The sequence below is a fragment of the Scytonema sp. NUACC21 genome (genome assembly GCF_054684315.1).
In genome coordinates, this window is sequence record NZ_BAAFZH010000075.1 from 1 (window position 1) to 57,671 (window position 57,671).

The following is a 57,671-nucleotide window of genomic DNA, read 5'->3' on the forward strand; positions in this document are numbered from 1 at the left end:
TGGTGCGAGTTGAATAGAACCTTGAGAAAACGCCCCATTTTCAAAAAACAGCACACCCCGACCAAGTGTACTGTATTCTAAAACTTTTTGATTTCCTCCCAAACGGATTGTCTGACGAATTGTCTGGTTATCATTGAGCCCTTCTAGGGAAACTACGCTAGGAATATCTTCTAAAATTTCACCTTGAGTTGAAAGGCGAGTGAATGAACCTTGCCATTCGCCAAGATTTTTCAGCAACGATACCCATTGTGATTGCATAGTCAGTTAAGGTTAAGTAGGTCGGTATAAATAAAGTTAACCAGTTAACGTTGTCCTTTGTCATTAGTCCTTTGTCATTCGTCATTAGTAAGGATTTCGGGTCGGTTGACATTTCGTAACACAGTTCTATTTATTTCTGTCCACTTACTTAGTTGGACTTAACTTTTGGCAAATCGTCGCACTGCAAACAAACTTCCCAATAATCCCACCACAGCACCAAAACTCAGGAGAATCAGGGGTAGTAACAGCGTTTGCAAGGCAGTCAGTTGCAATCCATTGGTGAGAAACTGAATAAATTCGGGTTGGTTTGCCAGCCACTTGCCGAAGAACTGTTGAAGGCAGCTAATAAAACCCCAAGCCATCGCGCCCCCAAGAACGCCAAAAATGATTCCTTGTAAAATAAAGGGCAAATAAATCCAAGCCGAAGTTGCCCCCACCAGTTGCATAATTTCAATTTCCCGCCGTCTTGCTATGACAATCAGGCGAATAGTGGTTGAGGTGACGGCAACTGCTGTTAAGGTAAGGATAGTGGTAATAATTAGTGAAACCCAGTTTAAACCTTGGTGCAATTGGGCAATGCGTTTTAATGCTTCATCTACATACTGTACTGCATCAACTCCCTGTAATTTAGCCAATTGAGTAGCCAAAGTGGGTACAACAGAAGAGTTTTGCGCTTTGACCTTCAACTCATCCACCAGAGGATTATCACCAAGCTGCTGAGTGGCACCGTCAATATCAGAGATTCCCAGTTCCTGAACTAACTTAGTCCAAGCTTGCTCTTTGGTAATTGTCTGAATAGACGCGACTTCTGGCATTTTTGCCACAAGTGGCTCTATCATTTCCACCCGAGCACCCGGATCGAGATAAACCGATACTTCCAGTTGGCTGCCAAATTGATTGAGCAGCTGTTCTAATTGCCAGGAAGTTTGCATGCTCATGCCGAATAAAAACAATAACACGGTGACAGTACTCACGGCTGCCCAGTTCATCCATCCGCCACGTTGCAAACCGAGGAAGGTCTCTTTCAGTAGGTAGTCGGATTTGGTGAAGAATTTAAACACGCCACGCCTCTAGTTTTGTCCTTTGGAGATACGATTGTATCTTATGAACTTTAATCATGATAAATATAAATTTTGTCCAGACGCGCCATGGCACGTCTCTACACTCACGATTTGTATCATCCTTTTCGTGAAATAGTATAAGTAGGTGGGTGGGAATAAACAGAACTATATTACAAAATTTAAATATGGCGGAAAGCCTTACAAATGACTAATGACTAAGGACTAAGGACGACCATTCCCAGTTACCTTTTTTCATCCCGACCTACTTAACTTCAAACAATCTTTAACCAGGAACCGGAATTGTTAAGATGGTTGTAGAGACTAGGTATGCCGCGTCTCTATACTTATAAGACTTACCCAAAAGAAGCGAGTTACACGATTATGCCTATAGAAATCGCCGTTGAAAAGAAAAAGTTACAAAATCCTCCATTAGAACTTCACTATTTGGGCGATCGCGTGCTCCGTCAACCTGCAAAACGCATCTCTAAAATAGACGAGGAACTTCGCCAAATCATTCGCGATATGCTCCAAACCATGTATAGCAAGGATGGCATTGGTTTGGCTGCACCTCAGGTAGGAATCAACAAACAACTGATTGTGATTGACTGCGAACCAGATAACCCAGCCAATCCCCCCTTGGTACTCATTAACCCCACTATTAAACAGGTCAGTCGCGAAGTGTGTGTTGCTCAAGAGGGGTGTTTGAGCATTCCAGGGGTGTATTTGGATGTCAAGCGTCCCGAAGTCATAGAAGTCTCCTACAAAGATGAGAACGGGCGTCCGAGGACGTTAAAAGCTGGAGATTTACTGGGACGCTGCATTCAGCATGAAATGGATCACCTTAACGGTGTAGTATTTGTAGACAGAGTAGAAAATTCTTTGGCTTTAGCACAAGAGCTTTCTAAGCACGGCTTTTCCCATCATGCAGTAAAACCAGTATCATAGGCGGTTTGATAGTGAATACAATGACTCCAAAAAGCGGTTTGTTTCTAGCTGGTTCTTGTATTGCAGCTATAGCAGCAGTTGGTTCAATTTTTGAACTTTCTTCCGGTCAACCAGATTTAGGCACCCAAACAACCGCAATTATTTTAGCACTCAGCATTCCACTGACAGGATTATTTTTTGTTGCTGCAGTGAGGGATGCTAAAGCTAATATTAAATAAGCATCAGGTGTAAAAAAAAGGGAAAGGAAAAAGGACAAAGGAAATATAAATTCTTTTACCTTTTGCCTTTTACCTTTTACTTAGAGATTTCCAAATCACAAAGTATCCAAAAATTTCTTGTAGAACGGGCACGCAGCCCGTAGGTTGGGTTAAGTCACGAAACCCAACACACAATAAAGTATGAAGGATGAAGTATCAAGGATAAAAAAATCAGTCCGTCGGTTGGGTTGAGGAGATCTACGCAACATTTAATCTCAGACATACCACAGCCCGTAGGTTGGGTTGAGGCACGAAACCCAACACACAATAAAGTATGAAGGATGAAGTATCAAGGATAAAAAAATCAGTCCGTAGGTTGGGGAGCCACTGCGTTTTGGGGGTTCCCCCCATTGAAGCAAGTGGCGTTTGAGTCACGAAACCCAACATCTAATCAAATTGTTTTATGTCACGAATGCACTTCTAAATTCCGTAATGAGACGGACAAAGATACCCATCCCACAAAAGCTTCAAGGATTCCTAAATAAGGTACGTCCGTAAGGTTGCAAAACAACAACACCTCTTAATTCATCCAAATGAAAACGGATATAATTCTCTTTTTTCCCTCGTTGTGTCAGAAAAGTTCAAACTACCACTGCCAAGCTTACAAATTTCAATGACAGTGCTTTGTCTGTACTTTAATCTTACTTCCTGAATACAAGTTTCTAATTCTTGTACCTTACAATACAATTTAGTTTTGAGATAAAAAGTTAATATATTCGCTATATCAAATATAGCTTTTGTGCCCCTATTTACAGATAGGGTTTAGTTGTAATTTCATAGATTGTATGAACAACATAGATATTGATGAATTAGGTAAACAGGTAAGTTTTGCCTACATCTTTTTCAACGGCTATGGCTTTTTTTCATCAAAAGAAGTGGCTAACTGGTTAGATTTAGATGCTCTTCCTGATTGGGAACATGATAGCATTCTGGATTTATTAGCAGTAGATAAAATGATAGAGTTGGCTCAATTAGGTAATGAATTAGCTCAAAAATACGTAGATTTTTTTAAATTAAGAGGAACACATACTGAAAAAGTTGCTACGAAAGGCTTGGGTCTGAATTTAAAGCTATTAAAAACAGTACTGGCTTGTCAGAAAGCGATCGCACCTCCCTATATTCCACGTTCTTTAGGGACTTCCAAATAAACAGTACCTTAAAATTCCTGGTGGTGCAGGTTGAAAGTGCAAAGAAAAACATATAAGTTCGTAGTTGCGCTATCTAACCTGCGGCACGCAAGAGTAGCGCTGAAATGTAGCTGCAAAATGACTTGCAGTCATATTTCATATTCCCAATCGCCGCATCATTCCCATACCCATTGTAGTTTTGCGTCCTGCACCGCAGTAGAGAGCAAAATCAGCAAGGGCATTGATATGTTTGATAATCAGTGGATCGACATTTCCTAAAATTCGATAATTCACTTCGCCGACACAACCAATAAACTTGCTGCGAGAATCAACTGCTACCGCTGTACGAATATTAAAGAAACTGGGGAAAATGACTTCTGTTAGATTTGGTTGTAAAGCAATACCACTGTATTTATTCCAGCGTTGAAGTAAACTATTGAAAACACATTCCCTAGTTGGTAAAGCTGCGTCAAAATGACCTTGGCGGAAATTGGTGGGAGTGCAAAAATTGAGGGCAATTTGGCGATCGCTATCGGAAGCTTGCTCGTATAATTGGGCGTAGGTTGTGGCATTTGCCCAAGGTTGCTTTGGCTGAGGGGTGCCAAGGATGGTAGTAATATATAGATTCGCGGGTCCTAGGTGCCAAGGATGAGAAGGATTAAGATTGAGCCAGAGTTGAGTCAGTTGACCAAAGAGAGTGTCGTCTAGCAAAGATATGCGCCACCAACAAGGAGTTCCCGTGGGTATGGGTTTTTCGTGTTCCCATTGCAAAGTTTGCTCTGAAGTTTTGTTCTTGTTTGTTGGGTTAGCTTTGACTTGCAACGGGCTGATAGTGAAAGCTTTGTCAGCAGTAGCGTCATGAAGGCTTGAGCCTAGTGTTCTATCTACAGAACTAACAAGGTTAAGAAACAGTGCATGGAGATGTCTACCAGTTAAGAATTGTTGTGGAATGGGAGATTGAGGAAGTAAATGCAGAACTAGGCTGTGAGGCATAGAATTTTTTTCATAGAGAAAAATATGAACGCTGTTAATAACTATAATTTAGCAGTCGTGTTTATTAACAATGACTTCCTTCTCGCCAGAAAACTACACCTATACCATTTCACGAAAAGCCCGAGGTTTTGTCCGCGTTGTGACCATCACTATAAACGGGTTCTCAACGATGGGTGTAGCAGTACATATTGTTGTACTGCTATATCGAATCGCAAAGAATCAACTAAATTGTTATACTTGCAGGATTAGCAACTGGTAGAAAAGTGCATGAATTCGTGTTGCAAGTAAAGCTTTAGACAAAGATTAAGACACTGACTGCCAAGGTGATGGAATAGGAATAACTGACAGAATCTTTGCTACTTGTAACTTAATCCCTGTCCTGCCACAATGAGGACAAGTAACCCTGATTTCTTCCTGCTGTGGTTCGCGCTGGTGCTGAATCAACATACCTTCTTTACAATGCCAACATTCGCAAATAACCCGTCCTTCAGGTTTATCGACATCTAACAAGCGGATATGTTGTCCAAAAACTGGTTCCGGTTCCGGTTCATCATATTCGGGTCTTTCTGACCGGGGACGAGGGCGAGGTCTCCCATCATCTGACTCATGTCTTGGTTGGGGGCGAGGGCGGGGGCGGATGGGGTCGTCTTGAGTCATAATCAGAAACCTCTGTAGCTTTATCAATAAATTTTTCGTCTTTCTGATGTTAGCAGCTACCTAATATGATGGCTCACTTTTCACCTAAAATAAATCGGGAGTGCGGAAGCGCACCATGCCTGTGTGGTAACAAGTACTCAGTTAAGTCTTTTTGATTTAAGTGAATATACTAAACCTGACAGTCGGATACCTAGAAAATATGGCAAAACTTCCTAGGGAATCTCCGAACCTTTAGGTCGGAGAGAGTCAATGCTTACCTATTGTGTTAAGGGATTACTAATATAGCCACATTTGTTATCATTACATACCGCCGCAAGCCTTTCAGAAAACTTGCTAACTCGTGTAAATTGTGGATGGATTACGATTTCACCCTTCTTGTTGATATAACCCCACTTGTCTTTAATCATTACCGATGCCAACCCTTCTGAGAAGTTATATCGGTTTTCTAAATTGTGACAGTTGATTGGCTCTGAATTTCCGGAATGTAGATTTTTGCGTGGCTCTGCGACATCACATCTAAATTTTGAATAGGGATCGATTTTAGCATCATCAAACTGTGGCTCAATAACAATGGTGCCATTTGTGTGGATGTAACCCCACTTGCCGTTAATTTTTATTGGTGCCAAATCTTCTGAAAAGCTGCCAATATTATCAAACTGTGGCTGAATAACAATGGTACCATTGGTGTCGATGTAACCCCACTTGGCATTGATTTTTACTGGTGCTAGCTTTTGGGTAAATTTATGAGCTTCATCAAATTTTTGCTCAATCTCAATTTTACCATTTGTGTTAATGTAACCCCACTTGTCATCAATTTTTACTGGTGCTAGATTTTCAGAAAAGTCACCAGCACCACTAAAGTTCCGTTCAACGGCAATTTCCCCATTCTTGTCTATATAACCACAAATACTAGTAGGACATACACGTGCTAATCCTTCAGAAAATTGGTTGGCAGCATTTCTTGCATATTGTGGCTGAATCGAGAATGTTCCGTCCTTCTTAATATAGCCCCTGTTCTTACCATAAGTCCATGCTAGTGCCAGTCCTTCAGAAAAGCTTTGAGCACCATCAAAAGTTGGCGGAATTACAATGTTACCAGTTGGGTTGATATAGCCTGTTCTGCCATTAATTCTTACACGTGCTAGCCCTTCAGAAAAGGCATCAGCCATGTCAAATTTTGATTCAATTTCGTAATCGATTTTTGGTAGAGGGGGAATTGGTGATAAACTTGAAACAGTTTTTGTTATTAATATAGTAGAGGGTATGCCAATTACCAATATCCCTGTGATAGAGGTGATACCTCCATTCCATTTTATGGCTCTTATTATAGCAGCACATCCTTTAAGGATATTGGGCAAATTCTTCCATAAGTTATTTGACTGCTGGGGGGACTTATTAGATTGTGGTGGATGATGCGGCATAGGTTTTATCTCCCTGATTGTTAATACTGTTGGTAGTCAGCATTTAGCTTTAATCATTAAGATAAGAAAAAACACCAAATGGTGCAGCTACACTTTATGTTGCTTTGAATGTCAAATCAGGCTTTTAAAAATACACTTTTCTGTATCCACTCAAAGATTTAACGTGTTAAAGGTTTTCTCAACACGTTAAATCTGGCTTTTAAAAATACACTTTTCTGTATCCACACTTCTTAAACAACTTGTATCGCTGGTTGAGTAGTTAGGTTGTAAATAGAGAGTGCGATGGCGCGGAGCGTGCCGCCCTAGCAAGGAAGTTCTGCAAACCTTACGAGCGTGCCAGAAGCCTACACCCACCAGGAGTTATTTCTAGCCAGACTTTTAACGGAATGTAAAGAGTCAGATGAAAATTCACTTTTATTTTAGATTTTATGTGATAAATGTTACAAAAAAATGTGATAGCGAGTATTTGGGAACGCTTGTAATGCCCATCGTGCAAACTTTGAACCTATCCCACTATTCTAAAAATGCCTAATTGTTGGGTTCCCCGGTTATAACGAAAAAGCGCTCCTGAGAGTGTTTGAGCCAACGTTCAATTTCTTCCAACACCCATTCACGACCTGTGAAACCTTTAGTGAGTTTTGCGATTTCGTTATCAAAGCTTATGGGAGTAACCCCAGATTTGTTAAGTATAGCCATAGGAGTTGTTATAACAATATAGTTTAGTTAAAGGTAAAAGGCTGGTTAGTGATGTGAAATTTGGAATTAGCAACCCACTTCCTACTCCCTATGTTTCTTAATAGCTGCCTTCTCTAACTTATTAATTGGGGTACATGGTTCAAAATTTGCATTCCAGATTTTTATTGTTTTAACTTGAATTTGACTAACTTAAAGCTTGCGGGTAAGCAAGAAGGCTGCACCAAAGCTTTTGCTAGCAAAGTCTTGTTGACGTTTTAAGGGTAAGGCAACTACAACTACAGATGTAGATGAAGTACTGCCTTGAGATACTGGCTTTACATCCAACACTAAGATGTTAGGAAATACTATAGGAGATGGTAAAGATTTAGTCTTAGTTGTAGTGGGAACAAGGGTCATGTCTACAGTATCGCCTGCTTGCAAGTTACCACCTAATATCATCGCAGGTGTTGCAGGAATACCAACGGCAACAGTATCAACTAAGCGACTCGGATCGATTTTAGAGCTAAGAAGTTTTTCAGTTAAAAACTTTTGCTTAGAAATTTTGGTCAGGGTGTAACGACCTACAAGTTCTTGCGATTCTTTTAAAATCTTTGAAGGAATGTCTTTTTTCGCGTAAGTTTTTGAACTGAGATCGTCTGGTTTTATCTGATAATAGACAGGTAAATCCCGTTTGGGAACTTGAATCTCAATTTTCGTTTGAGTTTCGAGGTAAATAGCCCCGGTAACTCCAACAAACAAAGCCAGTATAGTTATCCATTGGCTGAGGGATGGTATAAACAGCCACTGTTTGAAGAGCATTTTCATAGACACTATGGCGAGTTTTGAGTTTTAGCTGCATCAGGATCTTTGTACTGTAAAAATACTGTAGTATTGCTGTTATAAAGCAACTGATGAATCTTATCCCAGAGTTCAATCTCTTCTGAGGGTGTTTTGGGCAGTTCTAATCGCATTTGTTTTAATAATTCATTACGATAAAGGTCAAAGCCTGCTTTAATTTGTTGAGCATAAAGTAAGGCACTTTCTAAAGCGCTATGATAAGCGAACATCGCTAAGAATAATCCTCCCCAAAAACACGTTAGAAAAAGCCATCCAGATGCCTGAACAACTACTAAATAAACACCAGTGACTAGACCAAAAATACCGCTCAAAGCAGAAACCACAAGCATAAAGTCTAGAGAGCCTTTTGCTTCAGCAATAGTCTGAATAAAACGTTCAGGAAACAAATTATACAAACGCGGCCAGATAAGAACAGCATCTATCTCATAGCGATAGAAGGAGTATAGCTCAGCATTTTTGAGAATGTTGCCTAAGCGAGTTGGCATAACCTGTTCTGGTTCTGGGGGATAATACAAGTAGATAGATTCATAATTAACTGGCTTATCTAAGTCTTTTAAACGAGCTTGATACCAATTCTTACGGTTATTTTCTAATAATCGACTGAGTGGAAAATTCCAGTAGCCTTCATAAAAGTGTAGGATTGTATTAAAAAGGCTAGATAAGATAATAGAGAAGAATAAAATCCAACTAAAAAAGCCAATAATTTGCAAAGCTTTTAATATACTATCTAGTTGATTCCATTCTTTCAAGACGCTAACAAAATCTCCCTGTCCCGCAAGTACAACTGCGATCGCCAATCCCCAAAAAAGAAAACTGGGAAAAAAGGCATTCATGAGGAAACGGCGACCAAGAAGTCCGGGGGCTTCTTTGAGAACATCATTTAACATAACTGTTTCCTTAAGAGAGTGTTAGCGGATGCTTTGGTTCATTAGGATTTTGACAGGTGGGCAGTTTTTTCCGATTGAAAAAAGACAACTTATTGGCAAAATCGCACTTAGCACACCGAACGGAGCACTTTGGTTGCTGGTGTTTCCCTCCTAAACCACTGTCACCAATAGATCCTATGTTACCGCGCAATTGATAATCACGATTTTTTAAATATTCGTGAATAGCTGCAACAGTTAATATCCCAACAACTGTATTATCATCGATGACTATTGCTCCCTTAGTTTTGTCATACTGCTTGATAATACTTTCCCACTTCACGAGGTCTTGCATATCCACTTGACAACCAACAATGATAGTAGGAGGGAACCCTACCTTAATATCCAATAAAGAGGTAGAACCTTGGTTCTTCGCTCGCTCTAAATCATCAGCCAAAACCAGTGCTACTGGTTCTGAATGCTCATCCAAAACGACACCATATTTGTCATCTACTAGTCGAGCCAAAGCTTCTGCTGGACTTAGTGTTCCAACAAGTAACTGAAAGTTCTTGGTTATGTGGTCTTTTACGCAGTTCATGTAATTATTTTCAGTAACGAATTAATAAAAAAAGTGCTTAAAGAATGGACGAGTGGCGTTCCTACAGAGTCGATTCAGTTATTTAAATACTTGCTGTAAAATAGATATAAACATCATCCTCAACACATCTGAAACACCACCCTTACATAGAGTTATTCTTTATTAATTTCCAACAGCAATAGCATCGGAAACATTATCCTGTTGCAAGACTTGCTCGTATTTCTCACGAACTTGAGAAGGCAATTCTTCAGGTGAAACTATTTCTTCTTTGACTGCTGTTGTAGTAGGTTGGTTGTGATAAGAAAATCCAGTACCAACTTTTTCTTTGCCAAGCTTGACTTGGGTGATTGCGTTCCGAATATCGGATTGCAAAATCCTTCGCTCTTCTCCAGTCCGGACAACAGCTTGGCTTGCAGCTAACTTAACTACATTGAGAATATCTCCACCAGCTAAACCTGTAGACTCTTGCGCTAACCATTCAACGGTAACGTCATTAGCACACGGAACTTCTATAGGTAGTAATAATTTCCATAATTGTAGAAGGCATTCTTCGTTTGGAAGTTCAAATTCAATATGTGCTTGAATTCTTCGCACAAATGCGCCATCGTAATTTCCTGGTAAATTAGTAGCAAAAATTACGCACTCATTGAATTTATCTAACTCCAACAGCATGACGGAACGGCTAACATTGACTCCGTGATCGGCACTTTGGGTAACATTGGTGAGTCGTTTGCCAAGAATTGAATCAGCTTCGTCAAAGAATAATACTGCTCCGGTTTCGCGGGCTTTGTTGAACGCTGCTTTAATATTTTTTGGAGTTTCTCTTTGAATGATGAAGATTCTGATGTGCGTTCGAGTGCTGCAAGAGCATTAGGAGAAATCAAAGATACCCAGGCGGTAACAGCATTAATTTATGCTTTGAATGATGAAAATTCTTTTGTGCGTAGAATTGCCGCAGATGCATTAGGAAAAATCAAAGATATCCAGGCGGTAACAGCATTGATTCATGCTTTGAATCATGAGGATTTTTCTGTGCGTTCGAGTGCTGCAATAGCATTAGGAAAAATTAAAGATCCCCAGGCAGTAGCAGTATTAATTCATGCTTTGAATGATGAAGATTCTGATGTGCGTTCGAGTGCTGCAAGAGCATTAGGAGAAATCAAAGATACCCAGGCGGTAGCAGTATTGATTCATGCTTTGAATGATGAGGATTCTTCTGTGCGTAGAAGTGCCGCAGATGCATTAGGAAAAATCAAAGATATCCAGGCGGTAGCAGCATTGATTCATGCTTTGAATGACGAAGATTCTGATGTGCGTTCGAGCGCTGCAAGAGCATTAGGAAAAATCAAAGATACCCAGGCAGTAGCAGCATTGATTCATGCTTTGAATGATGAAAATTCTTTTGTGCGAGAGAGTGCCGCAGATGCATTAGGAAAAATCAAAGATACCCAGGCGGTATCAGTATTAATTCATACTTTGAATGATAAAAATTTTTTTGTGCGAGAGAGTGCCGCAGATGCATTAGGAAAAATCAAAGATACCCAGGCGGTAGCAGCATTGATTCGTGCTTTGAATGACGAAGATTCTTCTGTGCGTTCGAGCGTTGCAATAGCATTAGGAGAAATCAAAGATACCCAGGCGGTAGCAGTATTGATTAATGCTTTGAATGATGAAGATTCTTTTGTGCGAGGGAGTGCCGCATATGCATTAGGAAAAATCCAAAATACCCAGGCAGTAGCAGCATTGATTCAAGCTTTGAATGATGAAGGCTCTTTTGTGCGTTTGTGGGCTGCATATGCATTAGGAGAAACTGGTAGTTCTGAAATACTTTCTCCTATTTGGCAGTTACGATTAAATGGGGTAGACAATGCAAAGAATATTATTTCAGAAATTCAAGAGCGTTACAAGTTTTATAACCACGAACTTTTTCATTCTCCCTTAATTCAAGAGGCGACTAAAACCGAATCGGAAACTATGAAATACCAAGATTTTCAAATATTGGTTGATAGAAATAACCAAATTCGCGCCTCTTCAGAACAAGGTGAGGCTTTGGGTGAATTCCACTTGGAAATGAACGAGATTAACTTAACATTAAAATTAATTAAGCTTCGACAAACAGATAGCGAATTGCTCAAATTACTGGGTCGTAAACTTTACCAAGCCCTTTTTCCCAACCAAATTAACACTCGCTTCCATGCTACACTAGCGGGGGCACAAGCAAAGGGATATAGCGTCCGCTTGCGCTTGATATTTCAATCTCCCCAATTAGCCGCTCTCCCCTGGGAATTCCTCTATGACGAGGAAACCAATAGCTTTTTAGGAAACAACACCCAAACAGTTCTCTCTCGCTATATTGATGTTCCCCTGCAAAAACGGGTCATAGCCGCTAAATTACCCCTGAAAGCGCTACTTGTCATTTCATCTCCTACCGATTTAACAAAATTAGACGCAACTGGTGAAGAAACCCTCATTCGGTCAGCGCTGAAAAAACACATAGAAGCAGGTAAAATAGAGTTAGATATTATACGAGAAGCAACCATTCGCAACATTAATCAAAAGCTGCGCGAAAAACCCTACAATATATTCCACTTCATCGGGCATAGTGTTTTTGAGAACAACAAAGGCTACATAGCGCTGGAAGATACTAATAAGACAGCTAAATTATTGGATGATGAAGGTTTCGCCAACTGCTTCTTGGGCAATAGCAGCCTGGGGTTAGCTGTGCTCAATTCTTGTCAAGGAGCAGAGGTGTCGGAGCATCAAATCTTTGCAGGAATAGCACCTAACCTGGTGCGTCGGGGAATACCAGCGGTAATTGCCATGCAATATCCTATCCTCGATACCACCGCCAAGGTTTTTGCCGATGAATTCTACCGTACCCTTGTCTTGAACTATCCCTTAGACACTGCTATCCAGACAACCCGCAACGCCATTTCTCAGGAAGTTGGATTGGATAAACCCGACTTTGCTACACCAGTACTCTATATGCGTGCTCCAGATGGAATCATTTTAAATTTTGCCAGTAACTGACATCTTGCACCTTCTCAATAAAGGGGTGGTGGGCGGTGCCCACCCTACGTAATAATAAGCTTTTCAGCCTATTATTTTCGCTTGGGAAATGGTGGTGCAAGATATGAGGTAATTAAGAAGATATACCAATAAGGTTCAGTTAAGGTTAATGTGTAAAAAATCACGTATGTACGTATTAAAACGCAGAGTAGGTATAGGTTGTTATAAGGGCGAACAACCGTTCGCCCCTACTTCACGTACCTGAAATATGCTGTATATGAACCTTTTTAACTTTGTTTTCTAAGTTGCCAAAGTCTTCCTGGTATAAAAACTTCTACTAGCTGACCTTGCGCTGGTTTGAGCCCCTTGATAAATTTACCAGAGGGTCGAAATACCAAAAGTTCTATATCTGCCGATCGCAAAGGACTGCGTTGTGAAGATTCCCCTTGTTGTAGCGACTGCTGTAGAGAAGTGACATTTTCTAATTGGGGGGGTTGACTCAGCAGCAAGAGTGAGACGTTGTCACGCAGCAGGTAACTTAAGGAAATCAAGTCTCCTGTATTTGTGTAGTCATCGCCAATGTCGCTGATAACTATTGGAGAAGGCATGGCATTAATACGTCGAGCAACTTCAGCGTTAGAATAGCTCAAGTCTTTGTTCCACCAAGTGTCAGAGAAAGCGCTTACCGTACAGGATGCGATCGCGCCTGCTGTTACTACCACCATGATACCCCGCCAAAATTTGCGTCCCTGCAGGATATGAGCACCCAGCAAGTAAGCAACAGCCAGTTGTATACCGGGATAGCAGGAGATGAGGTAGCGGCTTACAGCAGAGCGTTTACCTCCTAATAGTAAATCTGGCAGAACCAATATCAGGAAAGGCACAAAAATTGAAGTTAGGACAAATAGCCAAGTTCCTCGACTCGTGCGACAACACAAGGTATAAATTGCGACTGCAACAAGGAGAAGAATGAGTAACCTTGGCACATAATTCCAGACATTATCAAAGCCAAAATCTAAGTCGAAAAACAGGGAACTAAAGCTGAGTATCCATAATTTAACCAGGTAAAGAAAATCAACTTTGCCCCTCGTCCAATCTGTAGTTGCCGCAGCACGTTGATAATTAGTTGCCAGTACAATTAACCAAGGAGCGTACAGCAGAAGCGAACCTGCGATCGCAAGCAAAAATTGGATGACAGTTTTGTGTCCTGTACCGCGACCAAAGAACCCCAATTTCCCCCCTCGCCCAGAAGAAGAGATGGGCTCATCAACTCCAGTAAAAGAGGGCTTGCGGACAGGTAACTCTAACAGCAGTACGTAAACCCCTTGAGCAATCACCGTCAAACCAAAAAAGGGGTGCGTATAAAAGCCCAAAGCATTAGATAAAGCGTATAATCCCCAATTTCCCAATTTGGGTAAGCGTATAGCCCGCAGCAGTAAAAAACTACTACCGATCGCAGTAGTCGTTAGCAAACTGTATTGTCTTGCCGTTTGAGCAAACAGTATATCAAAAGGAGATAGAGCCAACAGCACCGTTGCCAGTATCGCGATGATTGGTGAGGCAAAAAGTTCTAGCCCCAAAGCGTACATTAAAGGTAATCCCATCAAGCTAAATAGCACTGGTAGAACACGGGATGCTGTTAGGGAACTGCCAAAAGCTTGCATCCAAAACCGTGCTATCAAAAAGTAGAAAGGCGGATGTTGTGGATCTTCAATAGCTAGAGATTGAATTGTATCTGCGGGAGTACTGCCTAATTTAGGGCGCTGATACTTTTGTAAATCTGATGCTAAAACTATCCGATTTTGAAAAAGCTCTTGGTCAATTTCGTTACGCGTGAAGCCCGCCGCTCTCATGGATGTATAGACTTCATCATGCCAGTAAAGTTTGTTGCCAAGGTTAAAGAAGTGAAAAAAAACACCTACTACCAACAGGGCGATAATAAAAAATCTAAACCACCGTGGAGCCAGTAACCAATGCTTCATTATCTTATGAGAATTTTGTTATTAAGTAGTTTTTATTGTTGTAGAGGATGATACTGCATAACTTTAGCTATAGCAATCCTAAATCCTTTGTCAAATTTCCCTTTCTTTTCTTGGCGCTCTTTGCGTCTTGGCGGTTAATAATTTTTACAACTTAAATAAGATGCACCAAATAGTTTTGACCTAACCCCCCTGCCCCCTTCCCTAGAAGGGAATGGGGTTTCAAAGGCGAATCTTTGGCAGTGCCCACCCTACGTCTGGCTGTTGATTCAAGATTTAGCTAATTTCCAGAATTGGTAATATCTATTAACGTAGATTCTCCGAACTTTTGTATTGTACTTTTTCTCTATTTCTTTACGTAAGCTGCTAGAAGGGTTGAATAGGAAAACATCAGTGAATCCTTGAGGAAGTTTGGAAAGATTTTTAGATTTTACCAGTAGAAAACGTACCTTTGGCTGTACAAGATAGCTTAAGGAAAACGTGTTTCCAAAATTGATGCCAGAAGAGTCGCTGATGACAAGTGGACGAGAAGCCCGATTGACAATTTTGGCAACTTGTGGATTGCTGTAACTCACGCCTTTACTCCACCAAGTTTCTTTCTGGGAAATCACTGTACAAGAAATGACACCACTCAAAATAATTATAATTAAAATCATTTCCCATAATTTTCGGCGTACAAGAATTCCATTGTACAGTTGATTAGCTACTAAGTAGGCAACAGCCAGTTGGATACCTAAATAGGAGGGCATTAAATAAGCTTCAGCAGTTGCTCGTATTCCTCCAAACATGATATCTGACAGCATAAGTGGTATGGCTGGCACAGCAATTAACATCACAACAAATAACCAAACTTTTGGATGCGTTGTCAGACAAAGAATATAAATTGAGTAGCCCACTCCTATTAGAAAAATAGGGGTTATTAAAAAGTTAAATGGGTGTTCAAAACCTAAATCTAAGTCAACAAAAATCCGGCTTAACTGAGTTAGCCAAGCAGGAAACAGGGCTAAGAAGGGTAACTTAGATGATGGCAAAATTGTTGTACGTTGAAATTGAAATAGGTTTGAGAGTAAAAAGAGTATCCAAGGAATAAAGCTTGAAAATCCTGCTAAAGATGCCAGTGTATAAGCTCTTAGTGTTTTCGTCCAGCGGAATTCTGCTATTGCCATGACATAAATTCCATGAGCAACTGCTACAAATCCACTCAATAAAGATGTATAAAAACTTAGCGCCAAAGTGACTGCATACAGTCCCCATATGGAAGTATGTTCTTGCTTGTACTGTTCTGTTGCTTCGAGTCGTAGTGCTCTTATCAGTGATGCACTAGATAGTATTATGGTAGTTAGCCATAGAATATACTCTTGTGCTTCTTGGGCGTAGATAAGATGAATTGGGGAAATCGCCATGAGTGCGATCGCAACATAGGGAACCGACAGCGGTACGGTAAATAATTCCCGACACAGCCAATATACACTGGGAAAAACTAGTAAACTGATAATGGCAGACAAACTACGGAGCGCCGTTACTGAAGTACCAAAGATTTGCGCCCACGCTCGCAGTAGTAGGTAATAAAGCGGTGGATGCTGGGGATCTTCTATTGCTAAAGACTTGAGTGTATCACCTAAACTTTTTTCTGAATCGAGTCTTTGAAATTTATCAAAAGCTTCCTTTTTTAGGACACGACTATTAAAGATTTGCCGTTGAACTTCTGTAGAAGTGTATCCTGAAATACGTAATGAAGTATGGGTTTCATCGTGTGAGTAAACTTTGCTATCAAGATTAGAGAAGCGAAAGAATACACCTACCACCAATACCGCAACAATTAGAAACCGCAACCAATGAGGAGCAAGCTTGATTTGCTGCATAGACAGGTTTCTCGATTATGTTGTCAAAAGTGTCTGAGTTGAGTAAGCTAGTACAGAAAGGCTAAAGTATGAAGGATAAAGGATGAAATTAAAAGGCTTACACTGTAAGCTTTGGAGAGATTTACAATAGTCGCCTCATTTACGCCGACTTGTACTAGCCGTGTAAACTGGAATTGCAAGCGCCAATCTTACTTTGAAATGTGTAGCTATGGTGATTTGGGCGATCGCGGTTTTACTATTATCGAGCCTAAAGAGGTTTTGACGATATATCTTTCAATACCTAATGTCATCTTTAGGAATGCAAATTAAGCAACAGAACTTTCGTAGATGGAACACCAGTTTTACGGGCGAACAGCCGAGAGCCCCTACCGATGTACTTCATTTACCTGAAAATTGCTGTCACTGGAATCCTATTAGGGATTGAAATGTGGAGCGCGATCGCTCAAAAGGGCAATAACAGATTTTTGTAGGGTGGGCACTGCCCACCACTCAGGATTACCTTACAATGAAAAAACAACTTGATATTACATTCACTTTTGTTGCCAAATTCGCGGATGGGTAGGTGTTGGAAAACAACTATTGGTCAAAATAGCTGGATTCCTTGAGATACAGGGCTTGTGAGCGTTTTAACAACTCTACCCATCCGCGCTCCTTACACAGACAGCGTTTCAGCGATTTACCCTCTACTCAATCTCCGTTTTTGATGCTATGATAGACTCATCCGCGATTCCGAACAATGAAAACTGCATAAAGACTCGTTTTCAGGCTCCCGCCATTACAATTAACTTGAAACCCTATTAGGGATTGAAACATTTAGGGTGATTTGGTGCCGTTTTTCACTCTGTCCACCAATTACAATTAACTTGAAACCCTATTAGGGATTGAAACTCTATCGTGCGACCGCCAGACCAAATAGACGAATGAAATTACAATTAACTTGAAACCCTATTAGGGATTGAAACTGCAGCTGAGAAACTGCAGGCAAAGATGGAAAAAATTACAATTAACTTGAAACCCTATTAGGGATTGAAACTCAAATACGTAACCAGTAGGATTTTGGATTAAATACCATTACAATTAACTTGAAACCCTATTAGGGATTGAAACTAATTATCTAATTTTGCCTCAACTCTTGTTGGGGCATTACAATTAACTTGAAACCCTATTAGGGATTGAAACCAAGCGCTGTCTGTACTCAACTTTAGGCATGAAGGTGATTACAATTAACTTGAAACCCTATTAGGGATTGAAACGGCAGCTTGGTACATACGACGCTTTTGTTTTCTAGAATTACAATTAACTTGAAACCCTATTAGGGATTGAAACTTGCTCGGACGCAGGGCAAGGGGAAGAGTGCAACTAATTACAATTAACTTGAAACCCTATTAGGGATTGAAACTGGCAAATCAACTATTTGATTGACTAAGGCGTGATTACAATTAACTTGAAACCCTATTAGGGATTGAAACACTTGGGCAGGAAATCTAAAACTTACCTGCCCTCATTACAATTAACTTGAAACCCTATTAGGGATTGAAACCTGACTGCTTTAGCTCCTCCATCGCGGCTTTGACATTACAATTAACTTGAAACCCTATTAGGGATTGAAACCCTATCAAATTTATTATTAAACCTACGAGAGCAATTACAATTAACTTGAAACCCTATTAGGGATTGAAACAATAACTGCTTTCAATGGGACGCCTTCCAAACAGGTCTCAATTACAATTAACTTGAAACCCTATTAGGGATTGAAACTGTCATATTTGAGGTAGAGGGTAGCGCGATCGGGATTACAATTAACTTGAAACCCTATTAGGGATTGAAACTATTGGCTTGTTGCCTTCTAGCGATCGCACGTTAGACCGCATTACAATTAACTTGAAACCCTATTAGGGATTGAAACACGATTAGTGAATATTCTGCCTTCTACGCTCGTATTACAATTAACTTGAAACCCTATTAGGGATTGAAACAAAACAACTCAAGAGAAAACTACGGATTTAAAGACAGATTACAATTAACTTGAAACCCTATTAGGGATTGAAACATTGACGGAGAGCACCCAAAATCACCCCCAGTGCGGAATTACAATTAACTTGAAACCCTATTAGGGATTGAAACTCTTCTTGAAACTTTTCCCCACTCCCTTTTTTCATTACAATTAACTTGAAACCCTATTAGGGATTGAAACTATCCTTCCCAACGTACTTTGACAAGTAAGCAGCGATTACAATTAACTTGAAACCCTATTAGGGATTGAAACTATCCTTCCCAACGTACTTTGACAAGTAAGCAGCGGATTACAATTAACTTGAAACCCTATTAGGGATTGAAACGCTCGCAAGTGGCAGATTTTATTAAAGCAGTGGGAATTACAATTAACTTGAAACCCTATTAGGGATTGAAACTAAACTAGTTAGTCCTACAGTTCTAAAAGTCCTAGCTATTACAATTAACTTGAAACCCTATTAGGGATTGAAACTACCATCACCCAGACAAATTATCGTCTGGGTGACAATACTTATCATTTTTCTTTGCTAGAGAGTTACAAATTATCCAAAAACTGACTTTTTCGCACCATATGCAGCTAAACCTACTACTGCACCAGTTCCAGCGAAAGCAACTAACCCAACACCGTAAGCAGTTCCCACCGAAGAATTTCGGATTTTTATATAAAGTTTTACTAGTCAACTGTTTTGCACTTAAGAGAAAGATTGGCGATCGCGAAGCTAACGGCTGAAGCCGTATCGCGTGGGGCTAAAAATGCCGATTTCAATTGAGATCGTTGCGATTAGGTGTCGGCAGTTGAAGAATCTCAGAAAAACGCGAATACTTAACCGCATCGGTAGGGGGATAATCCGCCGACACTGCAAGTAAGCCAATTTTGATATCCTCGAAATAAATCACACCCCCAATACGTCCTTCAACTTGGAAAGGTCCATGAAATAACCGATACTGTGAAATGTATATCAAAAAAAAGTTCGTAATCTTTATTGTAGAGCCAAATATTTGCTGACAAGTTTTGTGGAGAACAGCATTTAGGTATTCATTATAGGCAGGCTCACCCAGTTAAGTAAATTTTGGATCGTCTGCAAAATGATCCATATAAAATAACCATATATTGGACAAGTCTGCTTCTTTCGTCAGTTTCTGCTTAAGTTCCTGCAATCGGTCGATTTTCATAGTAGTGGATATTGAGGAGATGGAGGGGGCAAACAGTACTGTTAAAAATCTACCACAGACTACGGTCAAAATAGATACAGTATTTGAGGAACTTAATTGTTTTATGCTGTGTTAGTCGATTTAGGAGATGCTATAGTTGCTCAATCCTACTTTGTAACTCAACAAGATCGGGATATCGATCCACGTTTAGTTGATTCAGCCCCCAATCAAAAAAAGCATTCAGAGAAATATAGCGAGATTGTCGTTGCTGCATAGCTTTTTGAATATCTTTGCCATGAAACCAAATCAAATATTGCTTCTGTGTCTAAAACTCCTCTTAAGCAAACTGTTGTTGGTACACAGCAAGACTTGCTTCAATAATATTGTATTTTTTTAGAAAAATAAGCTCAAACAAAGCCATGCAAGTCAAAAGAACCTTTTCTGGCGCGTCTTGGGAATCAATAGTCGGCTACTGCCGTGCTGTGAGAGTTGGGAATCATGTTTACGTATCCGGAACTGCACCAGTCAACGAAGCAGGTGGCGTATTTGCCCCAGGCGATGGTTACGCCCAAGCAAAACGTTGTTTGGAAATCATACAAAAGGCTTTGGAAGACTTGGGTGCAGATACAAGCTGTGTAGTGCGAACCCGTATGTTTGTAACAGATATTAGCCGCTGGGCTGACTATGGACGCGCACATCAAGAATTTTTTGGTGAGAATCCGCCTGCTTCAACGATGGTGGAGGTTAAATCTTTAGTAAATCCGGCAATGTTAATTGAGATAGAAGCAGATGCAGTTTGTAGACACGAGTAAAGATAAGTAGGTGGACTGACAGAAATAAATAGAACTGTGTTACGAAATGTAAACGACCTAAAATCCTTACTAATGACCAATAACACTCGTACTAAGGCTGACTTTTCACGGTATCTGGAAAACCCTACTTCCATTCCTCTCACGCCAGTTGCTACAACTCCCGAAGAGCAACGCACTAGCTCCCCTACAAGGAGAGAAGCTTTGATATCTCCCCCTTCCCTCCGACCGAGCAATACGCCTGCTCAACCGAAGCTCTCAATCACCTTTCTATACAGGGGTTGTGCTAGTCTCGGGTAAGAAATTAATTACTATGTTTCTTAATGCTGTAGAACTCCATTACCTCAGTAAAACAGCCTTCACGCTCCTGGGCGATCGCTCTTAAGCCAAAATATGGCTAATCGCTGCCAGCACTACCCATTGTCGCGTACTCACCTATAGCTCAATTTTCACCTTTACTAACAAACCAATTTTCAACTTTTAAACCATTAAAAAACTCAAAATCAGAAACGTTATTAGTTACCAGAATTAAATTATTACAGAAAGCAATACTCGCAATTTGACCATCTACAAAATGTAGAGACGCGCCATGGCTCGTCTTTACAAGATTGTAGGGCGTCTTTACAATATTTTGGTGCTGCTGATGAAGTGTTTGCCCTCAAAAATGGCAGTGAGGAAGCGATTTCTCTCAAATGCACTCACCAAGGTTGTACTGTAAAAATGTCAGAAGATGGCAATTTCCATTGCCCTTGTCATGGAGCCGTTTTTGCAGCTGATGGTAAAGTGTTAAAAGGTCCGGCAAAACAGAATTTACCTCGATATCAAGTTGTAGAGCGTCAAAATGATAATTTGCAACTGACTGCAGCAAATGATAGTTCGCACTCGCCCCTAGAAATCGCAGCCGATTATTATGTGTTTGCTACTGATACACCGGGCGTACAGCAACTCTTTAAGTTAGTTAAAGGTGATGTTGATGAAGTCGTGCGAAAGCAAGTCGAAAAATTGAGTGTTGCCGATCCGTTTGCGGTGTGTCGTTTTTGGTTCGAGCGCGATTTTGAGTGGCAACACAGTAATTTTACTTCTTTATCAGGCTACCAACTCACCGATAGCATCACCTTGTATCACCGCATTCAGGAGCAATTTATCGAATGGGCAAAACGCACTGGTGGTAGTGTCGTAGAATTACACGCCTACTGCTACAAAGAAAAACAATTTCCCACCCAAGAAGCATTGTTAACAACTTTTGAGGGAGAACTCTATGAAATTGTTCCAGAGTTAAAACAAGCAAAGATGCTACATCGGGAGTTGGTGAATCAAAAGAATTTTTCTGGATATCCACCAAATAGTTACGCCGAACGTCCGGAAACAAGCACCCCTATTATCAACCTGGTATTTGCTGGAGATTGGGTGAAAATGCCTTTTCCCTGCGGATTAATGGAAAGAGCGACAAGCAGTGGTTTGCTAGCAGCTAATGAAATTTTATACCGAGAGGGATTGCAGAGGCGAACTCTTTTGTCAGTCAATCCAGAAGGTTTGCTAGAGATTTAGCGACTTGTAAAGAAAAGCCCAGGTTCAACGCCTGGGCTGAGTTAATAGCTATCTGGCATGAATCAGGGATACAAGAAACTTGCTACATACGGCGGCTCACTCCTAAGTTGTAGGTGGGTATTTGAGGATCTGCGTAGAGCATTTCACTGTAGTATGAATGCTTTGTTTACTACATATAAGTTTACCAAAGTTGTTAACAGCATGATATTTGCTTTTTGCTGAAAATGTCTTAAGCTTGCGAAAAGTTTTGTAAGTCAAATTTTCAAGACAAATCTTTTGGGCTGAGCATCCTTGCCCGTCCACGGACAATAGCTAGCAATCCAACTTTTACAGGCGATCGCGATAAGCTTTTGGTGTCATTGCCATCTGCTTGCGAAACAGTGCAATGAAGTGGCTTGGGCTTTGAAAACCCACAGAGAAACCAATCTCAGCGATCGACCATTTTTTCTCTGCCAGTAGTTTTTTTGCTTGCTCGATTCTACAATTGATTACGTACTGATGAGGAGTAAAACCCGTTGATTGCTTGAACAAGCGGGCAAAGTGATAGGGGCTTATTTCCGCCACACTTGCCAGTTCAGCTAGTGTTAACTCACACTGCAGATTTTCATTGATATACTCAAGAGTTCTGGAGAGCTTATATTTAGGTAAACCTCCAGTCCAATTTTGAACCTGTCGCCTGGAAGTGGAGTATTGGTTCAGCAGACAACTCGCTAGTGCAGTTGCCAGTGATTCACCGTACAGACGCCCAGACAAACATCCAGATTCAAGTTCTGTCTTAAGCGCCAGCCCAATGTGTTGAATTTGGGGACTAATGGTTCCCAAGTTAGGTGCAATCTCTACTTCCTCTTTATAGCCTAACTCCCGTGCAACTTGGGTAACGAGAGTAGGTTGAAGGCGCAGCACGAGGAAGTCAGTATCCTCTAAACACACCCCTTGACATGACAAGCCTGGTGGAAGAATTGTTATTTCACCTGGTGTAAAGTGCTTGTTCAAAAGACGCCCATCCCACAAAAGCTCTGCTTTAGCTGAATGTTTAAAATGCAGGTTTATCACATAGTCTGATAACAATTGTGAGGGCAACTCGTGGGCAGGCATATGCCAGTATTCGACAAGGATGTTGTTCCACCCAGCTTGTACACTTGAAAGAATTGGTACTCCAAATTGACTCTTTGCAAGCTCTCTGTCTACACCCCGAGCTTTCGAGTTTCTGCCTTCAAGCATTGCTATCGCTACCTAAGTATATAATTTCACCGTAAAATGTGCAGTGATTGGCAATGAGTGCAACACTGTATACATTGACTACCCAATCATAGCATGAAATATTGTTTTGCCTGTAATACATTTATCTATGCCAAGAGGGATAGCAATTATTCTCTCTTGAAGGTATTGCACAACCAATAAAGTTAATAACAATTAGAAAATAGGAACCAATAAACCCTCAGAAAATATGAATAGGATAATAATATCTAGTCTATTGTTTTTACTCTTACTACTCTTTATTGTTTCTCCCTTTGCTACTCTTGCTAGCTTGATGCTTTTATTGCTAGCTTCGGCTTTTTTATCATTGCTGTGGAATATTTTCCTTGCAATTATCGGTAGCAATGATACAGGTTCTCACTCATCAGATGGCTAAAAATGAAGGCAATTACTGAAGACAATTACTGGAAACCCAATTGTAGGGTGGGCACTGCCCACCAGCAATCCAACATTTGTCGTCACTCTTACCTAATAAAAACCTCAAATTGTAGTGATGGAAAATGGTGAGGATTGCTACATTAAATAGCAAGTGAGAATGGTGGGCAGTGCCCACCCTACGTTGAATAGCCTGTTCTACAAACTTGTCATGACTTGAGCTAGCTGATTTGATAAATCCACTTCACAGTATTGAGACTTTTGAAATAAAACGCCTGCTAAGTAGTAATGATTGCCTGAATAAAACGCCATTCCGTGTTTGCGTAATTTTTCTATGTGCTGCTTAACTTTTGGCTCGGAACTATAATAGCCGAATTGTAAAGGTAAAACAAAAAAGTTGGTTACATTATAACCATTAGCTTTTGCGTAAGCAATTGTACTCTTGGGATTAGAGTAGCTAGATACTAAAAGTAGGACATTTTGATAACCTAATGATAAAAGGTTATTCGTGACAGTGGCTCCATCTTCTCCACCAAATAACAAAGGCATATAAATATCATTATCTGGCGCAGGGAGATAGGGTGGATTGGCGACTAAATAATCAGCTTTTGGTTGAGAAGCATCAAACAAGCAAGAATTATAAATTATGTATTTATTACCTAGGTTGTATTCATCTATCGTTGAATTAGCGACTTTCCAAGCAGAGGTATTTAATTCAAATCCATGAATCACCCCATCAAACCTGTTTCTCAAGAGTGAATAAATAACAGGGCTGCCATCTCCTGAGCCAAATTCAACAACACATTCAGATTTTTTACAATTTTTCAAAACCAGGTTTTCCAAGCAGTTGGAATAGAAACTAGATTCTTCAGGGCAAGAAAAGATTTCTTTCATTTGACTATCACTATGTTGTAGGCTACAATTGTTAGAGTGGGAAATAGCCACCCTAAGAGGTATTGACATTTGATGAAATTGAGAAAGATTCCTTTAGCAAGCAATTAATGCCTAAAGGAATGGTTTGCACTTAGGTAAAGACGATTTTATTTTTAAGTTTGAAGATGTCTTAAATGGATGAGACACCTTGTTCTGCTTGACGTATTGACTGCACAACAGCCCGAGCAGCGCGATCGCCCATCAGCTTTTCTTGGTCGTACCCCAAAACCAGTTCCCACGCATCATGGGGATACATTTCCGCCAAAGGTAAAGCCACATCATCCAACATCCAGCGACCGTGGCGCTCATCCTCCCGAATGTGGACTTCCCAATAACTCATTGCTGCGTTGGAGACTTCCAACCTCTGCCCTGCTGCAACATAGTTTCTGAAAGTTGCAGGTACGGATATCTCAAAATACGTCAACCCACCGTTATAACGCAGAAAATAGCGCTTGCGTTCGCTGATTAAATAGCTGTGATTGGAACAAGCCAGAAGTTGCCAAGGAACTAAATCAAAATATCCTTCTGGTTCGGTGTTCATCCCAAACTCGTTGAGCATTTGAGCAAAAAACGTAGAATGCTTGCGAGGTAAGCGACCGTTGCCGTACTCTTCTTGAAAGACTCGCATCAGCGTACACTGTACTGCATTAGCTGCGCCACCCAGAATACGGGGAAGGTGGCTGCTTTCCACCAAGCCCTCAAATGAGCCAATAGCCAGCAAGTGACGGTAGCCAACTTCACTCATCTGTTTGCGGATGTAGTGACTGTTTTCTGACAAAGGTGGATCTAAGTCATATGCAGCACGCTCAATAAGAGCTTGCTTAACACCCCGAACATCTAGTTTTTGTAATGCTGCTATATCGATTTGTGAGGTTTCCCACTCCTGCCAAGCTGTTTCTATTTGGTCGCGCACTTTATACAAATAAAAAGAGCGCTCGTTGATATAGTGCCGCAGGTCGTCGTACCAAAACAGGTTCAACCTATTGATACGATAAAGTATGCGCTGAAGAAAGAGGTGAGCCGCATTATCACCTGCACCATTTTGGTAAGCAGCGCGAATAGCTACAGACAGGGTGCGTTCAAACTCACTCTTGAGTGCAGGTTGTGCTTCGAGTTTTTTGTCTAAATCCTCTGTCGCAAGCAGGTCTATAAATTGCTGTTCGGAACGCTCATAGATTGTATCTATTCTTTCCTCTATCTGCGTATTTTTTTTTTCAGCGTTTGCGATAGGGGACATAAGTCGTCCAAAGTAAAACATCAAAAGTCAAAAGTAAAAATGGGAAAACCCAGTTCAATAGATCATTATACATTGATTGCTCTACAACAAGTAAATGTGTCATGAGCAATCTAAAATGCAAACGATTGACTGAGTTCTGCCCTTAATATTTATAGTATTTCCATTAAGTAGCTTTTATTACATCTCCCATAGGTGATAAAGAAAAATGAAGCTGTTGAATGCAAAATTCAACCCTCAGACACAGATTGAGCCGAGAAAGCGCCGAAAATGAGGGGTATGGGGATAATAGTTTTTAACTTTTAACTTTAGAAATTGTAACTTTTGACTTTTGATTTCCTTAAGGGGTAGTCGTTGGAGTTGGAGCGGGCATCATAAGTTTATTAGGTATGAGTTTACTGGGTGGAAGTTGTTCTATGGTAATCAGTGCTTCCATCACTGTTTTGGCAATTGGTGCGGCGACACTACTACCAAAAGCATTTTGTCCTTTTGGTTCGTCTACTAATGCCAACACCACATAACGGGGAGCTTCGACTGGCAAAATACTCACAAAGCTAGTAATTTTGGCATTCATTAAGTACCCACCCGATGCACTGGCTTTTTGTGCTGTACCAGTTTTCCCGGCGATGCGATAGCCAGGAATTTGAGAAGCTCTTCCTGTGCCATCATCGACGACACTTTCCATCATTTCTACAACTTTTTGAGTCGTTGCATAGGAAAAGATTTGACGTGGGGCTGGTCGTGTGGGCAAATAGTGTAATTGTCCTTTGCTATCCACAAGCCCTTTAACCACGTGAGGCGAGACTAATCTACCGCCATTGGCTAATGCTCCATGCATTTGTACGAGTTGCAATGGTGTTAGAGAAAATCCCTGACCAAAGGAGGTTGTTGCGGGTTCAACTGGTGTGGCAAGAAATTGTTCCTGACCTTTTAACTGACTGTTAACTGTAAAGGGCAAATCTGTATCCACATTTTGTCCCAAACCCAAACGTTCTAACCAACCATAATAAGCTGAAGGTCGCAATTTTTGCATGATTTGCACCATACCAATATTACTGGAGTGTTGCAAAATTTCAGCTATGTTAATCCGTCCATAACGTTTATTTTCAGCATTTCTAATTGTGCGATCGGCAACTTGAATGGAACCGGGATCGCTGAAAACATCATCAGGTTTGATGATTCCTGCTTCTAAAGCAATAGCAACATTTAAAGGTTTAAAGGTCGATCCCGGTTCATAAAGGTCTGCTACCGTCCAGTTTTTAAACAGTGAAATATCTGCTTTTGAGTATTCATTGGCATCATAAGTCGGCTGGGTTGCCAAGGCAAGTATGGAACCATCCCATGCGTCCATAACAATCACTGCTCCCCGTTTTGCCTTAAATTTTTTCATTTGTTCTTTAAGTGCAAAGCGAGCAACTCTTTGCAAGCGATTATCTAGAGTCAGTTGCAATCGCAGGTCATCAAAATTGAGAAAACCCTCAGGAGCATAATCCGGCATAATGGCTCCATTCCCAGCTCTACTGAGTCGCATGGTCTGCACGGAACGCTCTAGTAATTTCTCTTGGCTGTATTCCACACCTGCCTGACCGCGACGGTCAAGATTGACATAACCTACCACTTCTGATACTAGATCCTGCTGTGGATAGAATCGAGAATATTTTTGAATTAACTCTATACCATTGAGGTGTAATGAAGACACGCGATCGGCAACTTCTTCAGGTAAGGTAAGAGCTAATGTAATACCACTTTTTTTGTTGTCAAACTTTTTTTCTAACTCAGCTGCATCTCGATCCAGTATGGGCGCAAGCAGTACTGCTACTTCTTGATTGGATTTTGCAAATAACTTGGGATGGGCATACAAAGTGTATACAGGACGGTCAATTGCTAGCAAATCCCTATTGCGATCTATGACCGGACGCCGGGGCATAAAAGGACGCAAATTAACCATTTGCTGATTTCGTGCCCTTTCTGTTAGCTTTGGTCCCCGGACAATTTGTAACTGGTACAAGTTAAAAGCCAAACCGATTCCAGCACTCATGAGTAGACCCCAAACTATAAACAGCCGGGGTTTAGTATTGTTAAGCCAATCCTGTGCGTGAGTTTCCGAGGGAGTGCGTTGCAGAGTTTCTTTCCTCTGTAGCGACTCGCGGCGCACTGATGACACTTGCTCTTGGGTTTGGTCAGGTACTTGGTTTTGTATTCCTTGTTTGGAAACCCTCTGCCGACGCTTAATAAATTCTGGTTTGGGAAAGTTCCTAAATCTTGTTCTACTTGGTGACTTTTGCATGAAAATCGTCCTTTGTCCCAATGCTCATGACTAATGACTAATGACTAATATCCCGTTGGGTTGATGGTTTGCTGTTGTATTTCAGGAATTGGGATTTTGGTATTGGAAGGAGGGTTTGAAGTTACAGGCGCTGGGTTGAGGAATATCATTCTATTGGGCGAGGGCGATACTAATTTTTCTGGTTGTTTCTGTGCTTCCTTAGCCATGTTGTTTTTTAGTGTTTCGTTGGTTGTCATCAATTGTCGTTCTTGTCGCTGCAGGTTTTGCAGTTTCCGGTACGACTGACTCCAAAATTCTTGAGAATAAACTGTTAAACCATAAACTACAAGCGTTGCAGCCACTAACAGAAATGCCACAATCGAAGAATGACGGTGTATTCCGTACAACCGTAACAACCACAATGGCATGGATTGGGAAGGCATAACAGGAATGGTTGACAATTTTTGTTTGCTTCGCTCTTGCCTTTGTGAGAGAGTTTTCGGTGTACCAGAAGTATTAAGCCCTATTTGCTGTGAGGAAGTTGGCACATTTCCTGAAGGACGCCTTCGTTTTTCCGAAGGTTTTGGTGAAGAAAAAGCAGGCAAAGGAATTTGGTTCGTTCTTAAAAGCCTTGCCCGTTGGGCGACTTCTTGATGTGTGGAAAGTTTCTTTTGATTGACAGAAGGGCGATGTCTGTCACTTTTTGCTGCTGTTCGAGATAAGCTGCCCGTTGCAGAAACACCTGATTTGCGAGCAATAGCCATAATCTGATTGGATAAAAAGTAATCTAACTCTAAATAGTTGATAGTTGACAGTTGACAGTTGACAGTCAATAGTTAACCGCCAGGAGCCAATGAATCAAGTAACACCCTACACCGAATATGCGTATTCTGATAGGTAGCTGCACTAATCTTTGCATTTCCCTTAAAACCCCGTTTCTCCCTTGAAACTGGGTTTTTTGCAATTTTAAGCGGTCATTTGACGCCTTGGGTATAGAAACAAGGCATTGCCTTAGTATGACAATGCCTTGCCTTTCCAGGCAAGAGTGTGCAAGAAATATAATTTTTGGTATGATGACGCCGTTAGGATCTGATTTAGGTTTAATTGCATTCTTTCTATAACTATAGGAAGAATCCAAGCTTTTTACCTCAATCTGTATTCCAAAGTCACTTAAAAAAAAACAACAAATAGGGTATCGTATTCATCAGGCTAAATTTGTTCTTGCCGCAATTGGTGAAAGAGGAGTTATGAAAATAAAAATCCTTGGTCTTTCTTTGATGTTAAGTCTAGCAGCAGCTCTCGGTGCATGCGAGGGCGGTGGTGGTACTGGTGGCGCTGGTGGTGGCGACACAACATCTCCAGCTGCTACTACTTCACCGGCAGCTGAACCTGCTGACACTGGCGCTGCCTCTCCTTCTCCTACTGCTAGCCCAACCGCAACTCCAAGCCCCTAAGTGGTCATCTCAAGACAGCCAATTCTATAGATTGGGATTGTTGCAGCACTCCTCCATAAATTGATTAAGTCAACGTTTTCAAATTGTCAATAAAAGAGTGGCTGTCTTTTGAGGGTGTAGGAGGTAGTTGTACAGACAGACAATCTGGTAACAGTGTTTCATCTTGCCAGGTTTTTGCAGAAACCCGGTTTCTTGTAGAAACCGGGTTTCTTAGTAACTTTGTTTATATAGGCTAGTACAAAAAGGTGAAGTATGAAAACTAAAGGATAAAAGTAACAGGCTTATACTGCAACCTTTACAACGAGCGTGGAATAGTAGCCTGATTTTCGCCAATGTCCACCATATGAATTTTGAGGGGCTGCAAGATTTCCGAGTTCATAGAGAAGTCGGGGAGCGGATCTAGATAACCTAAGAGAATTCATGCGGTCAAGTACTAGATTTTTAACAGTACTGGGTACCAACTCTTGAAGTGAGGAGTAGGATAGAGAAAAGAAAAAATACCCTGAAATTCATTACTCAAAAATCAGAATTTGGTTTCTCGACTGTGAAGCGAATCATATTTATCCTTTTAAGCATTGGCACTACTATTATGGTAGGGTTGAGCAGCTATTGGGGATCGTTGGTTATGGCATTACCACCACAGGAAGATATCCCGGAAGAAATCTTGCGGATGGAAATTATTACGGCAGCGCGATCGCCTATTGATGGTAAACCTTTAAGTGCTGCAGAGTATGCAAAATTACAAGCACAACTGTCAGTAATCCCTCCCCCAAAACTCGACCCCAAAATTCGAGAACAAGTTTTTCTGCTGCGAATACGTAAGTTTTTACTTCAACTCTTCCCGTTTTTAGACCTATAGTTACAATTGCTCCCTTATTCCCCAGCCCTTTCTTACCTAAGTTCGATGACTGTAAAGACAAAATTTGCAAATAAATGTAAAGAATAGTAATAGAGCTTTTAAAAAGTAAGTTTACTTAGCCACTTTATTTAGCGTAGGTAGCTCCATGTCTATGACAACTATACCCCCTGAACAAATTAACCGCATAGTTTGGAATCAGCATCAAGATCCCTTTGAAGTCCTTGGTGCCCATCTCATAGAGGAGAACGGCAAAAACATCTGGGCTGTGCGAGCCTACCTACCCAATGCCAGTGAGGTGACGGTGATCCTTCCTGAAGAACGGAAAGAATATCCAATGGAAAGCGTTCACAATCCCCACTTTTTTGAATGCACGATAGACACAAAAGAACTGGTGAACTATCAGTTTCGTATAAAAGAAGGGGAACACGAGCGAGTCATCTATGACCCCTATGCTTTCCGTTCTCCCAAGTTAACAGATTTTGATTTACACCTCTTTGCGGAAGGAAACCACCATCGAATTTACGAAAAACTCGGAGCGCATCTCACTGAAGTTAACGGTGTAAAGGGTGTTTACTTTGCTGTTTGGGCACCCAATGCCCGTAACGTCTCAATACTGGGAGATTTCAATCACTGGGATGGACGCAAACACCAGATGCGTAAAGGACAAACTGGTATTTGGGAACTGTTTATCCCCGGACTGGGAGTAGGGGAACATTACAAATATGAAATTAAGAACATAGAAGGGCACATTTACGAAAAATCCGATCCTTATGCTTTTCAACAAGAACCGCGCCCTAAAACCGCATCCATTGTTAGCGATTTAGATGCTTACACTTGGAGTGACGACGACTGGCTGGAAAAACGGCGGCACACCGATCCCCTCACGCAGCCCATCTCCGTCTATGAAGTGCATTTAGGCTCTTGGTTGCATGCCTCCAGCGCAGAACCCGCCAAACTACCCAACGGTCAAACTTCCCCTGTCGTTACCGTTTCGGAACTCAATCCGGGCGCACGCTTCCTGACATATCGGGAACTAGCAGAACGGCTCATTCCCTATGTTAAAGACTTGGGATACACCCACATTGAAATATTACCCGTTGCCGAACACCCCTTTGATGGCTCCTGGGGTTATCAAGTCACTGGGTACTACGCACCTACCTCCCGTTACGGTTGCCCAGAAGACTTCATGTACTTTGTTGACCAATGCCACCAAAACGGTATAGGCGCCTTCATTCTCACCCAGAATTATTTGGGTCATTCTCTCTCCTATTAAATTGAGTGAATTGGCAGCTGGATATAAACAATCCAGTAAATTTGAGTAAAAAAAGGCAGACAACACATCTGCCCAAAATACCCGAGAGTTAAATTATTTCTTTAAGATGAAACCGTTGGAGACAAAGCCAAAGTATCATCTAAAATTCTCCAGGAGTGTGGAAACCGCGCATCTTCAGATCGTAGAGGAAACACGGCACGGCTAATTCCCAAAGCCGTTTTATCCATACCGCCTTAGAGCTACTTGCTGGGCGTCTACGTTTGTAATGTACTTTCGAGCTTGACAGTTACTATCTCAAAGTTTTCGCTCTGTACGCATACGGTTTTTGCTCAAATGAGCCTCCCAGTAGGAGCAATGTTAGCCATGCTTCCTTCGTCGGCACGCTCCGCGAACGACAAAGTTAACGGTCGGTACTTTCCGCTCCAACACTAGCTTCAAACCTTTACGCTTGTTTAATTGCTTGGTTCTAGGGTCACGGAATCGGCTACGTATTCCGGAGTAGGAATTTAAACACTTGCCGCTAACGTAGTACCGCCCTTACGGGAAGTCAAAATTCAAAAGTCAAAAGTCAAAATTAAAAATGTTTGAATTCTGACTTGATACTTTTGACTTCCGCGAAGCGGTGTTGAGTCTGGTAAGCTAGGCTCCAACTAGTGCTAGATCTAGCTGAAGCTTCCGAATTTAATTCGGAGGTTGCTTACCTCAAAGCCTATAGCGATTCTCAATTGTGTAATCTTAGTAGCGTCGGGAGTAACCTCCACCACCGCCACCGCGTCTACCACCACCACCGAAGGAAGAACCTCTGTCTTCCTTGGGCTTGGCTTTATTCACTTTCAGGTCACGACCCATCCATTCAGCACCGTCAAGCCCCTCAATCGCGGCAGCTTCTTCTGCCTCCGATCCCATTTCTACAAAAGCGAAGCCTCTTACACGGCCTGTTTCCCGGTCCGTAGGTAACTGGACGTTTTTGACAGTTCCATATTCCGCAAAAACTTGTCTGAGGTCGTCTTGTCCAACCTCATAAGATAGGTTACCAACGTAAATTGACATAAAATTTCTCCAGAATCATATGGTGCAGAGAGTTAGATTCGGAGAGACACTTGTAAGTAGATAAAAACAAATTGTGCAACCGAATTTAATTCCTAGAAATATACTATAACATAAAGTCAGATTTTATATTGTTAACATTTGAGACAATTCCAAAAAAGGCTCGATTGTCTTGTGCGATGGGCAACACGAGCCGTCCTAGAAGCGATCGCCCTTACACAGTTGCCCTCGTCATTGTTCTGTATTGTAAGCGATCGCTCAAAAATCTGCCTCCTTGCTCCTATTATCTGCAAAATTTTGCTCAACATCAATATGACATCCAAACCCACGCTCGATCCACGGAATGTAATACGCAGCAATCTCAATACAAGTTGCTACGGCAAATGCCACAAGTGCGGGATATGTTCCAATACACTGAAAATCTGCCGAAAGTGGTAGATGCCCGTAAATTGCAGCAATACTCATGACTAGAGGTGGTACAAAAATGCGAAAGCCACAAGCTGCACTAAGAGCAACTCCTATACTAATACTTATTAAAGTATCCATAATTACTGTCGCTACCTTTTTGCTCGAGCGCTCAAACAATTTCAAATCTTATATAACAATGTTTTTTAAGAAAAAAGCCATAACTAAAAACATCTAGCAAAAGAGTAGTAGGGATTACCACATTAAACTAGCCCCTAGATAATGGCTACTCTTGAGGTAAAAGTTTAAGTTTGTCGATAGTGGGTGTGGGCTGCTCTTCGATTTGAGGTTGCGGATTTACTTTAAGAACGGGTTTAGATGAGGGATTTTGTCTCTCTCTAAGAATTTGAATTTCTCTTTCAATCAAATCCTGTCCTTTATTGAAAAAGTCTTGGGAGTTGAAGGGAACCAGGTCACGGGACAAACGTTGAGTGTTTACTGTACTCAAACGAGGAGTATCTTGCAAGGCATAAGCAGAGGATTGCCCAACTAGCAGAAAAGGCACTAAGTATACTAAGGCTTTTACTTTCATAGAGCGCTGAAGTGGCAGTTTTAAAGGTATGGCTGTCTTTGTAGAAAAATAATGTTTCAAACCATGTTGTTTTGGTTTGATTACATTTACTAGGGTAAAGCAATCAATTTTTTCATGCCCTCATGCAAATGGGTGAAATTTTGGATGCAAGAATCACTTGACGGCGGGAATATTATCTACGCATTTTTCCTTAGATAAATAGACAATTCTGCCTGAAGATATTCCTTAATAAATGCAAGGTAGCCCAAAATTTCTACCAAAAGATAGATAGTAGTACAAATTGGCGAAAATAAGGCTACTATTGCACGCTCGTTGTAAAGCTTATAGTATAATCCTGTTACTTTCATCCTTTAGCCTTTATACTTCAGCCTTTTTGTACAAAAGCCACTTACTATTGAAGCTTTATGAGCAAAGTTTATTTGATCACAGGAACATCAACCGGATTCGGTCGCTCCCTGGCAGAAGTAGTTTTAGAGCGTGGCGACAAAGTTGTGTTAACGGCACGAAAACCCGAACAAGTTGCTCAATTGGCACAAGCACACCCGGAGAATGCAATTGCTGTTCGGCTGGATGTAACCAGCGCTCAAGAGCGACAAGCATCTGTTCAAGCCGCCATTGAACGCTTTGGGCGGATTGATGTTTTAGTCAATAATGCAGGACAAGGTTCTCTTGGTGCTTTAGAAGGTTTTTCATCTGAGCAGATCCGAAAACAGTTTGAAGTCAACTGCTTCGGCGTAATTGAAATGACACGCTTAGTCTTGCCAGTGATGCGCCACCAGAAATCCGGTCATATTGTCAATATTACTTCCATTGGTGGTTTAGCTTCGATGGGTGGATTCGCTCTCTACTGCGCGACAAAATTTGCAGTCGAAGGTTTTTCTGAAGGCTTGCGTGATGAAGTTAAACCACTCGGTATTAACGTAACAATTGTCGAGCCCGGAGCGTTTCGTACCAACTTCGCTGGAGATGCCAATATGCAGCCTGAGAAAGAAATTGATGATTACAAAGCGGTAGTCGAGCCGATTCGAGAATATCTCTACGGCAGTAACGGCAAACAACCAGGCGATCCGAGAAAGGCAGCACAGGTGATGATTCAAGCGATTGAATCACAGAATCCGCCATTGAGATTGATGCTGGGGGCGGACGCTTACGGTTTGTGGGAACAAAAGCGGACAGCCGAACGCCAAGAATTTGAGCAGTGGCAAGAAATTGGAATGAATACTGCCTATGAAGATGCTGTAGTTGCTCCAATTGGCGGCTAATATACGGAAGAATCACAAGGCAGTGCCCACCTTAAGTATTATTGCTTAAATGATTTTAGGGTGGGCAGTGCTCACCCTACGTATTAGCGTTGATAGTCTTTTAGGATTTGAAGGACCCGATCGTACCTAGTTTGATGACCTTGTTGCTGAAATAATTCTGCTGCTTTTTTCAAATCTTGGATTCCCTGCTGACTCTTCTTTGTGTTTAAGTACAGGATGCCCCGGTTTTTGTAAGCTAGAGCATAATCGGATTTAGCACCAATTGCTTGAGTGTAATCTTCCAGTGCTCCTTTGCGATCGCCTAATTCCAATCGTACATTTCCTCGGTTAAGATATGCAGAGTAGGGTCCTTTGTCTGTCCAATTGTTGATTTGAATTGCCTTTGTATAGTCAGCAATTGCGGCTTTTTTATTCCCCGTGTTGTGCTGGACAATACCCCTGTTGTAGTACACTTCAGAATCTTGGGGATTTATGCGGATAGCTTGGTTATAATCTGCGAGCGCCCCTTTATAATCACCTATCTCATCCCGTAGTTGTCCTCGGTTAATATAAGCATCCACGAGTCCTCCCTTACCCCAGTTTTGGTTGACTTGGATGGCTTTGTTGTAGTCAGCAAGTGCTGCCTCTTTATTTCCTAAATCGTAATGTGTTATGGCTCTGTTGTAGTATGCGAGGGAATAGCGGGGGTTGAGGCGGATTGATTGAGTATAATCTGCCAATGCTCCTTGTAAGTCTCCTGCATTCGATTTTTCCAGCCCTTGGTTGAGCATCTCAGTTGGAGTGCTTTGAGGGCTCACCATTTCTGGTGGTGTTTGAGCATAAACTTGAGGAGTACTTACTAAAACAGCGATCGCACCCAGTATTGCAATTGAAGTTGAAGTTAATCTCATAAACTTTTATTTAGTTGTGTGACCATACAGGAAATTGCTTCCAACTTAGGATGCCCAATCTTGCGGAAAAATAACAAACTCGGTGTTTTAAATTCTGTGTCAAATCAAGTATTTTTTATAACGTTTTTATAAGCCAAACTACGCAATCAGATCTAGAGCACCAGTACGTGACAGCGGTTTTTAGGTGAATAAACGAGAAATTGTAGGGTGTATGCTGCCCACCGAAAGACCGTGTAGGAAACAATTGAGGTATTGGCGGGCACCACTAAAGTGAAAATCACCCTAGTGAGGCAAATGTACCCATGCTCTCATGGGTTCATTTTTAATTCTTGACATTTTGTAGTATGTGTATTATAAAAGTAATATGTCTCTCTTTTATGAGGGGCTAAAGTCAGATTAAACCTATATTGTTGACCCTCTATAGCAGTCCTATTTAAGTTGTAAAAATTAACTACCATAGCGTATAGCCCAAAGAGCATAGCCTACGACAACGCGGAGCCTGTACTTTGCGCTTAGCGTGCGTGCTAGCGCATAGACGCAAAGAGCGCCAAGAAAAGAGAGAAGGAAGAATTTTACAAAGATTTAGGATTGCCATATCAAAGCATATTTCCATTGCATCTGTATACAATCGTAGGTTTCATGTAGAGCTATTGCTGTGAATAATTAACAGCAATAGTTTGTTGCAAACTATCTAATTTTTTTCAAAATACTTATAAAGGGAGGTAAATTATGAGCACCCTTAAAGTTGAGGTTGTTGAAATCAAGAGTGTTGTTACTCACCCCAATGCTGATAGACTGGACATAGCCAATGTAGAGGGGATGGCATATCAGGTTATTACGGCCAAAGGAAATTTTAAACCTGGAGATTTAGCTTATTACTTTCCTATTGACAGTGTTATTCCAGAACAATATTTAGATGATTTTAATATTCGTTCTTATTACTCTAAAAAACTGCGTGCTGCTAAATTGCGAGGTATTTTTTCTGAGGGTTTGCTCATTCCTGTAGGCGATAATTTTACAGGAAAACCTGGAGATGATTACACTGCACATTTTGGTGTGACTAAGTACGAATATCCAATTCCTGAAAAAATGCGTGGGGAAATGGAAAATGCGATCGGGCACTATAAATTCCCCAGCCCGGAACACCTCAAACGCTATCAAGATGTGCTAATTGAAGGTGAGGAAGTCGCAGTCACAGAAAAGCTACACGGAACTAACTTTACTGTTTTAGTCGATGCTGATGGTAACACACACATTGGCAGCCACAACTACTTTTGGAAAAATACTGAAGCTAACAAAAAGTTAGTCTATATTCGTGCTTACCACGAAAACATGGCTTTGCAAAAACTGCCATTGGCAACTCAAGTTTTTGGCGAAATATATGGTGTTCAGGATATTAAATACGGCTTGAACAATGGTGACTTGGGTCTGGCTGTATTTGCAGTTCGTCATGGTAGTCAATTTCTTAATTACAATGAGTTTGTAGCATTTTGCGAAGAGTTCTCCTTACCAAGAGTACCCATACTTTATAAAGGTGCTTACAGCTGGGAGGCAGTGTCTCAGTTCAATAATGCAAATAGCGTACTCAGCCGAGACTGTATAATGGAAGGTGTTGTTGTGCAGCCTGTAGTTGAAAGAAATCATCCAAAAATAGGTAGGGTAGTCCTGAAATTAATTAGCGATAGATACTTACTGCGTAAGGAAGGAACGGAATTACATTAATACTGTTGTTGACTGTTGACGGTAGAGTGTTAACAGTCAATGGTTTTTTTGTCCGGAATATGATAAATAAAATTTACTTAAATTTTTAGTTGATATAATGCAAGTATTTTGAATCAAGTATACAATGCTGACAGGGTTAATGAAGCAGAAATGACATGACGTTCGTTTTCAAGTTCAAAGCCAAACAGCCATAATAAGACAACTTTATATAAAGCTCTTACCCCAGGAAGAAAGGATAACATCAACGCTGCTGCAAAATGAAAATTTATGGATTTTGATTACTACAGAAACAATGAAGGGGCTCCAAATAATAGCAATCGTCAAAGTTTACTGGAAAGTGGTTGGCGACCTTTCCACCGAGAGTTAGACTGGGAGTTTGTTTGGCATCTAGCACGTAACGATACAAAGGAATTTACTCAAAAAAGTTTGAATTTAGCTAGTGGAATTGCTGAGATTTTGGGACGTAATAATTATACTTGGTGGGCTAACTTACTAAATGTTGTTTCTGATAATACACGCTACGAGGTAGAAAAATTTTGGAACTATATCACCCCCGATCCTCTCTCTCCAGACCATCGTTATAAAGATGTGCTCAGTACGGAAACCCCTATAGTCCATTTTGTCAGCCGCAATAGCATACCTATTGATTATGTTCTCAATCGCCTCCAAGAAATTACCGTGTTGCGTGTTTTGGATTTATTGGGACGCCCTGATATTATTACACAGTATTATTTAGAACGGGAGTTTTATTTTCCAGTAGAAAAATTTGTTAGCTGGGAACGCTTGGATGTTATCAACACTGTCTATGCCTACTGGTCTGAGCACGATGTTTGGCTACAAGTCGATGCTTATGACAGGGGAAGACGGCAATATAGTATCATGGCGAAAAGCTTAGTGCCACTGATTAATAAAGCGACTTACGATTTAGCAGTTATGCTAAGTGGCTATCAAAGTCGTGTCGGTAAGGTACACAATCAATTCCCCATTCGTAGCTTTCCAGCAGACATTCAAAGCTTTACCGATACCGTACAGCAGGCAATTCTCAATCAGAAGCAGTTAGCTGTTTTGGTACATGGAGAACCAGGTACGGGTAAAACAGCTTGGACACAAGCAGTGGCAAAAGAAATCCTCATGCCTTTAGGGTATGTGATTTTTATTTTGGATCATGATGCGATCGCTAACTTTGTCCCTCCCACATACTTAGAAAAAATTTGTCTGATTGTTAATGAAGCTGATAACTTAGCACAAAATCGTGGAAGTGAAGTAGCGCAATACAGCAACAAAACCGAACACATTTTGAGCTTGTTAGATGGCACCGTATACCAAAGTGTGATTGAGGACACTGGTATTCAGATACAGCAGCAGTTGGTGATTTTGATGACGTGTAACACAACAGAAAGATTAGACCCTGCTATGTTACGGAAAGGCAGAGTAGATCTCATGTATGAGTTCACTCAGAAATTTGTCTAAAGTCATTTGTATTTGGGGAATGGCAGTTCATGTCACAGCATCATTCTGTCACTGTAACTGATATAGAAGCAGCAGCTAAGCGGTTGGCAGGTATTGCTCACCGCACCCCTGTGATTTCTTCAAGAACGGTTAGCGATCGCACGAATGCTAGAGTATTTTTCAAATGCGAAAACTTTCAGCGCACGGGGTCTTTTAAATTCAGAGGTGCATACAACGCACTATCACAGCTATCCGAAGAACAAAGACAAAAAGGTGTGCTTACCTTTTCATCTGGAAATCACGCTCAAGGAATCGCACTTGCCGGACAACTCCTAAAAATCCCCACCACAGTTGCCATGCCAGAGGATGCCCCAGCCGTTAAGTTAGACGCAACCCGTGGCTATGGTGCTGAAGTCATTTTGTATAACCGCAAGCAAACAAACAGGGAACAATTAGCTCAAACACTCTTACAGGAAAGGGGTTTGACATTAATTCCTCCTTACGACCATCCCCACATCGTAGCGGGACAGGGTACAACTGCCAAAGAACTCATAGAAGAAGTTGGGGACTTAGACTTGCTATTAGTGTGTTGCGGTGGTGGCGGATTGCTTTCTGGTTGCGCCATTGCAACCAAAGCAGTTTTACCCAACTGTCGGGTAATAGGAGTAGAACCAGCACTTGCCGATGATGCGACACGTTCCTTTCACACCAAAACCCTCCAAACTGTAGACAATCCCGATACCATTGCTGATGGTGCTCGTACTCCCTACTTAGGTAAAATTACCTTCCCACTGGTGCTGCAATACGTTGACGATATGGTCACAGTGTCAGAAGACGCCATTATTCGCACCATGTTCTTTTTATGGGAACGTCTTAAAATTGTCGTTGAACCAACTGGGGTGCTAGCAGCAGCAGCGCTGTTAGAAGGTGTAGTCAAAGCACCAGGGGCTAGGGTAGGTGTGATTATTACTGGTGGTAACGTGGATTTAGCGAAAGTGGGTCAATTATTTTTTAAGTAAGTCAGTATGAAGAAAAGTAACTGAAGGTTGTTATTGGTCATTTGTCCTTGGTCATTTGTCCTTGGTCATTTGTCATTGGTCATTTGTCATTGGTCATTTGTCATTGGTCATTTGTCATTGGTCATTTGTCCTTGGTCATTTGTCATTGGTTATTTGTCATTTGTCATTTGTCATTTGTCATTTGTAGGGTGGGCACTGCCCACCATATCTAATAATGTACGTAGTCATTAGTAGCACTGCCCACCATATCTAATAATGTACGTAGTCATTAGTAGCACTGCCCACCATATCTAATAATGTACGTAGCACTACCCACCACATATGGCTTTGGGCATGCATTAAAAATAAAAAGCCCCGCTGTTAACAAATCAAAACAGTAGGGGCAGTTATAATATTGATGTTTGTCCAATTTTTCAATCATTCAATTTTGTTAATTAATCTTCACCTGCTTGTAGATAGAACGTCATCAATAAAAGATATCTTCAAATTGTATTAAACGACACAATATTGTTTCCAATGAATTACTCTGTAGAACTTGTATTCATCTACACAAATAAAATTTACCTGAATTCCGACTTGTGCATGAGTTCTAACAACAGACAAATAAATCTCAAGAAAGGTTTGAGTATTGCTTAATTGAGACAATATTATTTAAGTAACCAAAATTATTGGTTTTAATTAAAATTTTTAGATTTTAAACATCTCTGTGGGGGTATGCTCTGTGAACTCTTCAACATTACGTTATCTCTGGTCTGTGATTGAAGAAACCCAGATCAGTACTCTGCTCAGGCTCGATGACACAGATTTGGTCAAGCAATTGTTAAAACAGCTTGACGCTAAGAAATTGCTTAGTAGTGAAGAAACTAACTCTGTGAGCACCTACCTTTACTCTAGAACTACATTAATCCGTGACTTAGCTCTTGCACGTTTATCACAATAAATCCAGTGTGTGGCGACCGTTAGTGGTGAGTGGTTAGTAGTTAGTAGAAACAATACAGTTGATTAAAATTTGTTTACATATAGCAGTGAATGATGATGAATTTGAGGTATGCAGCTTTCATTGTGCTGCTACGCTACATATGCACTCATTGACGCTTCTCACTTCTTGACTCCAGAAAAAGAGCAAGAATTTACAATTCTCCCCAATTGCTGCCGATGTAATTTTGTATCAGAGTCAGAAACAGGTTTCAACGGCAAATTTATCTGGGGTAAAAAAATGATGAGGATCAAAAAAGTTAGTCAAACCCGCCGTAACTTAATTAAGAATGCAGCATTAGCAGTTGCAGGAGTGGGAGTAGGTGCGGGGCTATCTCCTAAAAAAGCAGAAGCACAACCTCAAAAACCAGCAACCGCAGCATCGCCAGCACCATCCTCTCTCCCGCTTGCAGGCAAGGTCGCTTTAGTTACGGGTGCAGCGCGAGGAATTGGTCTTGCAACAGCTGTTGAGTTAGCGCGGCAAGGTGCAGATATAGCATTGCTTGATATCGCTCAACCACAAGGAGTTAAGAATATTCACAGCTACCGTCTGGCAAACCGTACAGAACTGATGTTATCGATGTTAACTTAACAGGCGTTGCCAATTCCATATGGGCAGTTATTCCACAGATGCAAAAGCAGAAAAGTGGCAGAATCATTGCTATCTCATCGATTGGGGGTCGCCAAGGTGTTGCTGGAGTAGCTAACCGCGACAAAGTGGGGCGTCATAGGTTTGGTCAAATCCGTGGCGCTGGAACTGGGGAAAGATAACATTACCGTTAATGCCGTTGCACCAGGAGTAGTTAAAATGATTGTGTGATTAATTCAGTAAATAGTTCGAGCACATGAAATTATCACGCCACGGGAACAGGGGAGGAAGACGTGAAAATGCGGCTTAGTTAAGCAATTTGGAATAATAAAGACACAATTACGATTCGTGTACCAAAAGTTCTTGCCACACAAGTTATGGAGCTAGCTCATTGTTAAGCAATATTTCGCCAACAGTGTCAATGCAGCTTTTACCCCTAGCTGTGCTGCACTCAAAGTTGGCTGTTGGCGTTCCAGTGCTTCATCTTCCAATCGCTGTGTCTTTAGCCGACCTAACATCTCTGCCAATGTCTCACACTGGAGGATTCGAATGGCGATGGTCTCCGACCGACCGCTTTGACGGCGCTTCAAATCTGTGCCATACCGCCATCGACAAACAGTTCGATGTTTTTTATCTGCCATTTGTAGTCGAGAAATTCGTTTTGAGAAACCTTAGCGAAAGCAGGGATTTCACACCAAAATTCGCCTTCTCGAAGATGGCGGTGTTTAAGAGTGTACGTCACTTATATTGTCTCCATTAAGAAATTATTTTTTGGATCTAATTAAGACAATATCATAAACAATCATACTCAGAAGCATTCGATTTTGTGATGTCCAAAAACACATTTATTTTTTCAAATAGAACAAATTAATGGGATGATATGAACAATATAAAATATCCCAAAAATCTTATAATGTATCCCTGGCTTTTAGATATTTTAAAAAGTCAATTTTCTGCTTACGATTTGACACCTATTGGTGTCAGCCTTACCCAAGGAATAAAAATCTCTGTGCTTTTTATCTCCGATCGCTTAGTGCTTGGCTAGTTTATTTTACGCTCGTTATCTAAAGTTTGCTTTTGCGGCTTTCCAGGTAGTAATGCCATAAAATTCTTGTAGCAACTGCACGCCACGGTCGCCAACTCTCTGCGATCGCTTCTAGTTCGTCTGGGGTTGGGCGTGCTGTCAAACCCTTAATTTTCTGCAAGGCTATAGCAAGCCCTAAATCACCTTTAGGGAAGACATCGGGATATTGTAGCGCCATTAGCAAGTAAATATCAACCGTCCAGTCTCCGATTCCTTTAATTCGCTTAAGTTCAGTTCGGATGGCAGTTTCATCCAATGTCTCTAGCTGAGTTAAATCAAGCTGACCATTAACGATCGCATTTGCCAGTGCATAACAGTATACAGTTTTTTGCCGACTAAACCCGATTTCCTTTAATTGAAGGTCATTGAATGTGAGAAAATTTTCCGGTGTCAGTGGTACGACCAGCAGACACAATCGCTCGAACACTGCTCTGGCTGCAGCTAGAGAGACCTGTTGTTCCAAAATAATGCGGAGAAGTGTTGGGAAACCAGGTTCTCTACTCCATATTGGTGGAGTGCCAAAAGTTTCTAAAATGTGGGCGAAATCGCGATCGCGATTGGCAAGCTCCATCAAACCACTGAGAAAACTTTCTTGTGATAAACACTCTAAGTTGGTAATCATAAAACGCGTAAAAGATTGATAATACCTGAAGCTACTAGATATAACCGCGACATGACTAATCTTATCGAATACGAACAAGCTAGTGATGAAGTCCGTTTGGTGTACGATGACATCCGCGCCACCCGCAAAACTGATTATATCAACAACTTTTGGAAAGCTTTAGCGAACCATCCTCCTACCTTACAGCGAACGTGGCAAGCGGTGAAAGAAGTTATGACGAGTCCCGGCGAACTCGATCCGCTGATGCGTGAGTTGATTTATATAGCTGTAAGTGTTACAAATGGTTGTGAGTACTGTATTGCCTCCCACACAGCCGGTGGGCGAGCAAAAGGCATGAGCGACCCCATGTTTGGCGAATTGATGGCGATCGTTGCTACAGCAAATATGACAAATCGCCTTGCAAACGGTTATAGGATTCCGGTGGATGAGCAGTTTAAAGTTTAAGATTGCAAGATGTGAATAAACAAAACTTTGCTTTAGAACATGAGGTATCAATGAAAGGACAACATAGTCTATTTGTCTGCACCACCTGTGCAAGTCAGTGGAAAGATGGAAAGCGTGTTGGTGAAAGTGGTGGAGAAAAGTTGTTAAAGATTCTAAAGCAACAGTGTCAGGGTTGGGAATTGGAAGAAGAATTTGCTATTCAACCCGTAGAGTGCATGAGTGCTTGCAGTCGTTCCTGTGCTATTTCCTTTGCTTCTATAGGAAAATATACTTATCTTTTCGGCGATTTATCACCCGATTTGTCACCTGTAGAAATTACTGGGGTATTAGAGTGCGCTAACAAGTACCACACTCATCCTCAAGGGTTGTTACCTTGGGCAGAACGACCGGAACCCCTGAAAAAAGGGATTGTAGCGAGAATTCCTCCTTTACTTACACCAAGCAACGAACAGTCGTTCTAAAAAACTTACAGCAGATTGCAACGCGGAGGAGGTACAGGTTGTTGTAAGGGCGAACAGCCGAGAGCCCCTACCTATGTACTTCATTTACCTGAAAAATGCTGTATCTAAATCACTCCCATCCAGTCGTATATGATGGAATGGGAGATTTCTTCTTTTAACAACCCCAAATAATTATCCAGGTTACAATACCAAAAAGTAAATCCTACTCTGAAAATCTGATAGAACGTAACACAGTGTGGCAGAAAATCATCCTAAAAGTGATTAATCAAACTGATAGTATTGCCACTAAGCCTAACTTCTACAAAGGTTGGCAAAAGTTTTTTGGAGAGGCAAGAACTCGAATTCTTCTCTGGTATGTATTAATTATAACGTTCATCTTTGTTGTTTCTATTCCTGCTTTTCGTCTATTCTTATATGCCCGTGTAGATGGGCGAGTTCGTGGGGAACTTCAGGCAAAAATGGAAACATTCAAAAAGTTGCTTGCCAGTAAAACCATACCTTACGAGATGAAAGCAGATTCTGAGGAGATAGACGATTCTCAAATCGGTCACGAGAGCAATGAGCATCTCAAATCTCCATCATCCATAGAAGAACTCAAAGATTTTTTCAGTATCTTTTTGTTTAACCAGTTGACTGAAGACGATTCGTACCTGATTGCATTCGTGAACGGAAAATTTTATAAGTCCAGCCCTAGAGGACGACCAAAACCAGTATTAGCAAAAGATTCGGAGTTAATGCAGCACTGGGCAAAACTCACTCACTCAGAACAAGGGGAAAAGCAAGTTTCAGATAGCTCCATTAACAGTATCATTTACATTGCAGAACCAGTCAAAATCAATGGGGCAACTGTTGGCGTCTTTGTGGTGGCTCATACAACAGCAGGTGAGCGTAGAGAAGTTCTAGAGGCTATAACAGTGATTGTCCAAGTCAGTAGTGTAGTTATGCTTGTGGCTTTGGTACTAGCTTGGGTCGCCTCTGGACGAGTCTTGGCTCCTCTTCGCTTGTTTGTAGCAACCACGCGCTCGATAGGGGAATGTGACCTGGAAAAACGTATTTCAGTCCAGGGAAAGGGTGAAATCGCAGAATTAGCAACTACTTTTAACGAGATGATGGACAGGCTGCAAGCAGCATTCATGAGTCAGCGGAATTTCATCAACGATGCCGGACATGAACTGCGAACTCCTATTACTATCATTCGGGGACATTTAGAATTAATGGAAGATGACCCACAAGAGATGCAAGAAACTCGAATACTGTTATTGGACGAGTTAGACCGCATGAGTCGATTTGTGGAAGATCTAATTTTACTAGCAAGAGCGGAACAAGCAGACTTTTTACAGCTAGAAAGGGTTGATGTAACTTCCATAACAGAGGAGTTATTTGCTAAAGCGAAAGCCCTGGGAAACCGCACCTGGCTTTTAGATGCAACTGCCACTGGTCAAATTATTGTAGATCGCCAACGCCTGACTCAGGCAGTTATGAATCTGGCACAAAATGCAGTTCAATACACAAAAAACGCTGATATTATAGCCATCGGATCTGTGATTGCAAGGGGTAAAGTCCATTTTTGGGTTCGAGATACTGGAGAAGGCATTGCTTTTTCCGACCAACAACGTATCTTTGAACGCTTTGCCCGTGCTGCAAATAGTCGTCGTCGTTCTGAAGGAGCAGGTTTGGGATTGTCGATTGTTAAGGCAATTGCTGAGGCTCACTTTGGTGAAGTGAAACTTCACAGCCAGCCAAGAAAGGGCGCAATTTTCACAATTGTTTTACCTATAGAACCACCTTCATTCCCACGAAACGCCTATGGCTCAAATTTTGATTGCTGAAGATGAACCTCGCATCGCTGCTTTTATTGAGAAAGGATTAAGGGCACATGGTTTTATGCCCTCCATTGCAACGGATGCTCAAGAAACCTTGACAATGGTTTTGGGTAATCACTTTGACTTGCTAATTCTCGATTTGGGGCTTCCAGGGCAAGATGGTTTGGAGGTTCTAGAACAAATTCGGGGACAGGGAGCACAGTTACCTGTTATCATACTCACCGCTCGTGATGATATCAATGATAAGGTGGCGGGGTTGGAGGGTGGTGCTGATGACTACATGACTAAGCCCTTCCGTTTTGAGGAACTTTTAGCACGGGTGCGAGTGAGATTGCGAAACCGCCAAACAACGCAAAGCCCGGAGGAAATGGTTCTTCAAATCAAGGGTATTGTTTTAGACTTGCGGACTCGCAAAGCACAAGTTGGCGATCGCACTATCGATCTAGCCACCCGAGAATTTACTCTAGCAGAAACTTTTTTTCGTCATCCCAATCAAGTCTTGAGTAGAGAACAACTTTTGGATCGGGTTTGGGGATATGACTACGACCCCGGTTCTAATATTGTTGATGTTTACGTTGGCTATTTGCGAAAGAAACTAGGCAGTGACCTCATTGAAACGGTTAGAGGTATGGGCTATCGCCTGCGAGAGTGATGGAGAACAGAAATCAGTGTTTACTATAGTACTGACTGGGCGATCGCATCTGCGGAATGTGGATTGGAGTAATTCATACTAGAGATTGATAATATTTTTCAAAAATTTTCCTATCATTTTTATTCAATTTGAATTAGTTTTAGGTATTGTTAGGTGTCTCAGCTTAGCTGTCACTCCAAAACAGCTAACACTTATTGCTATTTTTGTATTTTTTATACCTGCTTTTACATGACATGAATCAAATTTTGATTGTAGAAGATGAAGAGCGCCTTGCTGCTTTTGTTCAAAAAGGTCTGAAAAAAAATGGTTTTAACACCGCAGTTGCAGCAAATGGAGAACAGGCGATCGCCTTAACTCAAAGTAGCACTTTTGACTTGATACTTCTGGATTTAAACATACCTATCAAAGATGGCTTGACAGTGCTAAAAGAGCTACGAAATAACGGCCAACACTTACCAATTATCGTTGTGACAGCACTGACGGACGAGCGGGATAAAAAAGCTGCTTTCAAAGCAGGTGCTAATGACTATATCAATAAGCCCTTTAGCTTTCAAGATTTATTGGCAAGAGTACGAGTTCAACTGAGTTAGTTGAAGATTAAAGCTAAAAAACTCATGAGAACTATTTCATGAGAATTTTCTCATGTAAATTTCATGAACAACTCATCACTAGTTGTCAGTATGTGCATGGGTCAACTTTGCTGATGGCTGATAGCTGACACAAAACTCAGAGTATCGAGGGATATCAAACAATGAGGTTATTAGTTTATTCTCACGACGCCTTCGGTCTGGGAAATATTCGCAGAATGCTTGCGATTTGCGAACATCTGCTTGGAGAGATCGAAAACCTCTCCATTCTGCTGGTGTCTGGTTCACCAATGCTTCATGATTTTCGACTACCAAAGGGGCTAGATTACATCAAACTTCCCTGTTTGAACCGGGGACAAACAGGTAATGTAGCCGTCAAATACTTGGGGTGTAGCGTTGATGAAACAGTAAAGTTGCGTTCGGAACTAATACTATCAATCGTTAGAAATTATCAGCCCGATCTATTGTTGATAGATAAAAAGCCCTATGGTTTGAAAAACGAGTTAACTACAACCCTACAGTATTTGCAAACTACACTCTCCCACACCAAACTAATTCTGTTACTGCGAGATATTTTAGATAGTCCAGAAACAACGATCGCAGACTGGCAAAAGCACGGATATTATCAAGCTGTTGAAACGTTTTACGACCTTGTGTTAGTTGTAGGAACTCCAAAAGTTTTTGATGTCGTAAAAGAATATCAATTTCCGGCTTTTGTAGCGCAGAAAGTACGGTTCTGTGGCTATATTCGCCGTTCGTCTGAACTAAAAAGCCCTAATAGAATAAGACAAGAGTTGGGAATACAACCCAATGAGAAACTGATTTTAGTGACTCCTGGAGGAGGAGAAGATGGTTACCAGTTAATTAACACCTATTTATTAGGTTTAGCACTGCTACCAAAACACCACAACCTCAAAAGCCTCATTATTTGCGGTCCAGAGATGCCAGAAAAGCAAAAAAAAGTTTTATATCAAGAGGCAAAAAATTACTCCCATGTAGAAATTGGGGAATTTACAAATGACTTAACGAGCTATATTAACGCAGCGGATGCAATTGTTTCAATGGGTGGTTATAATACCGTTTGCGAAATAATATCCTTAAAAAAAACTGCTGTTATTGTGCCTCGCATTCAACCATCTAAGGAACAGTTGATACGAGCAGAGCGAATGGCAAATTTAGGTCTTTGCAAAACAATTCATCCAGAGGATATAAATTCAAAAATTTTAATAGAAGAGGTTTTGAATCAACTAGAACAACAGGCAATTTCATCCACGTTTACTCTCGATATGAACGCTTTGCCTGTAGTGAATCACTATATTTCTATGCTGGCATCTCAAACAGTTAAAGAACAAAAGCTGCAGAATTTTTATCAGAAAATAATGGTTAATTGTTAAGGAAAAATAAATAAAATTCCCTCTCTTTTATAAGGGTAGGGCTAGGAAGGGGTAAAACTGATACTAAAACCAGAGCCTGTTAGTTATTTCTGACTTGTATATACAATGAGTTAAACCTGCTCCTAGTAGGGCAACAAAAAATAGAGGATATTTCATGAAAAAAATATTGTTTTATTGCCAGTATTTAACAGGTATGGGACACCTTGTTAGAAGTACGGAAATAGTGCGAAGTTTGGTCAAAGAATTTAAAGTGTATTTTATCAATGGTGGTCCTCCTATTGAAGGCTTTAAAATTCCTACAGGTGTTGAAGCCATACATCTTCCGTCTCTATGGTTGGAGGATGGAAAATTCCAAATAGCTGACGGTTGCCAAAGTATTGAAGAAGTTAAACAGACTAGGAAAAATCAACTGATTGATGTTTGCGCTCAAATTCAGCCTGATTGTTTAATTACAGAGTTTTTCCCTTTTGGTAGACACAAGCTGTTCTTTGAATTGCTTCCTCTTCTAGAATACGTACAGATCGACTTACCTCATACAAAAATTGTTTGCAGTCTCAGAGATGTTATCGGTAGGGCTACCCTTTCTGAAGAAGCAGATACTATCTGTCAACTCGCAAACCAGTATTTTGATTTGATTCTAGTTCATTCAGACCCCAAATTTCAAACATTTGAAGTCAGCTTCCCCAGATACAAAGACCTCAAATGTCAAATTCAGTACACTGGATTTGTGGCGCAATTACCCTTGGAGAAAGTAGCAGAAGGTGATATTGCTTTAGCAACAATAGACAATGATAACCCAATAATTTTAGTCAGCGTTGGTGGTGGAAGATTGGGATATGAACTGCTAGAGTCCGCTATAGAAGCTGGTAGGATTTTAGAAAATAAAATTTCCCATAAGATTCAAATATTTACAGGTCCTTTTCTGCCAAACACCCAATTTTCACAGCTAGAGAAAGCAGCATTAAATCGAGGTAATGTTAACCTCCAAAGATACACTCCTCAATTACTAAACTATATGGAAAAGGCCGATCTTTCCATTAGCTTAACTGGATACAATACAACTATGAATATTCTCAGAACTGGTGTTCGTGCAATCGTAGTTCCTATCGGACATTATGACCGGGATATGGAGCAGTTATTCAGAACCAAAAAGCTAGAAGAAATGGGAATTGTAGAAGTTATTCATTTAAGCGATCTAGAACCTGTCAATCTTGCTCAGAGAATTATGATTTGTCTTAATAAAAAGAAACCAACAAATACTTACCACAATTTCGACTTAGAAGGTGCTCGAAACACTGCAAATTTCCTCAAAGAGTATCTCGACAAAACTTCTACTATTTGTGCTGCCTAAAGCATCAATACAGCCAACTCAAGGATGAAGAGTAAAGGATGAAGGATGAAGGATGAAGGATGAACAATAGGGAGAGATGGTGAATGGGTTATCGCTCTAACGAAAAAGATTTAAAGGTGGTTTTACCGGGGATACGGCGGGTTTTATTAAAGTTTTCGCCCTACATCCGCAAGCGGAAAGCCCTCTTTGCAGCGTCTTTCTTTGCACTACTCATTGAAACGGGATTTCGCCTATTGGAGCCTTGGCCTTTAAAATACATTTTTGACCAGATTCTCGTACCCGCTCACAACAACTCTTTAGGTATTATCAGCAAAGGTTTACCACCAATGGTACTACTCTCGTTGTTAGCCTTGGCAATGGTGGTCATTTCCGGGCTGACTAGCATAACTGCTTATTTAAGTACTTATGGTATTTCTTTGGCTGTTGTTCGGGTTTTGTCAGAAGTACGCGGCGATCTTTTTAGCCACATACAGCGTCTTTCCCTATCTTTTCACCAACAGTTTAAAAGCGGTGACTTAATTACTCGCGTGACAACTGATATTGAAAAGATGCGGATTGCAATCGTCAAAACTGTCCTACCTTTAGTGACTAATATTGTCACTCTTATTGGGATGTTGGCAGTCATGTTTTGGCTCAATTGGGAACTGGCACTGATGGCATTAACTATTTTCCCTTTATTTCTTTTTTTGACCACCCGTATTATTAGTCGTATTCGCAAGTTTGCTCGCAAACATCGCAATTCTGAAGGAGTTTTGGCTTCAACAACAGGTGAAACAATTGGTGCTATCAAGGTGGTACAAGTGCTTTCTCTCCATAATTTGTTAGAAAGCATCTTTTCAACGCAAAATAAAAAAAGTTTAGATGAAGTTACAGAATCTCTGAGATTGTCAGCAGCCCTCGAACGGACAGTGCAGGTGTTGACAGCAGTTATTATGGCTGTAGTTTTATGGCGGGGTTCGCAAGCAGTTTTACACAAAGCCCTCACCCCAGGCGAATTGTTGGTGTTTATCACCTATATGAAAAATGCCTTTGAACCGATGCGAAAACTCTCCAACCAGATAGGGCAAATTGCCAAAGCAACTGCTTCAGGTGAGCGAGTTGTTGAACTTTTAGAATATGAACCAAGTGTCAGGGATTTGCTAGGTTCAAAAGAAGCTCATCCTTTTTTTGGAGCAGTACGCTTTGAAGATGTGAGTTTTGCTTACTTACCAGATAAAAAAATATTAAAAGATATTAGCTTTGCGGTACAACCCGGTCAACAAGTAGGTGTTGTTGGACCATCAGGGAGTGGTAAGTCAACTCTGATCGGCCTTATCCTCCGCCTTTACGATCCTGTTGAAGGTCGAATTTTGATTGACGGGCAGGATATACGCGAGTATACTTTGGACTCTCTTCGCCAGCAAATTAGCACCGTTATGCAGGAGAGCATTCTGTTTGCTGTCAGTGTCCGGGAAAATATTGCTTACGGAAAATTAGGAGCAAGCGACCAAGAGGTGGAAAAAGCTGCTCGCCTTGCTAATGCCCATGATTTTATTATGGGCTTGCCCCAAGGCTATGACACAATCTTGAGCGAGCGAGGTGCGACTTTATCGGGTGGTCAACGGCAGCGGATTGCGATCGCTCGTGCTGCTATCCGTCAAGCCCCAATTGTCATTCTGGACGAACCAACCACAGGTTTGGACAATGCTAGCGAACGGGCTGTGAGTAAGGCACTAGAACGATTAACTCAACGGACAACATCGTTTCTTATTTCTCACAATCTTAGAGCGGTGGAACGCGCAGATATGATTCTCTATGTTGAAGACGGACGTATTTTAGAAAGTGGTACTCACCACGAACTCATGAATCTGGGCAATCGCTACGCAACTTTATATCAGTTACAAAATATTCTCAACAATGGCAGTAGTCGCAAAGGATTGATAATATGAAAATTGCATTTTTAGTTTGGCGATTTCCTGTTTTATCAGAAGCTTTCATTTTAAACCAAATCACCGGTCTTATAGATCGCGGGCATGAAGTTCGTATCTATGCCTTGAATGGGCCTCCAGCAAATGTTTCTAAAGTACATCCTACGGTAGAAGAATATTGCTTGCTCGAACGCACTTATTACCCCCCTACTAGACCAGATAATTATTTATGGCGTGTTCTCAAAGCCATTGCATTATTGCTTGCAAATCTAGATAAAGGCTCTTTGTCCTGTTTGCAATTGCTGAATATATTTAAATACGGTCGGCAAGTGACATCATTAAAGTGGTTTTATAGAGGAATATCTTTACTTAAAGACAGGTCATACGATATTATTCACTGCCAATTTGGAACTTTAGGTTCAATGGGATTAGTGTTTCGGCAAACGGGGTTACTGCAGGGCAAATTGATAACAACATTTCGCGGAATAGATATCAGTAGCTACGTTCAAGAACAAGGCGATCGCGTTTACGAAAAACTCTTCCAAGAAGGAGACTTTTTTCTCGCCAACTGTGATTTTTTTCGCAATCGAGCGATCGCATTAGGTTGCAATTCAAAAAAAATAGTTGTCCACGGTTCGGGAATTGATTGTAGTAAATTTACCTTCACCCCACGCTATTTACCTGATGACAAAAAAATACGGATTGCAACCACAGGTCGTCTGGTAGAAAAAAAAGGAATAGAATATGCCATTCGTGCTATTGCAAAACTACCGCATATAAACCAGAATATTGAGTACAACATCATCGGCGATGGTCTATTAAAAGAACATTTCCAAAACCTGATTGACGAACTCAACCTTAATAATATTGTCAAACTTTTAGGCTGGAAACAGCAGCAGGAAATTATTGATATTCTCAACGATTGCCATATTTTTATTGCGCCCAGTGTCACTGCATCAGATGGTAACCAAGATGCACCCGTCAACACGCTTAAAAGAAGGAGTCCTCCAACAAGGATGGAACCCAATGAGCCTTATGCCTTGGAACTTTAGAAAAGTTCTGTGGAATCCCGAACCGTTGGGTTCCTTCTTTGGTAAGGTTTGCTTGCAAGCTTGGCAACGAAATCCTAATGACTTCGGTCGCGAAGTTATGAAAATATTAGAAGAAAGGTTTGGTTGTGCCGACCTAGAAGAAGCACTTTCCGCACCTGTTGAAACGAAAGAGAAACAGTTAGTCACTATCTCTTAGAAAATGAGGGAGGGAGAATGGATAACTGAGTAACAGTTTATTACATTCAATTTCTCAAACTAGCTCATTTTCCCTCCCTCCTTCCCTCCTGCCCTCCCTCCCTCCTTCCTCTGCGTCATTTGATAAAATCACATGTTAGAAGGCTCAATTTTACAAAAACTAGAAACAGCTCATCGTCATAGTAAAAAGCCAATTCAATTCGGTGTTTACTACAAAAATACCTTAGTGTCTCTGTGCCATGCCTTAGAAGACCGCATCTTACAAGATGATGGTAAACCCCTAGTGATTACAGCCTTCCAACAAGGAAAGTGGTATCTACAAGAAGCCGAAAGATATGCAGACATAGCTAAAAAATCCCGCCAAATTACCATCATGGCAACCCCAGATAGTGGGTTCATGGAACACCCCACAAGCCAGTTGCCTAATGTCAGCTTGGTTTCATTAGACCAAACAGATCCAGTAGCACAGGAATGGCACCTGATTATCCTCTCAGGTGGATACACGGCAATGGTGATTTGTCAAGAGTTGTCAGAAGCAGATTACGGCTCCTCTGGACTACCAGCATCAGATATAGAACGCAAATTCTACGGTTTGTGGACATTTGAACCAGAGTTGGTACGGCAAACAGCAGAACTGGCGATCGCCCACATTGAAGGCTACAATGGGGAGTTGGCAAAAAAACTCAAGTCCCACATAGAAGAAATTCAGCCCAATCTCGGGGCACTAGAGAATTTGAGTGCAGTTACCTCCCTGGTCGTAGATTATCTCCAAAACGGACAAGTCAATATATCCGTCCCGACAACCACTCGCCATCAAGCACTAGATCGCAATTTGGTTTCTAACGAAATTCAAGCATTTTTGCGGATGGCACAAATTGTTGATAGCGCTGATGTCAACAACCCAATGGCAGCAGCAGAAGTTGTGGCACTCGCAGAAACAATAGGACAACTTCTAGATCTTCCGGCATGGCAAATGAAACGACTGCGCCTTGCAGGTTGGTTGCACCGTATAGATCCATTACAACGGGCAGAAAGTATTCTTCCTCCAGGAACTCATACTCGCTACGAACAAGAAGCACCTAGCTGTCCTCTGACTTGTCCCCTAGTACCGGGAACACAAGTTCTGCGAAGAATGCCAAGGTTGAGAGCGATCGCACAAATTATTACACACCAAACTGAGTGGTGGGATGGTACGGGAGAACCAGCAGGACTGGCTGGGGATGAAATTCCTCTAGAGTCAAGAATTCTATCCCTAGTCGCAGATTTCCAGTGGCGGGTTAACAAGAAAAGGACATTGAACCCCGACCGAGAAGACATATATACCCAAGCCCTGGAGGAATGCAGCCAACTCCAATCGCACCGCTTTGACCCTAAACTTGTAGATACCCTAACTATATTAGTTATGGGCTTAAAGCAGGGACTCGACTTACCTCAGATAACACCCAAAGTTAGCAGTGGTGTGTGGTTGCTAGATAGTAACCTAGATAGCGAGACTAAGACAAGCAAGCACACGAGCAGCTACGGAAAATAGTATCACCCAAAGAGAACTAGGCAAAACGAAGTCATTCGTAGTTAATTGGAGTAATTCGATTAACTGACTTCACCAGACTCAGCATAGAACTGTTTGTTCTATGTTATCCCAACGGGATAGCCAGTAGCCTGGGCGTGGGTCACCGTAGGCACTGAACTCACCGCAAGGATTTTAGCCCGCTTTTAAATAATGTGACGCAAAACAAGATCGGCAACTTTGGGTCTTTGGGCGATCGATGAAGTAGGTGGGTGAAAAGAAAATCATCTTAAACCCATACAAAGGACAAATGACTAGTGAAAAAGGACAGTATTAGATGAATATAGAAGAAATTCGTTCGGGAAAACTCAAGCAACTACCTGGTGCTTGTTTAGAAGACGAAGATTTATCAAATGTTGATTTACACCGCATTAATTTAGCTGGTGCAAACCTGATTGGCGTCAATTTTACAGGTTCTAGACTTGAGGGCGGGCATTTAGAAGGCGCTAATTTAATGGGAGCAATTCTTGTAGAAACTGACTTGCGGGCAAACCTGATGGGAGCAAATTTGATGCAAGCGGACTTAACAGAAGCCGACTTGCGGGGTAGCAACCTGAGGGGCGCTAATTTAATGGGTGCAAAATTGAGTGAAGTTTCTTGTGCTGGGGCTTTTTTAAATGGTGCCAATTTGATGAATGTTAATTTACAAGGTGTTGACTTTCGAGGGGCTGATTTGCGTGGTGCAAATTTAACTGGGGCAAATCTCAAAGGAGCGGATTTAAATCGCGCAGATTTACAAGGGGCATTATTGAGTGAGGCAAATTTAGAAGAAACTGATTTAAGAGGGGCGAATTTGAGCGGTGCAAATTTAACTGGGGCAAATTTACTGTGTGCTGAATTAGAAGGTGCCATTTTGAGCGGTATTAATTTAGACAGGGCTTGTTTGATAGGAACAGTGGCTGAAAAAGCGGGTTAGTGGCGAGAAAGTTGCTCCAAAAAGTGTATTTTTTGCAAACAGTAAGAAGGCTTTATCATTTGTCCGTAATGGTACGGTACTAATATTCCAGCCAAAATGTTATCAATCCAACATACAACAAATGATATTTAAGCATCTATCCAAAAGAAAATGATATCCTCAGAAACAGCGAGTCAAATTCTGGGATTGCGATCGCAGCAAGATACACTACAGCAGCTAGAAGCAAGCCATAATTTGCTAAAAGCTCTCACTGTCGCCCAGTCTCAATTCATTGTGGATGCCAACCCACACGTTCTATTTGAGAATTTATTAGAAAATCTTTTAGAACTGACGCAAAGCGAATACGGTTTTATTGGAGAGGTTATTTACGCAGACAATGGTCAACCTCAATTAGAAGCACACATGAAAGTACGAGGTAAATCTTACCTCAAAACTCACGCTATCACAAACATTTCCTCGAATGAAGAGACACGCACCTTCTATGAGGAAAATGCACCTAAGGGAATGGAATTTCACAATCTAAAAACTCTTTTCGGTGCTGTCCTCGTCACAGGCAAACCTGTAATTTCCAACGTAGCCACAGACCCTCACCGGGGAGGAATACCAGACGGTCATCCACCCTTAAATTCATTTCTGGGCTTGCCGTTTTTCTATAAAGACAACCAATTAGTAGGCATGGTCGGAATTGCTAACCGTCCTGATGGTTATGATGAGTCATTAATAACCTACTTGGAACCATTTTTGGCAACCTGTAGCAATGTCATAGCCGCCCACCGAAACGATTTACGCCGACAACAGGCAGAAACTGCATTACTTCAACGCACAATAGAACTTCAGCAGGTACTCGACCAGTTGTTACAGGAAGTCGTTGAACGCAAACAGGTAGAAAATGCTTTGCGTGAAAGCGAAGCGCGAGAACGTCAAAAAGCAATGCAGCTACAAGAGACGATAGAAGAACTAAAGCGCACTCAAAGTCACTTGGTTCAAACAGAGAAAATGTCTAGTTTGGGTCAATTGGTAGCTGGTATCGCTCACGAAGTTAACAACCCCATCAATTTTCTTTGTGGTAATTTGAATTATGTGATTGACTATACCAAAAGTTTGCTTGCTCTAATTGAGAAATACCAAGAGTATAATCCGAACCCAAACTTAGAAATCAAAGCTTTGATACAACAAGTGGATCTCGATTTCTTAAAGGAAGACCTGCCAAAAGTTATATCTTCGATGAAATCAGGGGCTGAACGAATTCAAGATATTGTTTTGTCACTGCGGACTTTTTCTCGATTAGATGAAGCGATTATCAAAACTGTTAACATTCACCAAGGATTAGATAGCACGCTGCTCATGTTGCAACACCGACTGCAGCCAACAACCAAACGCCCAGAAATTCAAATTATTAAACTTTATGACAGCAACTTACCTCGGGTTAGGTGTTATGCTAGTCAGTTAAATCAAGTGTTTATGAACCTGCTGGTGAATGCCATTGATGCTCTGGAACAGAAGCTTGAAAGAGCAAATAAAGCAGGAGAAAATTTTTTACCTCAAATTCAAATTCGTACTGAATTACTAGATGGTGAAAAAGTGGCTATTTATGTTACTGATAATGGTATTGGCATTTCGGAGGCAATAAAGCAACGTATCTTTGACCCTTTCTTCACAACTAAGTCCGTTGGCAAAGGCACGGGGCTGGGTTTGTCTATCAGCCATCAAATTATAGAAAAACATCAAGGTGAATTGCGCTGTATCTCGGTACTGGGGCAGGGTACGGAATTTATGATTAAAATTCCTCTGTCGCAACCTGAAATATAGAGGTATTACCAATTTTTATGATATCAAGTCCGGTTAATTAGTTATGATTAAACAATTTGTACAAAAACCAAAAAACTCGCTCCCCCTCTCCCTCTCCCCCCCTCTCCCCCTCTGCCTTAAT

The 57,671-nt window shown here is 41.2% G+C and carries 55 protein-coding genes, 5 pseudogenes and 1 CRISPR repeat array; of the genes and pseudogenes, 34 read left to right on the forward strand and 26 right to left on the reverse strand.

Annotation, left to right across the window (positions count from 1 at the left end):
• Both ACYRY3_RS15040 and ACYRY3_RS15045 read right to left on the reverse strand, forming a co-directional pair.
• Positions 1-258, reverse strand: a 258-nt coding sequence (locus ACYRY3_RS15040) for a DUF3598 family protein (protein ID WP_460202450.1), incomplete at its 3' end; no start/stop codon positions are given.
• Positions 259-416: 158 nt separating this feature from the next.
• Positions 417-1,319, reverse strand: a complete 903-nt coding sequence (locus ACYRY3_RS15045) for a cell division protein FtsX (RefSeq protein ID WP_460202451.1) — start codon at positions 1,317-1,319, stop codon at positions 417-419.
• 381 nt (positions 1,320-1,700) lie between these two features.
• Between ACYRY3_RS15045 and def the strand changes: the two genes are divergently transcribed.
• The 3 genes from def to ACYRY3_RS15060 all read left to right on the forward strand — a co-directional run bounded on the left by def (position 1,701) and on the right by ACYRY3_RS15060 (position 3,669).
• Positions 1,701-2,264 (forward strand): peptide deformylase, encoded by a 564-nt coding sequence (gene def, locus ACYRY3_RS15050; RefSeq protein WP_460202549.1) that lies wholly within the window; start codon positions 1,701-1,703, stop codon positions 2,262-2,264.
• A gap of 20 nt (positions 2,265-2,284) precedes the next feature.
• On the forward strand, positions 2,285-2,482 hold the full coding sequence (locus ACYRY3_RS15055; RefSeq protein WP_460202452.1) for a hypothetical protein: 198 nt from the start codon (positions 2,285-2,287) through the stop codon (positions 2,480-2,482).
• A gap of 824 nt (positions 2,483-3,306) precedes the next feature.
• Positions 3,307-3,669: a hypothetical protein gene (locus ACYRY3_RS15060; RefSeq protein WP_460202453.1), complete on the forward strand. Its 363-nt coding sequence runs from the start codon at positions 3,307-3,309 to the stop codon at positions 3,667-3,669.
• Between the two features lie 135 nt (positions 3,670-3,804).
• Here the strand turns inward: ACYRY3_RS15060 and cas6 are convergent, their stop codons facing one another.
• From cas6 to ACYRY3_RS15100, 8 genes are all read right to left on the reverse strand, one after another.
• Positions 3,805-4,641: a CRISPR-associated endoribonuclease Cas6 gene (gene cas6, locus ACYRY3_RS15065; protein ID WP_460202454.1), complete on the reverse strand. Its 837-nt coding sequence runs from the start codon at positions 4,639-4,641 to the stop codon at positions 3,805-3,807.
• A 303-nt stretch (positions 4,642-4,944) separates the two neighbouring features.
• Positions 4,945-5,298, reverse strand: coding sequence for a hypothetical protein (locus ACYRY3_RS15070; RefSeq protein ID WP_460202455.1), 354 nt, complete (start codon positions 5,296-5,298; stop codon positions 4,945-4,947).
• A 257-nt stretch (positions 5,299-5,555) separates the two neighbouring features.
• Positions 5,556-6,719, reverse strand: a complete 1,164-nt coding sequence (locus ACYRY3_RS15075; protein ID WP_460202456.1) for a WG repeat-containing protein — start codon at positions 6,717-6,719, stop codon at positions 5,556-5,558.
• A 528-nt stretch (positions 6,720-7,247) separates the two neighbouring features.
• Positions 7,248-7,415, reverse strand: coding sequence for a hypothetical protein (locus ACYRY3_RS15080; protein WP_460202457.1), 168 nt, complete (start codon positions 7,413-7,415; stop codon positions 7,248-7,250).
• 189 nt (positions 7,416-7,604) lie between these two features.
• The gene (locus ACYRY3_RS15085; RefSeq protein WP_460202458.1) at positions 7,605-8,219 is read right to left on the reverse strand and encodes a CpaB family protein; all 615 of its coding nucleotides are present in this window, start codon (positions 8,217-8,219) and stop codon (positions 7,605-7,607) included.
• Between the two features lie 5 nt (positions 8,220-8,224).
• Positions 8,225-9,139, reverse strand: a complete 915-nt coding sequence (locus ACYRY3_RS15090; protein ID WP_460202459.1) for a hypothetical protein — start codon at positions 9,137-9,139, stop codon at positions 8,225-8,227.
• A 10-nt stretch (positions 9,140-9,149) separates the two neighbouring features.
• Positions 9,150-9,713, reverse strand: a complete 564-nt coding sequence (locus tag ACYRY3_RS15095) for a hypothetical protein (RefSeq protein WP_460202460.1) — start codon at positions 9,711-9,713, stop codon at positions 9,150-9,152.
• A 162-nt stretch (positions 9,714-9,875) separates the two neighbouring features.
• A complete protein-coding gene (locus tag ACYRY3_RS15100; protein ID WP_460202550.1) occupies positions 9,876-10,559 on the reverse strand; it encodes an AAA family ATPase in 684 nt (227 codons plus the stop codon).
• Between ACYRY3_RS15100 and ACYRY3_RS15105 the strand changes: the two genes are divergently transcribed.
• Positions 10,539-12,743 carry a HEAT repeat domain-containing protein gene (locus ACYRY3_RS15105; RefSeq protein WP_460202461.1) on the forward strand — a complete coding sequence of 735 codons (2,205 nt, stop codon included), beginning with the start codon at positions 10,539-10,541 and terminating at the stop codon, positions 12,741-12,743. The two genes, ACYRY3_RS15100 and ACYRY3_RS15105, sit on opposite strands and share 21 nt — an antisense overlap.
• 266 nt (positions 12,744-13,009) lie before the next feature.
• Here ACYRY3_RS15105 and ACYRY3_RS15110 read toward each other — a convergent pair whose 3' ends face one another.
• The 3 genes from ACYRY3_RS15110 to ACYRY3_RS15120 form a co-directional block, all read right to left on the reverse strand.
• Positions 13,010-14,704 (reverse strand): glycosyltransferase family 39 protein, encoded by a 1,695-nt coding sequence (locus tag ACYRY3_RS15110; RefSeq protein WP_460202462.1) that lies wholly within the window; start codon positions 14,702-14,704, stop codon positions 13,010-13,012.
• Between the two features lie 266 nt (positions 14,705-14,970).
• Positions 14,971-16,563, reverse strand: a complete 1,593-nt coding sequence (locus tag ACYRY3_RS15115) for a glycosyltransferase family 39 protein (protein ID WP_460202463.1) — start codon at positions 16,561-16,563, stop codon at positions 14,971-14,973.
• 774 nt (positions 16,564-17,337) lie between these two features.
• Positions 17,338-19,048: a CRISPR direct-repeat array (repeat unit 37 nt; unit sequence ATTACAATTAACTTGAAACCCTATTAGGGATTGAAAC).
• Between the two features lie 290 nt (positions 19,049-19,338).
• Positions 19,339-19,539: a hypothetical protein gene (locus ACYRY3_RS15120; protein ID WP_460202464.1), complete on the reverse strand. Its 201-nt coding sequence runs from the start codon at positions 19,537-19,539 to the stop codon at positions 19,339-19,341.
• A 306-nt stretch (positions 19,540-19,845) separates the two neighbouring features.
• Here ACYRY3_RS15120 and ACYRY3_RS15125 point away from each other — a divergent pair, with 306 nt between their 5' ends.
• The 3 genes from ACYRY3_RS15125 (at position 19,846) to ACYRY3_RS15135 (ending at position 20,837) form a co-directional block, all read left to right on the forward strand.
• Positions 19,846-20,004 carry a hypothetical protein gene (locus ACYRY3_RS15125; protein ID WP_460202465.1) on the forward strand — a complete coding sequence of 53 codons (159 nt, stop codon included), beginning with the start codon at positions 19,846-19,848 and terminating at the stop codon, positions 20,002-20,004.
• Between the two features lie 143 nt (positions 20,005-20,147).
• On the forward strand, positions 20,148-20,540 hold the full coding sequence (locus ACYRY3_RS15130) for a RidA family protein (protein WP_460202466.1): 393 nt from the start codon (positions 20,148-20,150) through the stop codon (positions 20,538-20,540).
• A gap of 72 nt (positions 20,541-20,612) precedes the next feature.
• Positions 20,613-20,837: a hypothetical protein gene (locus ACYRY3_RS15135; RefSeq protein WP_460202467.1), complete on the forward strand. Its 225-nt coding sequence runs from the start codon at positions 20,613-20,615 to the stop codon at positions 20,835-20,837.
• Between the two features lie 142 nt (positions 20,838-20,979).
• On the opposite strand, the pseudogene ACYRY3_RS15140 reads toward ACYRY3_RS15135, so the two are convergent.
• A pseudogene (locus ACYRY3_RS15140) lies at positions 20,980-21,126 on the reverse strand (VapC toxin family PIN domain ribonuclease); the annotation flags it as partial.
• Between the two features lie 32 nt (positions 21,127-21,158).
• On the opposite strand from ACYRY3_RS15140, the pseudogene ACYRY3_RS15145 reads away from it, so the two are divergent.
• Positions 21,159-22,085: pseudogene (locus tag ACYRY3_RS15145) on the forward strand (FAD-dependent oxidoreductase); the annotation flags it as partial.
• 327 nt (positions 22,086-22,412) lie between these two features.
• On the opposite strand, the gene ACYRY3_RS15150 reads toward ACYRY3_RS15145, so the two are convergent.
• A complete protein-coding gene (locus tag ACYRY3_RS15150) occupies positions 22,413-23,306 on the reverse strand; it encodes a helix-turn-helix domain-containing protein (protein WP_460202468.1) in 894 nt (297 codons plus the stop codon).
• Positions 23,307-23,532: 226 nt separating this feature from the next.
• Between ACYRY3_RS15150 and ACYRY3_RS15155 the strand changes: the two genes are divergently transcribed.
• A complete protein-coding gene (locus ACYRY3_RS15155; RefSeq protein WP_460202469.1) occupies positions 23,533-23,718 on the forward strand; it encodes a hypothetical protein in 186 nt (61 codons plus the stop codon).
• A 197-nt stretch (positions 23,719-23,915) separates the two neighbouring features.
• Here the strand turns inward: ACYRY3_RS15155 and ACYRY3_RS15160 are convergent, their stop codons facing one another.
• The 4 genes from ACYRY3_RS15160 to ACYRY3_RS15175 all read right to left on the reverse strand — a co-directional run bounded on the left by ACYRY3_RS15160 (position 23,916) and on the right by ACYRY3_RS15175 (position 28,914).
• Positions 23,916-24,611 (reverse strand): class I SAM-dependent methyltransferase, encoded by a 696-nt coding sequence (locus tag ACYRY3_RS15160; protein ID WP_460202470.1) that lies wholly within the window; start codon positions 24,609-24,611, stop codon positions 23,916-23,918.
• A gap of 169 nt (positions 24,612-24,780) precedes the next feature.
• A complete protein-coding gene (locus ACYRY3_RS15165; protein ID WP_460202471.1) occupies positions 24,781-25,887 on the reverse strand; it encodes an iron-containing redox enzyme family protein in 1,107 nt (368 codons plus the stop codon).
• Positions 25,888-26,224: 337 nt separating this feature from the next.
• On the reverse strand, positions 26,225-28,171 hold the full coding sequence (locus ACYRY3_RS15170; protein ID WP_460202472.1) for a peptidoglycan D,D-transpeptidase FtsI family protein: 1,947 nt from the start codon (positions 28,169-28,171) through the stop codon (positions 26,225-26,227).
• A gap of 44 nt (positions 28,172-28,215) precedes the next feature.
• On the reverse strand, positions 28,216-28,914 hold the full coding sequence (locus ACYRY3_RS15175) for a hypothetical protein (protein WP_460202473.1): 699 nt from the start codon (positions 28,912-28,914) through the stop codon (positions 28,216-28,218).
• A gap of 483 nt (positions 28,915-29,397) precedes the next feature.
• Between ACYRY3_RS15175 and ACYRY3_RS15180 the strand changes: the two genes are divergently transcribed.
• The 3 genes and pseudogenes from ACYRY3_RS15180 to ACYRY3_RS15190 all read left to right on the forward strand — a co-directional run.
• Positions 29,398-29,604, forward strand: a complete 207-nt coding sequence (locus ACYRY3_RS15180) for a hypothetical protein (RefSeq protein ID WP_460202474.1) — start codon at positions 29,398-29,400, stop codon at positions 29,602-29,604.
• Between the two features lie 544 nt (positions 29,605-30,148).
• A complete protein-coding gene (locus ACYRY3_RS15185; protein WP_460202475.1) occupies positions 30,149-30,463 on the forward strand; it encodes a hypothetical protein in 315 nt (104 codons plus the stop codon).
• Between the two features lie 151 nt (positions 30,464-30,614).
• A pseudogene (locus ACYRY3_RS15190) lies at positions 30,615-31,697 on the forward strand (GlgB N-terminal domain-containing protein); the annotation flags it as partial.
• Between the two features lie 140 nt (positions 31,698-31,837).
• Here ACYRY3_RS15190 and ACYRY3_RS15195 read toward each other — a convergent pair.
• From ACYRY3_RS15195 to ACYRY3_RS15210, 4 genes are all read right to left on the reverse strand, one after another.
• Complete coding sequence (locus ACYRY3_RS15195) at positions 31,838-31,963, reverse strand: hypothetical protein (protein WP_460202476.1); 126 nt, start codon at positions 31,961-31,963, stop codon at positions 31,838-31,840.
• Positions 31,964-32,471: 508 nt separating this feature from the next.
• Positions 32,472-32,786 (reverse strand): RNA recognition motif domain-containing protein, encoded by a 315-nt coding sequence (locus tag ACYRY3_RS15200; RefSeq protein WP_460202477.1) that lies wholly within the window; start codon positions 32,784-32,786, stop codon positions 32,472-32,474.
• 255 nt (positions 32,787-33,041) lie between these two features.
• Positions 33,042-33,329, reverse strand: a complete 288-nt coding sequence (locus tag ACYRY3_RS15205) for a DUF4126 domain-containing protein (protein WP_460202478.1) — start codon at positions 33,327-33,329, stop codon at positions 33,042-33,044.
• A gap of 145 nt (positions 33,330-33,474) precedes the next feature.
• On the reverse strand, positions 33,475-33,840 hold the full coding sequence (locus tag ACYRY3_RS15210) for a hypothetical protein (protein WP_460202479.1): 366 nt from the start codon (positions 33,838-33,840) through the stop codon (positions 33,475-33,477).
• A gap of 344 nt (positions 33,841-34,184) precedes the next feature.
• Here ACYRY3_RS15210 and ACYRY3_RS15215 point away from each other — a divergent pair, with 344 nt between their 5' ends.
• Entirely contained in the window at positions 34,185-35,042 is an 858-nt protein-coding gene (locus ACYRY3_RS15215) for an oxidoreductase (protein ID WP_460202480.1), read from the forward strand.
• 83 nt (positions 35,043-35,125) lie between these two features.
• Here the strand turns inward: ACYRY3_RS15215 and ACYRY3_RS15220 are convergent, their stop codons facing one another.
• On the reverse strand, positions 35,126-35,932 hold the full coding sequence (locus tag ACYRY3_RS15220) for a tetratricopeptide repeat protein (protein WP_460202481.1): 807 nt from the start codon (positions 35,930-35,932) through the stop codon (positions 35,126-35,128).
• 729 nt (positions 35,933-36,661) lie between these two features.
• On the opposite strand from ACYRY3_RS15220, the gene ACYRY3_RS15225 reads away from it, so the two are divergent.
• From ACYRY3_RS15225 to ACYRY3_RS15255, 7 genes are all read left to right on the forward strand, one after another.
• Positions 36,662-37,654, forward strand: coding sequence for an RNA ligase family protein (locus ACYRY3_RS15225; RefSeq protein ID WP_460202482.1), 993 nt, complete (start codon positions 36,662-36,664; stop codon positions 37,652-37,654).
• 267 nt (positions 37,655-37,921) lie between these two features.
• On the forward strand, positions 37,922-39,124 hold the full coding sequence (locus ACYRY3_RS15230) for an AAA family ATPase (protein WP_460202483.1): 1,203 nt from the start codon (positions 37,922-37,924) through the stop codon (positions 39,122-39,124).
• Positions 39,125-39,153: 29 nt separating this feature from the next.
• On the forward strand, positions 39,154-40,122 hold the full coding sequence (locus tag ACYRY3_RS15235; RefSeq protein WP_460202484.1) for a threo-3-hydroxy-L-aspartate ammonia-lyase: 969 nt from the start codon (positions 39,154-39,156) through the stop codon (positions 40,120-40,122).
• Positions 40,123-40,828: 706 nt separating this feature from the next.
• Positions 40,829-41,062 (forward strand): hypothetical protein, encoded by a 234-nt coding sequence (locus ACYRY3_RS15240; protein ID WP_460202485.1) that lies wholly within the window; start codon positions 40,829-40,831, stop codon positions 41,060-41,062.
• 108 nt (positions 41,063-41,170) lie between these two features.
• Complete coding sequence (locus ACYRY3_RS15245; RefSeq protein WP_460202486.1) at positions 41,171-41,689, forward strand: SDR family NAD(P)-dependent oxidoreductase; 519 nt, start codon at positions 41,171-41,173, stop codon at positions 41,687-41,689.
• A gap of 38 nt (positions 41,690-41,727) precedes the next feature.
• On the forward strand, positions 41,728-41,868 hold the full coding sequence (locus tag ACYRY3_RS15250; protein WP_460202487.1) for a hypothetical protein: 141 nt from the start codon (positions 41,728-41,730) through the stop codon (positions 41,866-41,868).
• On the forward strand, positions 41,843-41,917 hold the full coding sequence (locus tag ACYRY3_RS15255) for a hypothetical protein (RefSeq protein ID WP_460202551.1): 75 nt from the start codon (positions 41,843-41,845) through the stop codon (positions 41,915-41,917). The genes ACYRY3_RS15250 and ACYRY3_RS15255 overlap by 26 nt, the downstream gene beginning before the upstream one ends.
• A 152-nt stretch (positions 41,918-42,069) precedes the next feature.
• Here the strand turns inward: ACYRY3_RS15255 and ACYRY3_RS15260 are convergent, their stop codons facing one another.
• Complete coding sequence (locus tag ACYRY3_RS15260) at positions 42,070-42,327, reverse strand: hypothetical protein (protein WP_460202488.1); 258 nt, start codon at positions 42,325-42,327, stop codon at positions 42,070-42,072.
• A 272-nt stretch (positions 42,328-42,599) separates the two neighbouring features.
• Here ACYRY3_RS15260 and ACYRY3_RS15265 point away from each other — a divergent pair, with 272 nt between their 5' ends.
• The gene (locus tag ACYRY3_RS15265) at positions 42,600-42,731 is read left to right on the forward strand and encodes a hypothetical protein (protein ID WP_460202489.1); all 132 of its coding nucleotides are present in this window, start codon (positions 42,600-42,602) and stop codon (positions 42,729-42,731) included.
• A gap of 19 nt (positions 42,732-42,750) precedes the next feature.
• Here the strand turns inward: ACYRY3_RS15265 and ACYRY3_RS15270 are convergent, their stop codons facing one another.
• Positions 42,751-43,392: a DNA-3-methyladenine glycosylase family protein gene (locus ACYRY3_RS15270; RefSeq protein ID WP_460202490.1), complete on the reverse strand. Its 642-nt coding sequence runs from the start codon at positions 43,390-43,392 to the stop codon at positions 42,751-42,753.
• A 51-nt stretch (positions 43,393-43,443) separates the two neighbouring features.
• Here ACYRY3_RS15270 and ACYRY3_RS15275 point away from each other — a divergent pair, with 51 nt between their 5' ends.
• The 13 genes and pseudogenes from ACYRY3_RS15275 (at position 43,444) to ACYRY3_RS15335 (ending at position 57,550) form a co-directional block, all read left to right on the forward strand.
• Positions 43,444-43,836, forward strand: a complete 393-nt coding sequence (locus tag ACYRY3_RS15275) for a carboxymuconolactone decarboxylase family protein (RefSeq protein WP_460202491.1) — start codon at positions 43,444-43,446, stop codon at positions 43,834-43,836.
• 50 nt (positions 43,837-43,886) lie between these two features.
• Complete coding sequence (locus tag ACYRY3_RS15280) at positions 43,887-44,297, forward strand: DUF1636 domain-containing protein (protein ID WP_460202492.1); 411 nt, start codon at positions 43,887-43,889, stop codon at positions 44,295-44,297.
• 257 nt (positions 44,298-44,554) lie between these two features.
• Complete coding sequence (locus ACYRY3_RS15285) at positions 44,555-46,126, forward strand: sensor histidine kinase (protein ID WP_460202493.1); 1,572 nt, start codon at positions 44,555-44,557, stop codon at positions 46,124-46,126.
• Entirely contained in the window at positions 46,104-46,772 is a 669-nt protein-coding gene (locus ACYRY3_RS15290) for a response regulator transcription factor (RefSeq protein ID WP_460202494.1), read from the forward strand. Before ACYRY3_RS15285 ends, ACYRY3_RS15290 begins: the two co-directional genes overlap by 23 nt.
• A gap of 233 nt (positions 46,773-47,005) precedes the next feature.
• On the forward strand, positions 47,006-47,362 hold the full coding sequence (locus ACYRY3_RS15295; protein WP_460202495.1) for a response regulator transcription factor: 357 nt from the start codon (positions 47,006-47,008) through the stop codon (positions 47,360-47,362).
• Between the two features lie 161 nt (positions 47,363-47,523).
• A complete protein-coding gene (locus tag ACYRY3_RS15300) occupies positions 47,524-48,753 on the forward strand; it encodes a glycosyltransferase family protein (RefSeq protein WP_460202496.1) in 1,230 nt (409 codons plus the stop codon).
• Positions 48,754-48,907: 154 nt separating this feature from the next.
• A complete protein-coding gene (locus ACYRY3_RS15305) occupies positions 48,908-50,104 on the forward strand; it encodes a glycosyltransferase family protein (RefSeq protein WP_460202497.1) in 1,197 nt (398 codons plus the stop codon).
• Positions 50,105-50,187: 83 nt separating this feature from the next.
• Positions 50,188-52,032 carry an ABC transporter ATP-binding protein gene (locus tag ACYRY3_RS15310; protein ID WP_460202498.1) on the forward strand — a complete coding sequence of 615 codons (1,845 nt, stop codon included), beginning with the start codon at positions 50,188-50,190 and terminating at the stop codon, positions 52,030-52,032.
• Positions 52,029-53,006 (forward strand): annotated as a pseudogene (locus ACYRY3_RS15315) (glycosyltransferase); the annotation flags it as partial. The gene ACYRY3_RS15310 and the pseudogene ACYRY3_RS15315, both read left to right, overlap by 4 nt.
• Positions 53,005-53,259, forward strand: a pseudogene (locus ACYRY3_RS15320) (photosystem II high light acclimation radical SAM protein); the annotation flags it as partial. The pseudogenes ACYRY3_RS15315 and ACYRY3_RS15320, both read left to right, overlap by 2 nt.
• Positions 53,260-53,391: 132 nt before the next feature.
• Positions 53,392-54,789 carry a DICT sensory domain-containing protein gene (locus ACYRY3_RS15325; RefSeq protein ID WP_460202499.1) on the forward strand — a complete coding sequence of 466 codons (1,398 nt, stop codon included), beginning with the start codon at positions 53,392-53,394 and terminating at the stop codon, positions 54,787-54,789.
• A gap of 313 nt (positions 54,790-55,102) precedes the next feature.
• On the forward strand, positions 55,103-55,741 hold the full coding sequence (locus ACYRY3_RS15330) for a pentapeptide repeat-containing protein (RefSeq protein WP_460202500.1): 639 nt from the start codon (positions 55,103-55,105) through the stop codon (positions 55,739-55,741).
• A 150-nt stretch (positions 55,742-55,891) separates the two neighbouring features.
• A complete protein-coding gene (locus ACYRY3_RS15335) occupies positions 55,892-57,550 on the forward strand; it encodes an ATP-binding protein (RefSeq protein WP_460202501.1) in 1,659 nt (552 codons plus the stop codon).
• Positions 57,551-57,671 lie beyond the last annotated feature (121 nt).

Coding starts and splice junctions, on each gene's coding strand:
- def (WP_460202549.1), top strand. CDS start 1,701: ATGCCTATAGAAATCGCCGTTGAAAAGAAAAAGTTACAAAATCCTCCA.
- ACYRY3_RS15055 (WP_460202452.1), top strand. CDS start 2,285: ATGACTCCAAAAAGCGGTTTGTTTCTAGCTGGTTCTTGTATTGCAGCT.
- ACYRY3_RS15060 (WP_460202453.1), top strand. CDS start 3,307: ATGAACAACATAGATATTGATGAATTAGGTAAACAGGTAAGTTTTGCC.
- cas6 (WP_460202454.1), bottom strand. CDS start 4,641: ATGCCTCACAGCCTAGTTCTGCATTTACTTCCTCAATCTCCCATTCCA.
- ACYRY3_RS15070 (WP_460202455.1), bottom strand. CDS start 5,298: ATGACTCAAGACGACCCCATCCGCCCCCGCCCTCGCCCCCAACCAAGA.
- ACYRY3_RS15075 (WP_460202456.1), bottom strand. CDS start 6,719: ATGCCGCATCATCCACCACAATCTAATAAGTCCCCCCAGCAGTCAAAT.
- ACYRY3_RS15080 (WP_460202457.1), bottom strand. CDS start 7,415: ATGGCTATACTTAACAAATCTGGGGTTACTCCCATAAGCTTTGATAAC.
- ACYRY3_RS15085 (WP_460202458.1), bottom strand. CDS start 8,219: ATGAAAATGCTCTTCAAACAGTGGCTGTTTATACCATCCCTCAGCCAA.
- ACYRY3_RS15090 (WP_460202459.1), bottom strand. CDS start 9,139: ATGTTAAATGATGTTCTCAAAGAAGCCCCCGGACTTCTTGGTCGCCGT.
- ACYRY3_RS15095 (WP_460202460.1), bottom strand. CDS start 9,713: ATGAACTGCGTAAAAGACCACATAACCAAGAACTTTCAGTTACTTGTT.
- ACYRY3_RS15110 (WP_460202462.1), bottom strand. CDS start 14,704: ATGAAGCATTGGTTACTGGCTCCACGGTGGTTTAGATTTTTTATTATC.
- ACYRY3_RS15115 (WP_460202463.1), bottom strand. CDS start 16,563: ATGCAGCAAATCAAGCTTGCTCCTCATTGGTTGCGGTTTCTAATTGTT.
- ACYRY3_RS15130 (WP_460202466.1), top strand. CDS start 20,148: ATGCAAGTCAAAAGAACCTTTTCTGGCGCGTCTTGGGAATCAATAGTC.
- ACYRY3_RS15135 (WP_460202467.1), top strand. CDS start 20,613: ATGACCAATAACACTCGTACTAAGGCTGACTTTTCACGGTATCTGGAA.
- ACYRY3_RS15150 (WP_460202468.1), bottom strand. CDS start 23,306: ATGCTTGAAGGCAGAAACTCGAAAGCTCGGGGTGTAGACAGAGAGCTT.
- ACYRY3_RS15155 (WP_460202469.1), top strand. CDS start 23,533: ATGAATAGGATAATAATATCTAGTCTATTGTTTTTACTCTTACTACTC.
- ACYRY3_RS15160 (WP_460202470.1), bottom strand. CDS start 24,611: ATGAAAGAAATCTTTTCTTGCCCTGAAGAATCTAGTTTCTATTCCAAC.
- ACYRY3_RS15165 (WP_460202471.1), bottom strand. CDS start 25,887: ATGTCCCCTATCGCAAACGCTGAAAAAAAAAATACGCAGATAGAGGAA.
- ACYRY3_RS15170 (WP_460202472.1), bottom strand. CDS start 28,171: ATGCAAAAGTCACCAAGTAGAACAAGATTTAGGAACTTTCCCAAACCA.
- ACYRY3_RS15175 (WP_460202473.1), bottom strand. CDS start 28,914: ATGGCTATTGCTCGCAAATCAGGTGTTTCTGCAACGGGCAGCTTATCT.
- ACYRY3_RS15180 (WP_460202474.1), top strand. CDS start 29,398: ATGAAAATAAAAATCCTTGGTCTTTCTTTGATGTTAAGTCTAGCAGCA.
- ACYRY3_RS15195 (WP_460202476.1), bottom strand. CDS start 31,963: ATGGATAAAACGGCTTTGGGAATTAGCCGTGCCGTGTTTCCTCTACGA.
- ACYRY3_RS15200 (WP_460202477.1), bottom strand. CDS start 32,786: ATGTCAATTTACGTTGGTAACCTATCTTATGAGGTTGGACAAGACGAC.
- ACYRY3_RS15205 (WP_460202478.1), bottom strand. CDS start 33,329: ATGGATACTTTAATAAGTATTAGTATAGGAGTTGCTCTTAGTGCAGCT.
- ACYRY3_RS15215 (WP_460202480.1), top strand. CDS start 34,185: ATGAGCAAAGTTTATTTGATCACAGGAACATCAACCGGATTCGGTCGC.
- ACYRY3_RS15220 (WP_460202481.1), bottom strand. CDS start 35,932: ATGAGATTAACTTCAACTTCAATTGCAATACTGGGTGCGATCGCTGTT.
- ACYRY3_RS15225 (WP_460202482.1), top strand. CDS start 36,662: ATGAGCACCCTTAAAGTTGAGGTTGTTGAAATCAAGAGTGTTGTTACT.
- ACYRY3_RS15230 (WP_460202483.1), top strand. CDS start 37,922: ATGGATTTTGATTACTACAGAAACAATGAAGGGGCTCCAAATAATAGC.
- ACYRY3_RS15235 (WP_460202484.1), top strand. CDS start 39,154: ATGTCACAGCATCATTCTGTCACTGTAACTGATATAGAAGCAGCAGCT.
- ACYRY3_RS15245 (WP_460202486.1), top strand. CDS start 41,171: ATGCAGCTTTCATTGTGCTGCTACGCTACATATGCACTCATTGACGCT.
- ACYRY3_RS15250 (WP_460202487.1), top strand. CDS start 41,728: ATGCAAAAGCAGAAAAGTGGCAGAATCATTGCTATCTCATCGATTGGG.
- ACYRY3_RS15260 (WP_460202488.1), bottom strand. CDS start 42,327: ATGGCAGATAAAAAACATCGAACTGTTTGTCGATGGCGGTATGGCACA.
- ACYRY3_RS15265 (WP_460202489.1), top strand. CDS start 42,600: ATGTATCCCTGGCTTTTAGATATTTTAAAAAGTCAATTTTCTGCTTAC.
- ACYRY3_RS15270 (WP_460202490.1), bottom strand. CDS start 43,392: ATGATTACCAACTTAGAGTGTTTATCACAAGAAAGTTTTCTCAGTGGT.
- ACYRY3_RS15275 (WP_460202491.1), top strand. CDS start 43,444: ATGACTAATCTTATCGAATACGAACAAGCTAGTGATGAAGTCCGTTTG.
- ACYRY3_RS15280 (WP_460202492.1), top strand. CDS start 43,887: ATGAAAGGACAACATAGTCTATTTGTCTGCACCACCTGTGCAAGTCAG.
- ACYRY3_RS15290 (WP_460202494.1), top strand. CDS start 46,104: ATGGCTCAAATTTTGATTGCTGAAGATGAACCTCGCATCGCTGCTTTT.
- ACYRY3_RS15295 (WP_460202495.1), top strand. CDS start 47,006: ATGAATCAAATTTTGATTGTAGAAGATGAAGAGCGCCTTGCTGCTTTT.
- ACYRY3_RS15300 (WP_460202496.1), top strand. CDS start 47,524: ATGAGGTTATTAGTTTATTCTCACGACGCCTTCGGTCTGGGAAATATT.
- ACYRY3_RS15305 (WP_460202497.1), top strand. CDS start 48,908: ATGAAAAAAATATTGTTTTATTGCCAGTATTTAACAGGTATGGGACAC.
- ACYRY3_RS15310 (WP_460202498.1), top strand. CDS start 50,188: ATGGGTTATCGCTCTAACGAAAAAGATTTAAAGGTGGTTTTACCGGGG.
- ACYRY3_RS15325 (WP_460202499.1), top strand. CDS start 53,392: ATGTTAGAAGGCTCAATTTTACAAAAACTAGAAACAGCTCATCGTCAT.
- ACYRY3_RS15330 (WP_460202500.1), top strand. CDS start 55,103: ATGAATATAGAAGAAATTCGTTCGGGAAAACTCAAGCAACTACCTGGT.
- ACYRY3_RS15335 (WP_460202501.1), top strand. CDS start 55,892: ATGATATCCTCAGAAACAGCGAGTCAAATTCTGGGATTGCGATCGCAG.